At 52.3% G+C, this 57,671-nt stretch carries 33 protein-coding genes (1 of these 33 running past the window's edge); 26 read left to right on the top strand and 7 right to left on the bottom strand.

Annotated features, from left to right (window positions below):
* Positions 1-549: 549 nt before the first annotated feature.
* Positions 550-1,116 carry a hypothetical protein gene (locus CA13_RS09995; protein WP_146395986.1) on the top strand — a complete coding sequence of 189 codons (567 nt, stop codon included), beginning with the start codon at positions 550-552 and terminating at the stop codon, positions 1,114-1,116.
* A 168-nt stretch (positions 1,117-1,284) separates the two neighbouring features.
* Here CA13_RS09995 and CA13_RS09990 read toward each other — a convergent pair whose 3' ends face one another.
* Both CA13_RS09990 and CA13_RS09985 read right to left on the bottom strand, forming a co-directional pair.
* Positions 1,285-5,184, bottom strand: a complete 3,900-nt coding sequence (locus tag CA13_RS09990; RefSeq protein WP_146395984.1) for an outer membrane protein assembly factor BamB family protein — start codon at positions 5,182-5,184, stop codon at positions 1,285-1,287.
* Positions 5,185-5,325: 141 nt separating this feature from the next.
* Positions 5,326-6,522, bottom strand: coding sequence for an AraC family transcriptional regulator (locus CA13_RS09985; RefSeq protein ID WP_146395983.1), 1,197 nt, complete (start codon positions 6,520-6,522; stop codon positions 5,326-5,328).
* Positions 6,523-6,729: 207 nt separating this feature from the next.
* On the opposite strand from CA13_RS09985, the gene CA13_RS09980 reads away from it, so the two are divergent.
* The 25 genes from CA13_RS09980 (at position 6,730) to CA13_RS09855 (ending at position 50,466) form a co-directional block, all read left to right on the top strand.
* Positions 6,730-8,541 (top strand): L-fucose isomerase, encoded by a 1,812-nt coding sequence (locus CA13_RS09980; RefSeq protein ID WP_146395981.1) that lies wholly within the window; start codon positions 6,730-6,732, stop codon positions 8,539-8,541.
* Positions 8,542-8,728: 187 nt separating this feature from the next.
* Positions 8,729-9,487 carry a class II aldolase/adducin family protein gene (locus tag CA13_RS09975; protein WP_146395980.1) on the top strand — a complete coding sequence of 253 codons (759 nt, stop codon included), beginning with the start codon at positions 8,729-8,731 and terminating at the stop codon, positions 9,485-9,487.
* Entirely contained in the window at positions 9,484-10,959 is a 1,476-nt protein-coding gene (locus CA13_RS09970; protein WP_146395978.1) for a rhamnulokinase, read from the top strand. Before CA13_RS09975 ends, CA13_RS09970 begins: the two co-directional genes overlap by 4 nt.
* A gap of 63 nt (positions 10,960-11,022) precedes the next feature.
* Complete coding sequence (locus CA13_RS09965; RefSeq protein WP_146395976.1) at positions 11,023-12,315, top strand: class II aldolase/adducin family protein; 1,293 nt, start codon at positions 11,023-11,025, stop codon at positions 12,313-12,315.
* A gap of 138 nt (positions 12,316-12,453) precedes the next feature.
* Positions 12,454-14,193 carry an alpha-L-fucosidase gene (locus tag CA13_RS09960; RefSeq protein WP_419195104.1) on the top strand — a complete coding sequence of 580 codons (1,740 nt, stop codon included), beginning with the start codon at positions 12,454-12,456 and terminating at the stop codon, positions 14,191-14,193.
* A gap of 54 nt (positions 14,194-14,247) precedes the next feature.
* Complete coding sequence (locus CA13_RS09955; RefSeq protein ID WP_146395974.1) at positions 14,248-15,660, top strand: sulfatase family protein; 1,413 nt, start codon at positions 14,248-14,250, stop codon at positions 15,658-15,660.
* A gap of 55 nt (positions 15,661-15,715) precedes the next feature.
* Positions 15,716-16,273 (top strand): hypothetical protein, encoded by a 558-nt coding sequence (locus CA13_RS09950; protein ID WP_146395973.1) that lies wholly within the window; start codon positions 15,716-15,718, stop codon positions 16,271-16,273.
* 29 nt (positions 16,274-16,302) lie between these two features.
* Complete coding sequence (locus CA13_RS09945; protein ID WP_146395971.1) at positions 16,303-18,483, top strand: sulfatase-like hydrolase/transferase; 2,181 nt, start codon at positions 16,303-16,305, stop codon at positions 18,481-18,483.
* A 397-nt stretch (positions 18,484-18,880) separates the two neighbouring features.
* Complete coding sequence (locus CA13_RS09935) at positions 18,881-19,162, top strand: hypothetical protein (protein WP_146395969.1); 282 nt, start codon at positions 18,881-18,883, stop codon at positions 19,160-19,162.
* A gap of 33 nt (positions 19,163-19,195) precedes the next feature.
* Positions 19,196-20,716: a hypothetical protein gene (locus CA13_RS09930; protein WP_419194141.1), complete on the top strand. Its 1,521-nt coding sequence runs from the start codon at positions 19,196-19,198 to the stop codon at positions 20,714-20,716.
* 54 nt (positions 20,717-20,770) lie between these two features.
* Positions 20,771-22,966, top strand: a complete 2,196-nt coding sequence (locus tag CA13_RS09925; RefSeq protein WP_146395967.1) for an alpha-L-fucosidase — start codon at positions 20,771-20,773, stop codon at positions 22,964-22,966.
* Positions 22,963-23,982, top strand: a complete 1,020-nt coding sequence (locus CA13_RS09920) for an alpha/beta hydrolase (RefSeq protein ID WP_146395966.1) — start codon at positions 22,963-22,965, stop codon at positions 23,980-23,982. The genes CA13_RS09925 and CA13_RS09920 overlap by 4 nt, the downstream gene beginning before the upstream one ends.
* Before the next feature lie 281 nt (positions 23,983-24,263).
* Complete coding sequence (locus tag CA13_RS09915; protein WP_146395964.1) at positions 24,264-26,651, top strand: glycoside hydrolase family 95 protein; 2,388 nt, start codon at positions 24,264-24,266, stop codon at positions 26,649-26,651.
* A gap of 3 nt (positions 26,652-26,654) precedes the next feature.
* Positions 26,655-30,698 (top strand): glycoside hydrolase family 95 protein, encoded by a 4,044-nt coding sequence (locus CA13_RS09910; RefSeq protein WP_419194140.1) that lies wholly within the window; start codon positions 26,655-26,657, stop codon positions 30,696-30,698.
* Between the two features lie 47 nt (positions 30,699-30,745).
* Complete coding sequence (locus CA13_RS09905) at positions 30,746-33,160, top strand: right-handed parallel beta-helix repeat-containing protein (protein ID WP_419194139.1); 2,415 nt, start codon at positions 30,746-30,748, stop codon at positions 33,158-33,160.
* Positions 33,161-33,210: 50 nt separating this feature from the next.
* Entirely contained in the window at positions 33,211-34,683 is a 1,473-nt protein-coding gene (locus CA13_RS09900; protein ID WP_419195103.1) for a sulfatase family protein, read from the top strand.
* 49 nt (positions 34,684-34,732) lie between these two features.
* Positions 34,733-35,920 carry a putative glycoside hydrolase gene (locus CA13_RS09895; RefSeq protein ID WP_146395957.1) on the top strand — a complete coding sequence of 396 codons (1,188 nt, stop codon included), beginning with the start codon at positions 34,733-34,735 and terminating at the stop codon, positions 35,918-35,920.
* Positions 35,921-36,227: 307 nt separating this feature from the next.
* Complete coding sequence (locus CA13_RS09890) at positions 36,228-37,832, top strand: sulfatase family protein (protein ID WP_146395956.1); 1,605 nt, start codon at positions 36,228-36,230, stop codon at positions 37,830-37,832.
* A 428-nt stretch (positions 37,833-38,260) separates the two neighbouring features.
* On the top strand, positions 38,261-41,452 hold the full coding sequence (locus tag CA13_RS09885; RefSeq protein ID WP_146395954.1) for a GH116 family glycosyl-hydrolase: 3,192 nt from the start codon (positions 38,261-38,263) through the stop codon (positions 41,450-41,452).
* 350 nt (positions 41,453-41,802) lie between these two features.
* Positions 41,803-42,897, top strand: a complete 1,095-nt coding sequence (locus tag CA13_RS09880) for a Gfo/Idh/MocA family protein (protein ID WP_146403565.1) — start codon at positions 41,803-41,805, stop codon at positions 42,895-42,897.
* Between the two features lie 328 nt (positions 42,898-43,225).
* Positions 43,226-44,983 (top strand): alpha-L-fucosidase, encoded by a 1,758-nt coding sequence (locus CA13_RS09875; protein WP_146395952.1) that lies wholly within the window; start codon positions 43,226-43,228, stop codon positions 44,981-44,983.
* A gap of 100 nt (positions 44,984-45,083) precedes the next feature.
* Positions 45,084-46,229 carry an alpha-L-fucosidase gene (locus tag CA13_RS09870; protein WP_146395950.1) on the top strand — a complete coding sequence of 382 codons (1,146 nt, stop codon included), beginning with the start codon at positions 45,084-45,086 and terminating at the stop codon, positions 46,227-46,229.
* 307 nt (positions 46,230-46,536) lie between these two features.
* Complete coding sequence (locus CA13_RS09865; protein WP_146395948.1) at positions 46,537-48,435, top strand: metallophosphoesterase family protein; 1,899 nt, start codon at positions 46,537-46,539, stop codon at positions 48,433-48,435.
* 247 nt (positions 48,436-48,682) lie between these two features.
* Positions 48,683-49,258, top strand: coding sequence for a hypothetical protein (locus CA13_RS09860; RefSeq protein WP_146395946.1), 576 nt, complete (start codon positions 48,683-48,685; stop codon positions 49,256-49,258).
* An 8-nt stretch (positions 49,259-49,266) separates the two neighbouring features.
* Entirely contained in the window at positions 49,267-50,466 is a 1,200-nt protein-coding gene (locus tag CA13_RS09855) for a permease (RefSeq protein WP_146395944.1), read from the top strand.
* Between the two features lie 39 nt (positions 50,467-50,505).
* Here CA13_RS09855 and CA13_RS09850 read toward each other — a convergent pair whose 3' ends face one another.
* The 5 genes from CA13_RS09850 to CA13_RS09830 form a co-directional block, all read right to left on the bottom strand.
* A complete protein-coding gene (locus CA13_RS09850; protein WP_146395942.1) occupies positions 50,506-51,888 on the bottom strand; it encodes a sulfatase in 1,383 nt (460 codons plus the stop codon).
* Positions 51,889-51,938: 50 nt separating this feature from the next.
* The gene (locus CA13_RS09845) at positions 51,939-53,300 is read right to left on the bottom strand and encodes a BNR-4 repeat-containing protein (RefSeq protein WP_146395940.1); all 1,362 of its coding nucleotides are present in this window, start codon (positions 53,298-53,300) and stop codon (positions 51,939-51,941) included.
* 141 nt (positions 53,301-53,441) lie between these two features.
* Positions 53,442-54,677, bottom strand: coding sequence for a carboxylesterase family protein (locus tag CA13_RS09840; RefSeq protein WP_419194138.1), 1,236 nt, complete (start codon positions 54,675-54,677; stop codon positions 53,442-53,444).
* 124 nt (positions 54,678-54,801) lie between these two features.
* Complete coding sequence (locus tag CA13_RS09835) at positions 54,802-56,250, bottom strand: sulfatase (RefSeq protein ID WP_419194137.1); 1,449 nt, start codon at positions 56,248-56,250, stop codon at positions 54,802-54,804.
* A protein-coding gene (locus CA13_RS09830; RefSeq protein WP_146395937.1) for a sulfatase family protein crosses the window boundary here: on the bottom strand, positions 56,250-57,671 show its 3' portion. The gene runs 3 nt beyond the window's last position; 1,422 of the gene's 1,425 nt are visible here — the last part of the coding sequence; its start codon lies off the right edge, out of view; the stop codon is at positions 56,250-56,252. Before CA13_RS09830 ends, CA13_RS09835 begins: the two co-directional genes overlap by 1 nt.

The raw sequence follows: 57,671 nt of genomic DNA, 5'->3' as shown, positions 1-57,671 counted from the left end.
TACTTTTATTTTAATGTAACAGCGATGATATTCTTAAGGGATACCGCTGTGGAGCGTTTTTCGGAGAATCTCGATGGGCGTATTGACGCGGAAGGCCACTGATTAACCGTTTCGGCGTTCACGACTTAGAACACTTTTCTGCGTTCGATTTTCTTAGTTCAAAATTTTCGCCCCGTTCACGCAAGTCTATCAGGATCCGTGTATTGGACTTTCGATTCGCACGGCTCGGTTTGTGCTCTGCAAATATCGAGTCGCTGTTTCTCAATGGATTTGGTTGAGGTGTAGGTGTCAGCGAATGGCTTGATGGACGTAAATGCTGCAAAGCGTCGTGTTGCAATAACCTTGAGGTACCGGATCCGTTACACTATTTCATTCGTGGAGCCAGTCTAACCCAGCGAGGCAAATTCGTTTTGGCTCCAATCGCTCCGGAAAAAAAGACGAATCTCGCGATGTTTAGGGAAGATTGCTGGCGTCTTGTACGAGATGCGGCGACCTTTCACGAGTGTTGTTTTTCGCGAGGCTATCAACCATTCATTTGAGTGCAATTCCATGACATACCCAAAAATGACAACCGCTATCGTTGCTGCTCTTTTCCTGGTTTCCGGGCAAGCCCTTGCCGAGGATTGGAAACCGCTGCTGAGCAAACGTTTGCCGCAGTATGGTCACCGAAATTGGATTATCATCGCGGATTCGGCCTATCCCAAGCAGAGTGCTCCGGGTATCGAAACCATTTATACGGGCGATGGTCAATTGGACGTCTTGAAGCACGTCTTGAAGGAAGTGGATGCGGCCAAGCACGTTCGGCCCGTTATCATGCTCGACGCTGAATTGGAATCGGTTCCCGAAGAAAACGCTCCTGGGGTCGAAACGTATCGAGAGGGGCTGAAGAGCCTTTTTGGCGAGCGTCCGTTGAAGGTGATGAAGCATGAAGACATCATCCGCGAATTGGATGAAGGTTCCAAACTGTTCAATATCCTTCTGCTGAAAACGGATATGACGATTCCCTACACATCCGTATTCATCGAACTCGATTGCGGCTACTGGAGTGAGGAAAAGGAAACGGAACTTCGCGATTTGATTGAACGTGGTGGTCAAGAGGCGATTGAAAATCGCTGAAAAAGGCACGCGGCGACATCAGCGACTACGATTGAATTGGCAACGACGCTCGTCTTTTTTTGACGAGGGCGAAAAGCGTCCGGGCATGAACCAGTGGGCCCGCGGGCCAAGACGATGGGCAAAAATGGCAATGGGGGGCAAAGATGGCAATGGGCGTTTTTCTTATCGTCAATTACTGCTGCCGTAGCAATTGACGGAACCATCAAGCGTCGTCATGAAAATCTTTCCCCCCGCAGCCGACAAACCATCCCAAGTTGGCAACTCTGAGAGTTTGAGTTTACTTTCGACTTGCCCTGTATCGATATTGACTGACAGTAACCAACCTCCTTCTTCGCCATCGATCAGCCGGTCTTGCTTTGCAAGGAGCGTATTGACTTCTTTATTCTGCAATGTCAATTTCTCGAAGGTTTGTTCTTCGTCCATCACGTCGGGGGGGCCTGCAATAAACAGACTTAGCCCTGAAAGTACCATGCCACGAACGTAGATCGGCACATCTTCCGCCCATTTTGGCTCGATAAGACTTCCACCTTGGGGTTTTTTCTTGTTGCCCTTTCGCGCCGCATTTGCTCCGGAGAATTGAATCGCTTTACCAACACGTCCTTTAACGACTTTGCCTGATGAGATCGTCCCGTTGTTTCGGTGCAGACTATTGTCGCGGGCCGTACCGTCATCAAAGCTTACCGCCAATACCGCATCGCTCGACAATTCCGAATCGTTTTCGAACCGATCCGCAATTGCTTTTGCATCAAATGCTTCGTAGTACAAACGTACTTCGTCGATCACGCCGGTAAACGGGACACTCTTGTCTTCAAGCCCGACCGCGCTTTGGCCATCAATCGCGATTTGGAAACCTTGGACGGGGTTTTTCGTAATCAATTCCTTTGATTTGCCTTCACCTACCAGTTCGCCATCGACGTATAGGTTTATCGTTTTGTCCTTGCTGAGTACCCCCGCAATATGGTGCCACCCACGCACGATCCGCTTTGGCCCTCGAACAGCCGTTAGTTCATCTTTAGCGCGGACTAAGAACGTGGGATAACCGCCATTGATCACCAACGAGAATCCATTCGATGGACCTCCGCGTGCCGCGATAACGCCATTGGGTTTCGTGCTGTTGATCCATGCTTCGATCGTCAACGGTTGACCCGTTGGATTCATGCTTGGTGATAGGCCAAAGTCCACGTAACTTCCCGCGGGAAGCTGGTTTCTCGCTCCACCTGCCTTTGAGACAGGAATCTCGGGTGGATTTGGCTCCGCTGCAAACAGTTGGTGTTCTAGCGTCGTCGTCCAACGGAGATACTGAGACTTGCGTCCGTAGCCATACACATAGCCGTTGCCGTTGACAAGAATTCGTCCCGAAGGAGCAAATTTTCCCGCTTGATAATAACCTCCATGACCGCCTGCGAAGCTTTGCCCAAGCACCCAGTAGGATCGGTGGAACCACGTCTCATCCAAGAAACCCATTGGTGCAAAGATGTGTGCGTCTTCGCCTCGTTGCTTCGAGGCCTGCTTGGCGAACTCGCCCGAGTTCGGACCGATCTCGAGACGATTTCCCTCCAGGTCAAACTTTTGCGACTTCATGAAAATGTGTTTGCCGTCACACGACAAAATATCGGGCAAGCCCACTGGCATTTGCAGGACTTGCACCTTTTCTTGAATGTTGTTTCCTGTATCAGGATTCTTTTCGTCCATGATCGTCTCGGAGAGCTTTTTACCGGTTTTCAAATCCAATCTCACCAACCGCAATCCGCCATCGAGAAAAATGGATCGACCAGCGACACAGTAAACCATGTCGTTGTGGACGAGCACGGTGCCGTGGACCGGCCACAGCGATTCCAGTTGTTCGTAAGCCATCGAGCGTCGATCTAACGGTGCGGCGCGGTATCGCCAAACCAATTCACCATTGGTTGTCAAGCAATACACCCATCCGTCGGCGCCGCCGAAAAGAACGCGACCTCGATGGATCGTCGGCGGCGAATCAATACGGGCACCGATGGTGTAGGTCCATTTGGTTTTCCCGTCGAGTTCGTCCAGTGCAAACAAGGTATGCGTGTCGGTTTGTGCCACAAAAACGGTACCATCGGAAATAACGCTTTGGCTCAAGTCGCCGCCCAGTTGGACGCTCCATTGCGGTTTCAGCTCTGCCGCAACCGTCGATGCAACGGCACCGCTACGGCGGGCGTCATGGCGATAAGTCGGCCAATTCTCTGCGATCGATCGCACGTCATGATTCTCAAGCGGGGCTGAATATGCCGGGCCTTTCTGTAAACGACCCTGCTCAGGCACATCGACAGGAACGGGACGCGAAGGCGCCGACGGAGCCAAAGCGTTGAAGCCAAATAGTTTCGCTTCCGGATAGCAGGCGCAGTTATGGGGCGGAGCATAAGTCAGTCCGTTGCAAGGCATCACACCGTAAAGGCAACCACCGCGAACCCAATGATGGATGTCCCAATGTTCTTGGTTCGGATCCACAAACTCGATCCCGGTGCGTGAAGGCATCAAGAAGTTATCGGTCGCCTTGGAAATATAGCACCGGTGATGGAACCAATAGGTATCGACATCCGGTGAGAACTGTTTCACTACTTCACCGGTACGAGGATCACGTCCCGTGTAGACACCTGAGTCTTTGCCGCTTGTCAACGGTGCCACCCAAACCAAGCCACCGACAACCATTAAGTCTTGCGGCGACTGGTAACCACTATTTGGGAAACTCGCGTCCCAAACTTCCGATCCATCCTTCTTGTTAATGCCAATCATCTTGCCATCGCCGCCTGCGTAAAGTACGACGTCTTCGTGACTGACCAAGCGAGGGCCGAAATTAAACGTAAACGCTTTGCGTCGAGATACCGTATCGGTTTCCCAGGCCATATCGCCAGTTTGCCGATCCAAGCTGATGACTCGTTCGGTATCATGAAAGTAGATGCGTGAATCATCGGCTGAAAGCGTCAAAGGCGACACCTTGGTTTGCCGTGCCCAAAGCTGTTTTCCACTCTTGGCGTCAAAAGCCATAATCACGCGTGGTTCTTCGTTCCAGAAGTAGTTTTCTCGTACATGAGCTTGGTCGCCAACGGTACCATGCAGCGGTGCATAATCTTGTAGTTCCGCTTTCTGCTTTCGCACGACAAGGAACAACAACCCATCGATATGAATGATCTCTTCGGTGGCGCTGCTTCCCTCGTAGACACGAATCTCTTCGCCGGTGACTGGGTCGAGTGCTGACACAGGTGCGTTGTAGCCTAGCGTGACAAACAAGGCGTCGTCACTCGAGACCAATCGGCGAGTCAATTGAGAAGGGCCACTTTTAAGCGGCCAAAGATGGTTTTGCCAATCGGGAATGTCTTTTTTCCATAGCACCGAGCCATTGAATGCATCGCGCGCGATCAGTTTCCAATGCGGCGGAAGCTGGATCGAAATACGGCTTCCTTCGTCCATGATGTAGAACATTCGCCCGCCCGAGGACACAAGCGCACTCATGCTCGCCATGCGGTCATGGTGCCTTGACCAACGTGGGCTGCCCACCCACTGCAAATGCCGGGGCGGACCAACGACATCATCATGAGCAACCGAATTGCCGCTGGCATCGTGAAGATAATGTGACCACTCATCAATGTTTTCGGGCCACGGTTTGATCGTTTTTTCCCAAGTCTCTTTATCCTTTATCATCGCGACGCCACCGGGTGCCAATACCCGAAGCACTTCCTTCATGGAAACGTCGCCAAGCTGTTCGGCAACAAACAAATTGACAAGATTATCAACGTAGGGAAGATCGCCGCCGGCAAAGTGGTCTACCGAGATGTCGCCGTATTGGCCTGTGGTGCGAAGTCGCGAGCGAACGGCGTCAATTTGCGAGGCATCGCGAATGAGGCCGTGAACCTGAGTCGCCTTGGTCTTGCCTATGGCTTCGGATAATGTGGCATCGCCACAATCGAGATGGACGACAAAGCCCCCTGAAAAACCAGCTCCCCGCAACATTGTCCCTGCATCTTGCTGTAGATCTGCAAACGCCACGGAGGAGTTGTTGGCAAGAAGTACGAAGCAAACGAACCGGCAAGTTTTGAAAAGGGACATGGCCAGAGACTCCACATGGGAAAAGTGGGATTTGGTGAGTGGCTGTTGAGTATAGCGACTTATTCCCTGCGTCGTGGGACTTCGCGCAGGTTCGTTTGCTACCCAAGGTTTGAATAGGGACGAAGCAATTGGGTATTGCTTTTAAGCTTGATTCATCGCGCTGTCGGTACGACGATTTTCAGCACGATAGTCACCTGGTGTTTGGCCCGTTTCGCGTTTGAACACGGCACTAAGACTTTCCTTGTGATTGTATCCAGCCTTGGGGGCGATCTGTTCAAGTGTCATATTGGTTTCGCGAAGCAGTTGTTTCACTCGATCAATTTGCGTGAGTGTAATCTGTGCGTGAGGAGTCCGTCCTAGTTTTTCTCGAAACCGCCGTTCCAGTTGTCTGCGCGAAAGCGCAGTTATCCGAGTAATGTCGCCTACGTCGATTCCGTCACAAGCATGTTGTCGGATGAATCGGCAAACCTTTGCCAGTTCAACGTCATCAACCGCGACGACCTTCGTCGATTGTCGTTCCGATACCGACCGTGGGCGAATGACCTTCACATTCGTTTCGGGTGGGAAACCAGCGAGCATATGGTTTAGCAATTCCGCAGCGCAATAGCCGACGCGTTCGGCATCAGGACGAACGCTCGATAGCGTTGGGTCGCAAAGCAAACAGATGGCGTCATCATCATCAACGCCGATCACACCGATATCGTCGGGGACGGCAATGTTCGCTCTTCGGCATGCATTGAGTACTTGTTGTCCACGAATGTCGTTGCAAACAAACAATCCCGTTGGCCGCTGAATCTTGGAGAGCCAATTCGACATTGGCTCGATGTCAACGATTCCTGCTCGTTCTAAACTCGTCACAGGAATGTCGGGTCTACCCTCGGACTGATAAAACGAAAAATGGCACCCTGATTGTGACACCAATTCGCGAAAACAGTCTAGCCTTGCCTCGGAGTAGGACGCGAAGCGAAAACCACAAAAAGCAAAGCGGCGAAAACCACGATTCCAAAGATGTTCAAACGCTAACTCGGCAACACGCTGGTTGTCCGTTTCGACTTGGGGAACGCCTGCGAATTTTCGGCTGCAAAAAACATCCACAATCGGTACGTTTAACTGTCGGAGCGGCTCGATCGTATCGGTATTCACTCTGGCAATGATGCCGTCGATTTGAGAGCCCGTTATCCAGTCGGGAATGGCTGAATCGAGCATCATCTCTTGGTGCCAAAGTGACCAATCCACTTGTGTCCGAGCGTAGTAGGCAACGCCACGGAGCAATTCACGACCATAGGCACGAGACGCTTCGACGAGCAACGCGATTCGGGGACGAGGTTTTTGATTCATCGGAGTTGCTTTACGTGTCCGAGATGACGCAGATTGTTATGTCTTTGGCGTGAATCGTTATTGTGGATGCGATAATGCTGTTTTGAGGCAAGCCTAGTTCACATTTGCTTAGTCGCATACTATTATCTTTTCTTGCCTGGGTGAAGTCGAAAACTGAGTCGTCGCCTGTATTTCAATGTAGATGCTTTAAATCTGGAGAATCGCGATATGAAGTCACAACACCCTTCTTCGACCGTTTGGAAAAATAGCCTTCCCAAGATTGGCATCCGGCCGACCATCGACGGTCGACTTGGCGGTGTCCGTGAATCGCTCGAAGATCAAACGATGAATTTGGCTCGACGCGTTGCCACGCTTGTTTCCGAAAGCATCCGTTATCCCAATGGTGATCCCGTTGAGTGCGTGATCGCCGATACCTGCATTGGTGGTGTCGCAGAGGTTGCAGCATGTGACGACAAGTTTCGGCGTGAAAATGTCGGGGTGTCGCTAACCGTGACACCATGTTGGTGCTACGGATCCGAAACAATGGATATGGACCCGCTGCGTCCCAAGGCGGTGTTCGGGTTCAACGGAACCGAACGCCCTGGCGCTGTCTATCTGGCGGCAGTGTTGGCGGGTCACACGCAAAAGGGTATCCCGGCATTCGGGATCTATGGGCACGACGTTCAAGAGGCAGGCGATGCGAACATGCCAGCGGACGTGCAAGGCAAGATTTTGGACTTCGTTCGCTGTGGTTTGGCGGTCGCGCTGATGCGCGGCAAAGCTTACTTGTCGATGGGCGGAACATCGATGGGCATTGCTGGTTCGATGGTCGACTATTCCCTCTGGGAAAAGTGGCTCGGTATGCGGGTCGAAGACATCGACATGAGCGAATTTATTGGCCGAATGAACAAAGGCCAATTCGACCAAGCCGAATATGAAACAGCACTCGCTTGGGTCAAAGAGAATTGCCCCGAGGGCGACGACTTCAACGGCGAAGATCATGCACGCTCTCGCGAACAGCTCGATAGCGAATGGTCTGATAGTGTAAAGATGGCCTTGATCGCGCGGGACTTGATGGTTGGAAACCCGAAGCTTGCCGAAATGGGACTCAAGGAACAGGCTCACGGACACCAAGCGATAGCGTCGGGCTTTCAAGGTCAGCGTCAATGGACGGATCATTTTCCGAATGGTGATTTTCTTGAAGCGATCCTCAATACCTCTTTTGATTGGAACGGCAAACGGGCTCCGTATATCGTTGCAACCGAGAACGACGGGCTCAACGCTGCCACGATGCTGTTTGGGCATTTGCTTACGAACTCGGCTCAGGTGTTTGCCGATCTGCGAACTTACTGGAGCCCCGATGCAGTTGCGTCAGCATGTGACGGTTACGAGCTTGAGGGTTTTGCGAATGATGGATTGTTGCACCTGATCAATTCAGGTTCCGCTGCGTTGGATGGCACCGGCCAGCAGACTGCTGCTGACGGATCGCCGACGATGAAGCCATTTTGGGAAATCACTGACGAAGAACTCGAAAAGTGTCTGAAGGCAACGACATGGCACCCGTCAATGACCGAGTATTTTCCAGGTGGCGGAATGAGCTCGAGATTCTGTACGCGAGGTGGTATGCCAGCGACGATGACTCGAATCAATTTGGTCGACGGGTTAGGCCCGGCCCTGCAGATTGCCGAAGGGCATACGGTTGAATTGCCGGGAGAGGTGCACAAGGCACTTGATTTGCGGACCAATCCGACTTGGCCGACGACATGGTTCGCACCGACGGTGACTGGACGCGGTGCGTTCACGTCCACTTACGAAGTGATGAACCACTGGGGAGCAAATCATTGTGTGATGACGGCTGGTCATGTGGGCCATTTGTTTATTACGTTGGCATCGATCCTTCGGATTCCGGTCTATATGCACAATGTTGACGCGGATCGAGTGTTCCGCCCGAGTGCTTGGAATGCGTTTGGCACGGCTGATTTAGAATCCGCCGACTTCCGCGCCTGCCAAAACTTCGGCCCGTTATACGGTCGCGTGTAGTTTGGAATAGTAAGAACGTTAAGGCGGGCTCTGTGGCCTGTTGATTTGCTGGCTGTTGTTCACTGGCTGTTGTTCACTGGCTGTTGTTCACTGGCTGTTGTTCACTGGGCAGGCGGCGAATGATGGCCGTCCCTCCAATTGTGATGGTCATTCAAAAAATGGCCGCCCCTCAAAATAAGGTCTATTCATGAACCAACATGATGCTCTTCATGCCATGTTAGAGTTGTCTCACTTCCTTGGAGAGGAACGCCGGCAATTGGCGATACTTGGCGAGGGTAACACTTCGGCAAAAATTGACAACGAGACTTTCTTTGTCAAAGCTAGCGGTAGCTCTTTGCAAACCCTCGGTGAAGACGACGCGGTCGTTTGCCGGTTTGAATCGCTGCTTTCGATGCTTGATCAAACCGATTTGAGCGATCAACAAATCGAAGATCAGCTTCTCGCTTGTCGCGTTGACTCGAGTGCAAAAAAACCATCCGTTGAAACACTTTTTCATGCCTATTTGTTGTCGTTGCCAGGCGTCGAATTTGTTGGGCATACGCATAGTGTGGCAGTGAACCAAATTTTGTGTTCACCGTTGGCCTCTGAGTTTGCCACCGGGCGGTTGTTCCCGGATGAAATTGTGTGTTGCGGTTGTCGTTCGGTGTTCGTCCCTTACACTGACCCTGGTTTGCAACTATCGCAGGTAATCCGTGACAAGACGGGTGCCTTTATCGATGAACTTGGTGCCGCACCGCGTGTTATCCTGCTCGAAAATCATGGTCTGATTACACTGGGAAAAACACCCGGTGCAGTCAAGGCGGCGATGTTGATGGCTCATAAAGCGGCCGAGATCTTCGTCGGAGCCGCTGCGATGGGAGGCCCTGTGTTTATGAGTGACATTGATGTCGAGCGAATTGCGAACCGTATTGACGAACACTATCGCCAACGAGCATTGAAACTATGACAAGTCGTAATTATATCGCCTGTGATCTCGGTGCGGAGAGCGGGCGCGTGATTCTGGGCACGTTAGTCGATGGCCGTGTGGTTCTAGAGGAAATTCATCGCTTTCCCAATGGAGCCTCGCGTATCCAAGGTTCACTCCGCTGGAACGTCCTTGGCATCTTCGAAGAACTCAAGGCGGGGCTGCAGAAAATCGCCGCTCGCGGTGTTTCAGTCTCTTCCCTGAGCGTCGACTCATGGGGCGTTGATTACGTGCTGTTCAACGAGCGGCAACCGATGGTGGCGCTGCCCTATCAGTATCGTGATTCGCGGACGGCGAAGCCCTATGAGATGGCACTCGAACAAGTCGGACGCGAAAAGATTTTTGCAGAGACCGGTATTCAATTCATGACGATCAATACGCTCTATCATTTGATCGCCGATGTTCAAGAAAATCCGGATGTCCTCGGAATCGCTGACCAGTTTCTTACGATCGCTGACTATCTGAACTATTTGTTCTGTGGCGTCGCGAGTGCGGAAGTGAGTTTAGCAAGCACGACTCAGATGTATAATCCGGTTGCGCGGCAATGGTCGACCGAATTGATCGAGCAATTCCACCTGCCGAAACGGCTCTTTCCTAAGCTTGTTGATTCGGGTACGCGGTTGGGGCCTTTAACGGAGGAAGTCGAGTTGAACACGGGTTTGCGGGGCGTCCAGACGATCGCCACGTGTTCTCACGACACTGGCGCCGCGGTCGCTGCGGTTCCGGCCGAACCAGGCGAGGATTGGGCTTACCTCAGTTCGGGCACTTGGTCGCTGATTGGCGTCGAACTTCCCGAGCCGCTGATTAACGAGCAGGTTTTGGAACAAAACTTCACCAACGAAGCTGGTTTCGGCGGGACGACGCGGTTTCTGAAAAACATCGTGGGTCTGTGGTTACTACAAGAGTCGCGTCGCGCGTGGTTGCGGCAGGGAGTGAAGTTGGACTACACCCAGATTAATGATTTGGCCGAAAAGTCAGAGCCGTTCCGATCGATCATTCATCCCGACGACGCCCGTTTCATGAGTCCCACGGACATGCCGTCGACGATTGCCGATTTCTGTCGTGAAACGGAGCAACCGGCACCGGAGACACCGGGCCAATTCGCCCGTTGTATCTTTGAAAGTTTGGCGCTGTTATACGCAGACAAACTCGATTCGATCCAAGAGTTAACTGGTCGGACGATTTCCAAATTGCACATCGTTGGTGGGGGCAGCCAAAGCCGTTTACTCAACCAATTCGCCGCCAATGCAACGGGGCGATCCGTGTTTGCCGGACCTGTCGAGGCCACTGCGATTGGCAACCTGTTGATTCAAGCAATTTCGATGGGAGATCTTTCGTCTTTGGCAGAGCTTCGTGCGTCGGTGCGAGATTCGTTTTCGATTGAGACTTTCAAGTCCGAAAACTCAGCGGAGTGGGGAAATGCACGGCAACGTTTTGCGGGACTGCGTATGTAAACGTTTTTGAACGCAATCTCCAAAACGATTCAATCCGAGTCTCCTAGCAGCAGCGAGAATTCCATGCCGTCACAACGATCCCTGATTCATCCTCGTGATGAGATCATGCAAACGATGGGGCGGATCTATGGCTATCGCATGACCACAACTTCCGGCGGCAATCTTTCCATACGAGATGAAGCTGGTGATATTTGGATTTCGCCCGCTCGGGTAGACAAAGGCAATCTGACTCGCCGAGACATCGTTTGCGTTAAACCGGATGGTACGGTCGATGGGCCTCATCCCCCGTCGTCTGAGTTTCCGTTCCATAAAGCGATCTATGATGTAAGGCCTGACATTCGGGCAATTGTTCATGCTCATCCGGTAGCCTTGGTCGCTTTCAGTATTTGTCAATCGAAACCCAACACTAGGTTGTTTCATCAAACCCATACGATCAGTGGTCAAGTCGGCTTTGCACCCTACGCCTGCCCCGGAAGCGAGCAATTAGGAAAGAACATTGCCGCAACATATGCCGCAGGGTGCGACAGTGTGATTCTTGAAAATCATGGTGTCGTTGTTGGTGGCGAAACCTTGGCTCGTGCGTTTGAACGGTTCGAGGCGTTTGAGTTTGCAGGCAAGACATTGATTAAGGCGAGCCAGCTTGGCAAGGTGCGGTATCTCAACGACGAACAGTTGCAACAAGCTGCCCAGCGCAGTGTTGACCTTGTCTCGGTTGATCCACCAGTCGCCACACAGAACGAACGTGAACTTCGCAGGCAACTACGCGAGTTTCTGTGCCGAGGTTGCCGACAACGATTGTTGATCAGCACCGAAGGCAGTTTTTCAGCGAGAGTGGATGGCGATTCGTTCTTGATCACTCCCACACAGCAAGACCGTGAAACCTTGACGGTTGATGATCTTGTTCTTGTCAGTCACGGTCGCCGTGAATCGGGAAAGAAGGCAAGCCGCGCCGTTCTCGCGCATCAAGCCATCTACCAGAAACACCCCGATGTGCAGGCGATCGTTTTCGCTCATCCGGTCAATGCGACTGCGTTCAGTGTCACTGACGTCCCGTTTGATACGCGAACGATTCCCGAAAGCTACGTGTTTTTGCGAGACGTCGATTGTGTTCCCTACGGAGTGCAGTACCAAAACGATGGCAAGATCGCAGACTACGTTTCGGCAGCATCGCCTGCTGCCATTTTGGAAAATGATGGAGTGTTGGTGACTGGCTCAAGCGTGCTCGATGTGTTTGATCGCCTGGAAGTGCTGGAATCAACTGCCGAAGCCGTGATCAACGCTGCTGTCATTGGCCATGTGTCGGTGATGCCCAAGGCTGTGATCGATGAGCTTCGCTCTGCGTTCAATTTGAACTAGGGTGTAGAGCCGGTGGGAGCGGGCTCACGCCGTTGTGAACCCGTTGCCTTTGCCTGCACATTTATTATTGCACGAATATTTGCCAATAGGAATCGACTAATGAAACGTCACGTCAAGATCTGCATCTGTTTCATCATCATGATTGCCTGCGCCCCATCCTTGTCCCGGGCACAGGAGTCGATGGACAAACTTTGGGGCGATGCAGTGGTCAAGTTGCGAGTAGAGGACGCCACACGTGGGCAACTGTTTAACGAAGGCAACTATGCGATGTTCATCCATTGGGGCCTGTATTCGCTGTTGGGGAATGAAGTCGATGGAAAAACCTACTACGGCATCGGCGAATGGATCATGAACAAGAATATGGCCGGTATTCCGATCGACCAATACAAACAATTGGCTGGCAAATTTAATCCCGTCAATTTCGATGCGCACGAAATCGCACGCATCGCGAAAGAGGCCGGTATGAAGTACATCGTCATTACCGCTAAGCACCATGACGGCTTTGCGATGTATCATTCCAAAGCATGTGACTTCAACATCGTCGATGCCACGCCGTGGAAAAAAGATCCGATGAAGGAACTCGCTGCTGCGTGTCGTGAAGCGGGGCTGGGGTTTGGTTTCTACTACTCACACAATCAAGACTGGACGTTTCCCGGCGGTGGCAATGGTCCAGGCAAGGACGAGGAGGGCAACCGCGCGACGTTTGATGATTACTTCGTGAAAAAGTGTCTTCCGCAGGTCAACGAGATCACGACCGAGTACGGACCGATCGAACTGGTTTGGTTCGATACGCCTGGCAAGATGCCCAAACACTACGTCGAGCAACTCGTCGAAGTCGTTCACAAAAATCAACCTCGAGCCTTGGTCTCTGGTCGTGCCGGGCATGGACTCGGTGATTATCAGACTCTCGGCGACATGGAAGTGCCGCGACACAACGTCGAAGGTATGTGGGAAAGTGTCGATACGACGAACGATTCATGGGCGTACGCTTGGTATGACGAATATTGGAAGTCACCAAAGGAAATTCTGAGCCGACTGATTGCATGCGTTGGACGAGGTGGAACTTACATGTTGAATATAGGTCCGCGCGGCGATGGATCGGTTCCCGAGCGTGCTGAAAAAACCCTGACTCAGGCAGGTGAGTGGGTGCGACGTTATCCGCAAGTCGTCTACAACACCGATGCATCGCCTTGGCAACATGTCTTGCCGTGGGGCGATGTAACACGCAAGGACAATACTCTTTTCCTTTGCGTATTTGATTGGCCGACTTCCGGCAAATTGTATCTGCCGAATCTGAAAACCCAAATCGCGTCCGCCGAATTGCTTGGAGTTGAGGAAGGCGAGTCGGTAACCTGGGAAAAAGCAGGGCAATGGATTGCGTTGAATGTACCGCCTCGCGCACCGGAAAAATTGGTCTCGGTGATTCAAGTGAACTTGGAATCCGAACCCGAAGTCGATCCTGTTTGGGCTCTTGATCCCAATATGGCGACGGAGGTGCTTGCCGAATTCGCGTCAGTCGACAATGCCGAGAAATCCGAAAAACGTTGGATGGAAAAATTCGGCGAGTGGAAAGGCGTCACCCATGTTCATGGCCTTGAAAAAGGGGGGGCCGCATCGTGGGAAATCGATGTGCTCCAGCCAGGGGATTACAATGTTGAACTCACGTATTCCGGAAATGGTCGCTTGGTCTGGGGTGTCGCGATCGAAGGTGGCCAAGCGATTCAAAATCAACAAAACTCGTCGCACAATTATCAAACGTTTCCGATCGGTTGGATAAACTTTCCGAAAGCCGGACGCTACAACATATCGGTGAAGTGTTTAGAGGGTGAAGTTGAGTCGGCAAGTCTGAAGGCGATTGAATTTACACCGATGCACTAACAAGATTTGTTGGCAAGATAAATTCCCTCAAGAACAGGTTGATGGGCATCCCTTATGAATCGCATAAACTTATTCATTGCAGCCGTGTTGTGGGCATGCCCTCATGCGATCTCCGTCGCGGCTGAAACGAGTTCGGTAAAGCCAAATGTTTTGTTCATCTTCGCTGATGATTGGGGATGGGGTGATCTTAGTTGTCACGGGCATCCATATGTAAGGACGCCCAACATCGACAAGCTCGCTCGTGAGGGAACGGATTTCCATCGGTTCACGGTCGCCAGTGGTGTTTGTTCGCCAAGTCGCACGGCGGTAATGACGGGGCATTTTCCGGCACGCTACAATATCGACGGGCACTTTGCATGGGTGCCTAGCAACGCCAAACGCAATATGCCCGATTGGCTCGATACGAGTGTGGTCACGATTCCAAGGTTGATGCAGTCGGCTGGCTATGCCACGGCTCACTTTGGAAAATGGCATTTGTCGAACGACATGATTCCCGATTCGCCGTCACCTGCTAGGTACGGCTACGACACATACGGTGCATTTAATTGTTCTGGTGAACAGATGCCAGTTCACGAGGACGCGGCCAACGCGATTAGCTTCATTGAGAAAAGTCACCAAGCGGGCCAGCCGTTCTTTATCAACTTGTGGATTCACGAACCACACACGCCATTTCACGTTATTCCGAAATATCGATGGCAATTTCGAGACAGCGGGCTTGAACAGGCTGACGAGATTTACGCGTCTGTGCTTTCACACGCGGATGATCGAATCGGGGAGGTTCTTGATGCGCTCGATCGTTTAGGTTTGACCGACAACACGCTGGTGATTTTTAGTTCGGATAATGGCCCTGCGCGTGCTGCAAAACCAACGCCTTGCGAATTGAGCTACGACACGGCAACGGGCGCTGGTTTTGGAGTCGGGGCTTCCAAGGGCGTAACCGCTGGACGCAAAGGGCACAAAGCAGCCTTGTTTGAAGGAGGCATCAACGTTCCCTTCATCGCGCGGTGGCCAGGAAAGATCGCGGCAAATGGGGTCAACAAAAAACTAATGATTTCGGCGGTCGACCTATTGCCAACGTTTTGTGATGTCGCCGGTGTGGAGCTTCCGCAGGGATACCAAGCGGATGGAGTGAGTTTGGTGGCAGAGCTTCAGGGAAAAGAGAGCTTTGGACGCGACAAACCGCTGTTTTGGAAAATGGCATCGCGTTGGCCAGCCGCGAAGACACAACCCTATCACTGGGTTTCCTACTGTGTGGTGCACCAAAATTGGAAACTTGTCGCGAACCATGACGGTAGTTATGTGGAACTTTATGACATCGTTGCGGACTCCTATGAGAAGACGGATCTAAAACAGACTCATCCGGAAGTGGTGGTACAGCTAACGAAGGAACTTTCCGAGTGGAAGTCAACGCTCCCAGCCAAACCCAACGCAAAGAATTTCTCCACATTGCGAAACAACATGAAATGATGATCAAGCGATCGTTGTGAACGCTTGAATTCAAAAGTTGCAAGAATTTGTCACCATGAATCGTCTCTTAGCTGGCCTTTACGTCACCCTGATGCTACTGCTTGCATTCGCGAATTCGGCGACAGCAAACCGGTTGGTCAGTTTGAACCGTGGCGAAGCATCGATCGATTGGCAAGCATGCCTCTCGCGGTACGGTTTGAATTGGGATCGCGTTTCCAATCGCTGGGAGGACGCTCCGTACACGGGTAACGGCAATGTCGGTTTCTTGTTTTCCCAAGCTAAAGGAACGGCCGGCAATGCTATTTCGATTTACGCAGGACGGCATGACTACTACGATCATCGACTGCCTGATGACGGCAAAGAGAGGTTGTGGATCTATCGCAGCCGATTTTCCCGTGGCCATTTTGATTTGACCTCACAAGGCGAGATCAAGGCCGTGGGCTTGCGACTGAGTCTTGGGAACGCGGATCTAACCAGTGCGATCACAACGTCCGTCGGCTCACATTCGAAATCGCTTAACTTCGTGCCATTCAAGACCATTGCCTGTTCGGTCTCAATGGCAAGACCGCTCGTCTGGCAATCCACAAACATGATCAGGGGAAGTGAGCAGTAATGAACACTTTTGTTAGCGCAAGAAAAACCATGAGTCGATCGATCGTGTTCTGCAGCTTTGCCGTATTGGTTGCTCTGGTCGCGACTTCGACCACGCACGCCGAGCGTCCTGACAAGCCAAACATCGTTCATATCTTAACGGATGACCTTGGATGGCAAGATTTGAAGTGCTACGACATTGACGCCCCCTCGCCGATGGATACGCCCAACCTTGATGCGTTTTCAAAACGCGGCGTCATGTTTTGGCAGGCTTATTCGCCAGCGCCGACCTGTGCGCCCTCGCGATGCGCCATCATGAGCGGAAACCATCCCGCACGTGCCCAGAAAACGCATGTGGTTGGTGGCGCTCCGCCCCATGCGAGAAATCCCAACGCCCGAATGATGGACCCGTGGTACAGCGGTCGCATGCCTGCCGGCGAAATGACGTTGCCTAAAGCACTTAAGACCAATGGATATGTCACCGGGCACGTCGGCAAATGGCACATGGCAATTGATCATCATGCTTTTCCCCAACCCGAAGATCAAGGGTTTGACTTCACCCGTTCCAATCGCGGAGCGCACGCCGGAACCAAGGATCGTCTCGCTGAATTCGCGACCAATGCAGTAGATGATCCTTATCGGCTGGATGAAAACGGTTTTCCCTATCATCAAAACAGCGAAGACGCCCTTGAGTTTTTGAGTGAGCACAAAGACCAGCCCTTCTATCTTTACTACGCCACTTGGCTTGTTCATGCCCCCATTCACACACGTTCCAAAGCACTGCTGGACAAATACGTCGAGAGGTTAGGCGTCGATCCACGAAAGACAGTCTCCAAGGAGACTGCTGGCCAATTAAACCCGTTCTATTGTGCGATGGTTGAGATGCTTGACTATTACGTGGGTCAAGTTTTCAAATACCTCGATGAAACAGAAGACCCTCGTTGGCCTGGACACAACCTGAGCGAGAACACGTACATCATCTTTACGTCGGACAACGGCGGGATGGAAGGCGGTCCGTCGGAACGCTACACGGATAACCATCCCTTGGATCGCGGAAAGATCTCTGCCAAGGAAGGTGGCACACGCGTGCCGTTGTTCATCGCTGGCCCTGGAATTCAGAAGGGCGTACAGACGAACGTTGTTGTCAACGGGCTGGACTTCTATCCGACGATCCTTTCGCTGACGGGAACGGCGATCCCCAGAGGCAAACATCTCGACGGATGCGACCTATCCGACTTGTTGCTCAGCGACCCAACGAATCCAGCTTTGGTAAAAAAGGTCGATGGTGGGGTGCGGGATACGATGGTCTGGCATTTTCCGCATGGTGTTGCTTTAGAAAGTACGATCCGGATCGGCGACTACAAACTGATTCGCAACTATGACCATGTGATGAATGCGGAGACGCCTGAACTTGAACTATTTCAGCTTTATCAGTCCGTTGGAGACACGCAGACGCGAGTCGACATCGAAGAGGCCATCAACCTTGCCGATTCCAAGCCGGAATTGACAGTATCGATGAATCAGAAACTGACAGAAATCTTGACGGAGATGAAGGCGAGCTATCCGTACTACAACCCGGACTGCGTTAGCGAACTTCCCGGCCATGAAAACGTCTGCACTGTTCTGTCCCACACGAAGAATGGCAACCTTGTCGAGTTTGCATACCAAGAAAATGGAGCCAAAGTTCAGGTCGCCGACTTGATCTATACACTCAACGGTGGCGAGCGTTACGAGGAGTGGTATCGAACTCCGGTGGACCTCCAAGCTGGCATGAAGGCTGTCGTCGAACTTCCCGCAGGCACCACGCATTACATCCTCAATCTGATCGACGAAAACGATTTCTTGCAGAGTTTCCCAGAGATCGGGCGATCGAAAGCTGGATTTGCGGCGTCCGCAATTTCAGTACAAGGCGGCCTCGTCAATCGGGCAGTCGTAAACAAGTCTGCGACCCCATCCCCATCGTTAAAGGACAAGGATGCCAATCAGGATGGGGAAATCTCGGCTGATGAGTACATCGCGCATTTTGTCGGGGGCTTTGATCGTAAAGACAAAAACAAGGATGGAGTGTTATCGCCAGGGGAACACTCTCACCCATCTTTCGGCCGAGCGGATCAGAACCAAGATGAACAACTCACGCGCGAAGAGTTTACGACCATCTTTTCGCGTCAATTTGAGCTCCTTGATAAGGATAAGAACGGTTTTATTTCGGCCAATGAGATGGAACGCAAATGATCCTTCAGGCGGTCGGGCGGCATCTCCATCCGATCGCGATGACGTAACGTGTCGTGAGACGACCAAGACAATGAAAGAAGTATCAGTCACATGAAGAATGTTTCAACGGCGATCCTCCTGATTTCCATGATCGCAATTAGTCCTCTGCGGGCGACGTCGGCACAGATCGAATCCGGAACGCCCAACGTTATCTTCATCAAAACGGATGATCAGCGGCAAGATTCGCGGAATATGACCGGGCACCCCGTGACGAAAACGTCCCCTATCGATCGACTCGCCAAAGAGAGAGTGTTTTTCGAAAGCGCATTGATTACCAGTCCCATTTTCAGGCCCAGTCGTGGCAATTGCTTCACCGGTCAATGTCCTGGACCGCATCGATGAATAATTGAGTTAGACGATGAGAATACAAATAAGTGTCTATTGCATTCGGTTGGGTTTGCTGTCCAGTTTGGTTTCGGCTCAGAAATTAAATCCGGCATGGGAATCATTGGCGGTGAACTATCAGGGTCCCGAAGGCATCGTGGGTGCCGTTAAACAGTCCTCCAAGGAGAGACGCTACGGCCTCGAAGTCTTTGTCAATCGTGTCCGACGCATCTTTAGTCACCGAGGCTGGTCAGATACCGTGGCGGAGAAGTTTGTAGGAGTTGATTCCACTTCGGTAGGTAAATCGAGTCTTTAGTGTATGAAACGTAAGGAACCAATGAGACGCAATATGAAACGAATGCAAATTTCAACGGTCGTATTTTTGTTCGCAACCATCTGTGCATTGCCCGTTGCCGTAGGCAGTGAGTCTTGGGTCGTCGACACACAAGATGAGTGGCAGCAGGGCATCGCGGAAACAACAAACGTCGAGGTGAAAGACGGCGTGGTTAGCCCGACGGGTGAGAAAGCGACACTGCAAAGCACGGTAAGAAGATTCGAGAAGAAGCAGTCGGCTCAGTCGATCGTTTTTGAACAATCGTCGCTTTGGCAGAACTGGCGGCCGATCGCGAATCTTGGTCCTTCGAACTTGGCCGACGCACCGGTGCTTTTGAGTTTGGGTCCGGCCAACTATTGGATGTTTGGGCGCTACAGTGCCGCCAAACGTCGAGGCGCGAATGCAAAAACACAGCCTAAGTTTCAGGCACAGACTGCCACACTGGACGGGTTTGATATTCCTTTGAAAACGACCCCGTTTGCCAATCAGTTCGATGCTCCTGGTGGGCTAAAACCTCGCTTGGGTGGATACCATGCTTGGCAAAGCCGGGACATGGTCAACTGGGTTCATCACGGTCCTGTGACCGAGAACTTTTCACGCTGGGTTACCAGCGCCGAGCATATCGACGGCAAGACACTGATCTACTATGACTTTCCCAACGATCAGGATCCACACGTCTACGTTGATGAAGATCTGACGGACGGCCTGCCCGGAGAAAACAAGGGCAAGGCAGTCGATGATCCGTCCCACGGTTCCGATGCTGGATTTATTCGTGATCTCGACGGTAACGTTCATGTGATTTTTGAAAACTGGGATCCGATTGATGCGAGCAAGCGATCGTGGGATTCTCCGTTAGCCGGGCATGCGGTGAGTCCGAATGGAGTCGATGGATTCATAATTCAGTCTCCTGCCGTTGACAATCGAACTAAGCCGACCGGCGAAATCAGGACTTACAAGCATCCCCACTGGGTCAAAGAGGATCCTAAGAATTACAAAACGAGTATCGCTGAATACGAAGTTCACACGCCTGAACAGGAGGCGTACGGTGATTGGGCATCGATTTGTATTGGTGGTCGCTACTACTTGTTCGGCGATTACGATCCGGTTGGCGGTCATAGCATGAGCGCATGTTGGTTTACCTCTCCAAGCATCGACCAGCCCTTCACGTTTTGCGACCACATTGGCAAAGGTCACCCTGATCCCGACGTTTGTTTCGCCGAAGGGAAGTTTTACTTGGCGACGCAGATGAAGACGGATTATGTGAGCGATGGGCCTTGGGTTGAGTCGGTCGAAACCCGAGTCGGGGTCGACACCACTGGCGATGGCAACGTCGATGTTTGGAGTGATTGGATGGAGGTCAGGGAGGCGTACGACTACACACCCGGTTTCTCAAAGCAGGTGGCGAAGGAACCTGCCTCGGTCGACCTGTCCGAATTGCCTGAAGGCTTTGGTTTTCAGTTCGAAGTCCGCCTCACCGACACAACCGAGAACAAGTCAAAACCGATGCTTGATAAGATTTCGATTTCATTCCGGTAGCTCATTCCGGTAGCTCGTGATTGTGTCTATCCCACATGGAGAATTAAGTAAACGATGAAAGCTCGATACACGGTTTTTTTGCTTACAAGCTGTCTAGTGTCTTATTGGGCCGTCCATGCTTCCGCTCAAGAAAACAATCGCGTTTATGACGGCAGTTGGGAATCGCTACAAGAGATGCCGGTGCCCGCCTGGTTTGATGATGGCAAGATTGGCATCTTCATTCATTGGGGACCGTACAGTGCGATTGGTTATCGCAAAGGTGGCCGAGGGTATGCGGAGCATGTGCCGAAGATTTTCTACGAAGATCCTTCGCACCATTACCCCTATATGAAACAACGCTGGGGGGCGACTCCGCCAGAGTTCGGATACAAGGATATCATTCCTGAGTTCAAGGCAGAGAACTGGGATCCCGATCAGTGGGCCAAGTTGTTCGCGGAAGTCGGCGCCAAATACGTCGTGCTAACGGCGGAACATCACGATGGCTGGGCTAACTGGGACTCCGATCTGACGCCGTGGAACGCGGTCGACAAGGGACCTCATCGTGACTTGGTTGGAGACCTTGGAGCGGCGGTTCGCAAACAAGGGCTTAAGTACGCTCCTTCTTATCACCGAGAACGGCACACTGGTTTTTTCGCCACCGAGAAGTACGCGGTTCACAGCGAGCCGCGCGCGGACATAGCGAAAGAGATCAAGCGGGTTCCCGAGGCCGCGATGCTTTACGGACCTGAGTTCAGCTATAGCAAAGCGTTTGTGGATGACTATGTCGCGCGATGGAAAGAGATCCAATCCAAATACCATCCCGATTTCTTGTGGGTTGATGACTTTCCCATTTACACACGCGATGGCAATCAAGTCCGCAACGGAACGATGAGGCCGGAGATCAAATACATGGACGATCAGGTTCGTGGCATGATCACGGACTTTATGAATGACGCCGCGGCTCGCGGCCAGGAAGTGTACTGCAACAACAAAGGATCCAATCGCAATTGGCCTGATGGTGTGGGTTGTCTAGAGAAAGACAATCTGAAACTTAGCGTGATCGGCCCAAAGTGGCAGAGTTGCACCACTTTTGGAACCTCTTTTGGCTATTTAGAGGGCGATCAGTACAAGAGCATTGAAGGTGTTATCCACGAGATGATTGAAGTGGTCAGTCGCAATGGAAACTTTCTTGTCAACATTGGCCCGATGGCAGACGGCACCATTCCCGCTCCGCAGGTCGATCGTCTGAATGCGATGGGCAGGTGGTTAAAGATCAACGGTCAAGCGATCTACGGTACGCGTTATTGGAAGGTAAGCGATCAGGAGAACGAACACCTCGCCTTCACGACGAACGGCAACAGGCTGTACGCCATCAAACTTGCAAAGCCAACTTCGCCGTTCACCATTTCTGACACAGCGGGCTGGCAAAAAGGTCAAGTGAAAACGGTTCGCTTGCTTGGATCCAGTGCGGATGTCGATTGGGAATTGAACACACAGGGTCTGCAAATCACTCCTCCGTCAGACCTCGGACAAAGCCTTTATGCATGGGCTTTCGAGATCGTCACGGATAAGAAGCAGCACACGCCCAATGTGATCCAGTACGATGCTTCCAAGGCCTTGCAAGGTACGAGGAAGGTCGATCTGGAAGGGCACCAGGCGACGCAAGGTTTGGCTCCGCCGAGAAGCGGGCATCAGGCTGTAAAACCTTTCGTCTTACCGGGGGCGAGGTTGGTGGTCGAAACGGCGTCTAGTGATGACGGCTTTCAAAAACTGTTGCCGGGGGCTTCTTCCAACGTGAAAGTTAGCGCGAATCAAAAAACCAGCAACGATCCGTTGGCATCGCTGACCGACGGAAAACTTGCTGCAGGGTTTGGGCCAGTGTTTTCCAACGGAATCCGAAACGGAGCCTATAAAATGGACTTGGGTTCGCTGCAGCCCGTTGCGGCCATCACTAGTTGGTCGTTCAACCAGAAAGGATTTCGTGGAGCTCAAAAACTGGTCCTATACGGCAGCAGTGCGGGGACCGATCCAGGGTGGGATTTGACTCGGTTTACGCCGCTGGGCACGATCGATACGTCGGGCGAAGCTGAAGCCGATTTTACTGCGGCGTCACTGCGCGCCTCAGACGGAAAGACGCTTGGAAAGTTTCGCTGGATTGTGTGGGCCGTTTCACCGGTCACCGAAACGGGCGGCGGTGAAAACACCGCTTTTCAGGAGTTTTCTGTAGAGATATCCAAAATGCGTTCTTTAAAGACAGGCGAAACAAAATGAATAGTCGATTCATCGTGACCATGGTGTTATTGTGTTGTTGCGGGTACCGAGTCCAAGCAGCAGACAACACGCATGCTGAAGCGGCCACTGCCAAAGCAGAACGCAGGCAGGCTGTTGCCGCCAAACGCGTCAGCACGCCCAAATACCTGGAGACGGGTGGTGAGCGCAAGCTCGACGTCCTTTACAAGAAAACGCCCAAGCGTGATTTACACCTGGATCTTTACTATCCGACGGGCAATCAAACCGACAAGCCCCCGGTGGTCGTCTATACGCACGGCGGAGGTTGGTCGGCCGGGAGTCGATTTGGCGCGGCACGCGGTTCGTTTGCGGACGTGTTCAGCCAACTGGTTGGGAAAGGATTTTGCGTCGCGTCAGTCGACTACCGGCTTTGCAACAAGGGCGGCCGGGTCACCATGCGTGATTGCGTGATCGACTGCAAAGACGCGGTTCGCTACTTAGCGCATAACAGCGAATCCCTTGGCATCGATCCGATGCGTGTGTATGCCATGGGAGACTCTGCAGGCGGGCAAATCGCACAGATGATAGCTCTTTCAACGCCCGAGAGTTTGTCGGGCGATCCGGCGCTGGCTGCTGCTTTTTACAGAATCGTTGCGGGAGTCTCGTGGTACGGACCGTGTGATTTTGAAAAGCTAGACCTATTCAATCACGATGACCGGCCCGATTTTAATGATCGCTTTAGTGCGCGGATTTTGGGAGCGGATTCGCCGCCCGAGAACAAGCTCAAACGCTACCGCGAAATGAGCCCCATCAACTATTTGACGAAACAGAGTCCACCATTGCTGATGATTCAAGGCGATAAGGATACCACCATACCTGTCAAGCATGCCTACCACATGCAGGAGAAAGCAAAGGCAATCGAAGCGCCGGTCGAAATCATGATCATCAACAATGCCGGACACAATTGGAGAAGGGTGGACGCAGATATCGAGCCTTCTCGTCAGGCAATTGTTGAGCGAACGGTAAAGTTCTTTGTGGATCATTGGAATGGAAGCTGAGTGAAACGTGTCAATAGCGAAATTCGCCAAGTCTCACTTGGCCTTCACTGATAAACCTGTCCACTTGAACGGGAACAAAATCCAAATGCTCGAGCGAGTTTCAACCGGACTCTTGATATTGGTCTTTTGAAGAAGCATTTTCACTTTCTACGAACCGACCGAGCGTCATTGTAATTCCACCAACCATTTATGGCCGGCACTGCAACCAATCAATAGACAGCTAACAAAAAGTACTTCTAAACACACAAGATCGAAGGCAACGTTCGCAGATGAAGACACTAATGATGCGACATCGATATCTTTTCCCCGTCATTGCACTGCTTGTCACAAACAGCTTGCAGGCCAAGACGCCTCCGCCGGACGAATCGAAAAATCCGAGTGCGGATTTTGAATATACGCTTGAGGCTCCGCCACCTACGGAACCTTTGACACTTTGGTATCGCAAACCTGCGACCCGATGGGAGACCGAAGCTTTGCCTGTGGGCAACGGACGGTTAGCTGCGATGGTTTTTGGCGGCATCGATCACGAGCGGATTCAGCTGAACGAAGAGACCGTCTGGGATGGTGCTCCTAGCGACACCAACAATCCAGAGGCACTGGCCGCGTTGCCGCAGGTGCAACGTCTTCTGTTTGAAGGCAAGAATGACGAAGCGACTCGGTTGGCCAAGCAGAAGATGATGGGCAACCCCTACCGGATCAAATCGTATCAGACTCTTGGTGACCTCTTTTTAGATTTCTCGGCGACCGAGACTGTTGCCAGCTACCGACGTGACTTGGATTTGACCACGGCCATCTCCCGTGTCCAGTATCGCATCGAGGACGTGGATTACACTCGCGAGGTCTTTGTCAGCTCGCCGGACCAAGCCATCGTGATTCACCTAGCAGCCGACCAACCAGGCCAACTCAACTTCACCGCGAACTTACAGCGTGATGACGCGACGACAAGCTTGGGGTCACGCAATCGCCTGATCCTGCGCGGCCGACTTGGCGTCAAATACGAAGCCCAGTTGCTGCCAATCGTCAGTGGCGGCACGGTCGCTACCCAGGACGGAAAACTGGTTGTCTCTAAGGCAGATGAAGTCACACTGATTTTGGTCGGAGCGACCAGCTACAACGATGCCAACGACATTTCAGGCGACGCCACCGCCCGGTGCGAGAAACCACTATGGGCGGCGGCAACCAAGTCTTATCAAGAATTGCGCGCCGCCCATATTGCCGATTATCAGTCATACTTTAATCGCGTCGGGCTCGACCTTGGCACCACCGATGCGGTTCAAATGCCTACTGACGAACGTTTGCGAGCGGTGAAGTCGGGTGCTCATGATCCCCAGTTGGAAACGCTTTATTTTCAATTTGGACGCTACTTGTTGATCAGCAGTTCGCGTCCTGGAACGCTTCCCGCGAATCTTCAAGGCAAGTGGTGCCAGCACTACAACGCGCCTTGGAACAGTGACTATCACACCAACATTAACATGCAGATGAATTACTGGCCCGCCCAGACCTGCAATCTCTCTGAATGTCACCTGCCTTATCTTGACTACATGGAGAGCTTGGTCCCGTTTGGCGAAAGAACTGCGAAGGTTCACTATGGTGCCCGGGGCTGGGTCGTGCATCACTTGTCGGATATCTATGGCTTTACCACACCGGCCGACGGTGTTCACGGCGTTTGGCCCGTCGGTGCCGCCTGGGTAGTGCGTGATCTGATGGAATATTACTGGTTTAGCGGGGATCGCGAATTTTTGGCTCAACGTGCCTATCCCACCATGAAGGGTGCGGCCCGCTTTATCTTGGATTTTCTCGTGGAGGCTCCGGAGGGAACTCCCGCGGTGGGCAAGCTTGTCACGAATCCGTCACACTCGCCTGAGAATACCTTTGTCAAGGCCGATGGAACTCAATCGGTGTTTACCTATGCGGCCACCATGGACTTGCAGATCATTCATGACCTGTTCACGAATGTGCTCGAAGCGAATAAGACGCTAGCACCCGATGGAAGTCTTGACCAAGCGTTTCGACGGGAGATTGAGGATGCGTTACAAAGACTTCAGCCCATGCAGATTAGTCCCAAGACGGGACGTCTGCAGGAGTGGGTGGAAGACTATAACGAGAAGGATCCGAAGCATCGCCACACGTCGCATCTGTTTGGGTTGCATCCAGGGCAACAGATCACTGCCAATGGAACGCCGGAGCTTTTTGCGGCTGCAAGAAAATCTCTGGAAGCGCGCGGAGACGGAGGCACCGGCTGGAGCATGGCGTGGAAAGTCAACTTCTGGGCGCGTTTTCACGATGGAGATCACGCTCATTTGTTGCTGACCAACCTGTTGAAAAAGGGAACGCTACCCAACCTGTTTGACACGCACCCTCCTTTTCAAATCGATGGCAACTTTGGCGGCACGGCCGCGATCGCAGAGATGCTGCTGCAAAGTCACGACGGTGAAGTTCATCTGTTGCCCGCTTTACCGAAGGTATGGTCGACCGGTTCGGTACGCGGCTTGCGCGCGCGGGGGGGCTTTGAGGTAGATATCGATTGGAAAGACCGTCAGTTAACTCAGGCAACGATCCGGTCGTTCAATGGCAACCCGCTAAAGGTACGTTACGAGAACAAGACCATGAAGAAGACGCTTGCCGAAGGTGAAAGCGTCGTTTGGCGCGGAGAAGAGGGAGAGATCTAAGCGATGACACCATCGAAAATCGCTTGTCATTCTTTGGCATCGTTCAGCCTGGGCATGTTGCTTCTGTTTGGTGACGCCCTGAATCTTCGCGCGGCCATGCCGGATGACTCACCAAACGGACTGAGACTTTGGTATACGCAACCTGCTGAGAAATGGACTGAAGCACTACCGATCGGCAACGGACGCCTTGGAGCGATGGTTTATGGTGGAGTTGATCAGGAGCGTTTGCAGTTAAACGAAGACACTCTCTGGAGCGGTGGTCCCCACAGCTATGACAACTCGGAAGCTTACGGGCACCTCGCCACCGTTCGAGGGTTACTTGAAACAGGCGAGTATGCCAAGGCAGAGGAAACTGCCCAGAAAATGCTGGGGAAACATAAGTACCAGCAAGCTTACATGCCGTTTGGCTATTTGATTCTTGATTTTCCAAAAAGTGAAGAGCCAAGTGACTATCGCCGTGAACTCAATTTGCAGAACGCGGTTAGTACAGTCAGCTATCGAGTGGATAACGCGTGCTTTGCTCGTAAGGTCTTTGCGTCCCATCCGGATCAATGCATCGTGATGCAACTTGGGTGTGATACTCGTAAGCAAATCTCCTTTGACCTGTCGTTAACGAGCCCGCAAGAGTTCAAAAGTCAAGCGAATGCTGACAATACATTGCTCATGACGGGCTACGTCGCGCCTCGCGCAGATGGTCGAGCGAATGGAGCCAGGGGATTGATTGCGCCCTGGGAAAAGGACGGGCTTCGATTTGCAGCGCAAGTCAAGGTCATTGCGGAGGGCGGAACGGTGGTTGCCCATGGCGACAAGATCTCCGTGAAAAATGCCGACGTCGTTACTCTTGTCTACGTGGCCGCAACCAGTTTTGTCGACTATCAGGATGTTAGCGGAGATCCCGTCAAGAAAGTTGCTGACTATGCAAGTCGAGTTCGTGGCAAATCGTTCGAACAGCTTCTTCAACGACATGTTGATGACTACTCATCACTCTTTGGTCGCGTAGCCATTGACCTTGGTGGCGATAAGACAGAGTCTTTGCCGACGGACGAACGAATCAGGAGAGTTAGGGAAGGCGGCGTTGATCCACTTCTGGATGCACAAGTATTTCAGTTTGGCCGCTACTTGATGATTTCCGGCTCACGTCCTGGTACTCAGCCTTTGAACCTGCAAGGTATTTGGAATGACGAACTCGATCCGTCTTGGGGAAGCAAGTACACGATCAACATCAACATCCAGATGAACTACTGGGTGGCGGAGGTCTGCAATCTCAGCGAATGTCATGAGCCTCTGCTTCGCATGGTCGATGAGTTGCAGAAGCCAGGAAGGAATACGGCAAAGGTTCACTACCGAGCCGGTGGCTGGGTCGCCCATCACAACACTGATCTTTGGCGTGGTACGGCGCCCGTTGACGGCGCACAGTGGGGCATGTGGCCGATGGGAGGCGCGTGGCTCTGCAAACATCTTTGGGAACACTATCTCTTTACCGGCGATGCCGAACACCTCAAAAAGTCTTATCCGATTCTTAAGGGTGCAGTCGAATTTTTCTTAGATACCTTGGTGGAAAACGAAGACGGTTTCCTCATCACCTCGCCGTCGATTTCACCGGAGCACAGCCACGGCGGTGGAACTAAAGATGGGCTCAGTGTCGGTCGCTCTGGGGTTTCGCTTTGCGCTGGCCCCACGATTGATATGCAGCTTCTTCGAGACCTCTTTTCCAGTTGCATTGCGGCTTCCGAGATTTTGGATCTCGATCAGGAATTTCGTTCCAAGGTACAACAGATACGGTCGCGTCTTCAGCCGATGAAAATTGGTCGGCATGGGCAGCTACAGGAGTGGATGGTGGATTGGGACAATCCCGAGGATCAGCATAGCCACGTCTCGCATCTGTATGGACTGTATCCAAGCAGTCAAATCAATCGACGCGACACTCCCGAACTGTTTAAGGCCGCGCAAACGTCACTGATTCAACGCGGAGACACCGGCGGATGGCCCGGCGCGTGGAGGGTCTGTTTGTGGGCACGTCTAGGCGATGGGAATCGTGCTCACAACGTCCTCAGCAATCATGTCATGCCCAGGTTTGCCGAGAACCTGTTCAATAAAGGCAGTGTTTACCAGATCGACGCTAACTTTGGCGCAACGGCTGGTATCGCCGAGATGCTCCTGCAAAGTCATGGCGGTGAAATTCATTTGCTACCGGCACTTCCGGAGGCTTGGCCGACCGGGAGCGTGCAAGGCCTGCGGGCTCGTGGCGGATTTGAGGTCGACATCGATTGGAAAGATGGCCGTTTGATTCAGGCAAAGATTCGCTCGCTAGGTGGGAGCTTGGTTAAGGTCGGTTACGGTGGAGAAACGCGTGAGATCTCGCTCGGTAAAGGCGAAACCTACGCTTGGAATCAGAGTACTGGATCTGTCGATTCGGACTCCAAACTCAACGTGCAGCACAGCGAGAATTCGGATCAACCACAGGATGTGCAGCATGTTCGACCTTCTGCTGTTTCAAGGTTGTGGAACCCCAATGACAGTTCTGCGTTTGAAGTGGGCACACAGCTCCGCGCCTGGACCATCCAGGACGAAGGGATGGACTATGTACTCGAAAACATGCAATCCATGTGCGGTGTCAATAACGTCTACATGGTGGTCGTCATGCATGAAGAACACCGTCCCTTTCAGGCCCCCGAGTTTCCGCATAATCCTGCCAGAGACTCATGGCAGGCCGAAGATTCACGGGTGACTTTCTTTCCCGACATGGATCGCTATGGAACAGTCAAACCGCTGTTGTCTGATGTTGAATGGATCCGAAAAACCGATTGGCTCAGGCTGCTGGTGGATGCCTGTCGGAGTCGCGGACTTGCTGTCGGCGCAGAGGTTTCGCATTTCCCCATTCCGAAATCGATCATCGAGGACCATCCCGATTGGCAACAACGGAAAATCGATGGCAGCAGTTGGAGCCGTAGCCGCTTTTGTCCCAATAACCCAGAAGTCCGAGAGTACGTCATAGCCTTGTTCGGAGATTTGGCAGCCAATTACGATCTAGACTACATCCAAACCTGCCAACACTTATTCGATCGAAACAATGCCATTGAAATGGGGGGAACGTGTTTTTGCCGCCACTGCATTGCTGAAGCCAAGAAGATCGGTTTCGATCTTGAGGCTGCCATTCCCACGCTGCAATCCAATCCGGATAGTCAACCAGAGAAACACAATTGGCTGAAATTGAGACGACACTCCACCACTGAATTTTATCGACTGATCTCGGAGGAAATAAAACAGGAGCGGCTGAATCCGAGGTGTCATCTGCGTTACAACGACACCTATCCTTACCGAGGCTGGGTCCTTGAGGATGTTGGCATGCATTTGGATGAGGTGGCGCCGTATTTGGGATCTCTTGTCAATCAAGATCATCAAGAGCAGAAGGGCGATCCGAACGAGACCTTTTCGCGACGCATGGCATGGCTGGAAAAGAACCGACGCTTGATCGGCCCGGACATGCCTTTGGTGACCGGCATTGCCGCTCGGATGAAGGCCACGCCGGAACTGGTAAAAGCCGGGATTAAAGTCGCCATCGAACATCCCGCCCGGGTAAACGGACTTGCTCTGAAGCATTATGACGGAGCGTCCTTTGGCCTGATGCGGGCCTTTAAGCAGGGAATGATCGAAGCCGGTGTACAGGGACTCTCGCCGATCATTGGAAAAGAGGTCGAAGAGATGCAGCTCGACAACTTTCGGCGATTCGATGACTTCGTGGAAGAGTGGGGTGCCGAGACCATGGGCAAAGGTTCAGCGTCCTACCGGTTTGATAACGTCTCGGGCAACTATGATATTCGTATCACCTATTTCGATGAAGAACACGGGCAGAGCGACGTGCGACTTTTTGTCGGCGATGAAGAAGTTATCCGGTTCAAGTTGGATGAGGATGTCGATTGTTGGCGTTGGCGACGTTTTGAAAAGATTCGAGTAAACACCGGTGACGAAGTTATACTGGTCGCAGAATCCGACCAGCAAGAACGCGTTCGGCTCGATTTCGTTGAATTCATTCCTGCGAAGCAATAACGACAATAAAAGTAAGACGATTGATGTTTCCAACTGCGTTGAGAATAATGAAGGCCTTCAAGGTGTGTTGCCGGTTGCGGTCAATCGATGGACGCGATGGCCTGACTTGGCACAAACCCCCCACAAAGCATTCGCAATACGAAGTGCTTGCCCACGAAGGGAATCGCATGGCGCACCGCGTTGCGGCAAGTAAGAAATTTCTTTTCAGCGTGCTTTTGATTTTCGTCTTGTGTCCGAGTGCATTTGCCAAAGGTGCGTCTGATTTGGTGAAAGTTGATAGAGCGTCGGAAGCGACCGACCGAAATCCGCTGGTGCTTGGCCATGGCGTGGGGCTGTTCAACGTTGGTGCACTGCTGGCACAGGATGATTTTCAATCTCTCGACAACTGGGGCGTTCAGCTTCAACAGCGGTCGGGGTTCGAACCACCACGCGTTGAAGCGAAAAACCACTCGCTGGATTGCCTTGTTCCGGGACGCGGATGCACCGTGTGGTTCAAGAAGAAACTTCCGACACGCGTAATGATTACCTACGACGTGCTTTGCCCCACTCATGAACCCGCAATCAAAGGTGTCCAGCCTCGCGATATCAATAACTTTTGGATGGCAACGGATCCGGCAACGCCTGATCAAGGCCTATTTGATCCAGAACGGTACACCGGAGCGTTTGGAACGTACGACAAGATGCATTGCTATTACGCAAGCACCGGTGGACGTACAAATTCGACGACTCGGTTTCGGCGATACCCGCGCGAAGTCGATGGCAAACCAGCAGAACATATCGCACTGAACGACAAAGACGAAAAACCAGGTTACCTTATCACTCCGGACACCGTGATGACGGTGCAATTGGTGGCCTATGACGACGTGATTCAATACATCGTCGATGGCAAATTGGTCTACCAGATGGGCCGCGGCGATGGCATTCGGTTTGAGGGAACCGACAGCGAGGGTAAAGCTGTTGAGCGGGAGGCCGTCTACGACCTCGATCGCTTTCCTGTATACCGGGAAGGCTACTTTGGGTTTCGCATGGTTGGTACTCACCACATCTATACGAACTTCAGGGCGTTCGCCCTTGAGCCACAGAAAGAAGGGCGTCGTCCGACCGTAGAGGTTTCTTCTCTAGAAGGCTTGCGTGCAGCCATCGCAAAGAGCAATCAGCAAATCGTGTTGAAACCGGGAGCCTACGAGGTCTCGGATCGCAGAGGTTTTCGGTTTTCTGGTTCGAACAATGACGTGGACCTGTCCGGATGTCACATCAAGATTCCGCTTCAGATTGTTTTCGGTAGGCGTCTTTTCAGTCTCACTGGTGACCATATCACGATGCGTGGAGGAACGCTTGAGAACACCTATCCCGATGGTATGATCGAGGTCACTGACTATGGTGCGTACAATCGGGGAAAGAAACTCGGAGGCATGACCGAGATTTCGATTCCTGGGGACGACAACCGCATCGATGGCTTGACGATGACGGTAAGAGGTTCGTTTCCCTACGGTTATGGAAACATGTTTGGGATTGGGGCCGGTAGTGTCCTTGACCTCGAGAAACATTGCGCCATTCAGATCACTGGCGATCGCGCGATCATCGACAGTTGCCACATCAAAATGGAAGCCTTTGGTCACGCGATTTTCGTCCAGGGCGGGGATCGAACCACCGTACGGAACACTTTTGTCGAAGGAACACTGCGGCCCAGTAACGATTGCTACAGCGAAACGAATTCGCGTGATTTGGCCAGTCGATTCGACTACCAACTTCAATGGCCCGAGGAGGTCCGGGGGCTCCCGATTCCACGGAACCACATGATCAATTGTACCGAGGATGGCATCCGGGCCTATAAGGGCGCAGGCGAAATGATTGTGGAAAACTGCGTGGTAAAAAAGACTCGTGGTGGGATCAAACTGTACATGGCCAAGAGTGCCAAGGTCACCAATTGCAAGGTGCTGGACTGCGTCGTCCAGGGGTACTCGCTGCCCAGTCGAGGCGTGATCTCCAATTGCAGCGGCAATGCGGCGTATGGTCCCCTGTTGTACGTGCACTCTGACTCTCACGAGGGACAGACCATTGAACTTGAGGTCCTTCCCTCTCCGCATTCTCTGGGTGACCATCCGCTGGCAGCAATTAAAGGTCGAGGGCACCGGATCACATTCACACGCGCGGATAGTTCGGCGTCTGAAACGCTGCGTCCAATTATCGTCGGTTACCCGATGCGGTTTGATTTTCTTTGCGTTGACTACCCGAGCGTTCCAGATGGGCATGAAGAACACTTCGCCAAGTACTCACCGGCAACCTACAGAGCCTCCGAGATCACGATTTGTAACGAAACATTGCATCCTGTTGTTTTAGGATCGCAGTCCCAGCAAAATTCGGTCATCAGTTCGGGGCCCATTCGTGACCATGGAACCAACACCGATCTAACAGTAACCGATCTCCCCGTAACCGATCTCCCTGTACAGGATCAAAGCTAGATATGAAAACTAATTTATCCAGGATCGCATCGTTCGCGAGTGGCATTGCGATGACGGTCGTCGGACTCAGTGTTTTTGCGGAAAACACGCCGCCAAACATCGTGTTTATCCTTGCCGACGATTTGGGCTATGGCGACGTGCAATGCTTGAACCCAGATCGCGGAAAAATCGCGACACCAGCGATGGATCGATTGGCCAAGCAAGGCATGATCTTTACCGACGCTCATTCGACTTCGTCAGTTTGTACGCCAACCCGCTATGGAATTCTAACCGGGCGATACAACTGGCGAACACAGTTGCAGAAAAGTGTGCTGTATGGTTTCAGCAAGCCATTGATCGATAAGGATCGCCAGACCGTCGCCGGTTTTCTGAAACAACGCGGCTACAACACCGGAGCGATCGGGAAATGGCATTTGGGGTTGGATCTGCCCATGACGGATGATCAACCAATCCAAGGAAACAATCCTGCGAACATCGATTGGAAGGGGACGATCAAGAACGGTCCGGTCGATCGCGGATTCGACTACTACTTTGGTATCTCCGCATCGCTTGACATGCCACCCTATATCTACATTGAAAACGAGCGGTTTGTTGGCGAAGGGACTGCGACGAAAGCCTTCAACCGAAAAGGACCAGCCGAACCAGAGTTCGAAGCCGTTGACGTTTTACCGATGATCGGAAAGAAGGCAGTCGAGTTCATCTCTAAACAAGATGCCTCGAAACCCTTCTTCGCCTACGTTGCATTCACGTCCCCGCATACGCCCATCTTGCCTTCAACACCGTGGCAAGGTAAGAGCACGCTTGGCAAGTACGGTGATTTTGTCATGCAGACCGATGCGGTGGTTGGTGACATTGTTGACGCGATCGATCAAGCTGGCTTCAGTAATAATACGCTTGTGATCATGACCAGCGACAATGGATGCTCGAAAGCAGCTGGCATCACCAAACTACAGGAACTGGGGCACTACCCAAGCGGCCACTTGCGCGGGTCCAAAGCAGACCTATGGGACGGGGGGCATCGCGTACCATTTATCGTCCGTTGGCCCAAGGTGATCGAGCCCGGTTCAATATCGGACCAACTGATTTGCCAGTCCGATTTGATGGCCACTTGTGCTGACATCATCGGAGTTTCCGTGCCGGAGGGCGCGGGCGAAGATAGTGTCAGTATCCGACCGGCTCTCAGCAACCAACCAATCGTGTCGACTCGGGCGGGAGTCATCCATCATTCGATTGGTGGTTATTTCGCCTATCGACAAGGCAAGTGGAAACTGCTTCTAGCGAGAGGCTCGGCAGGTTGGACATCGCCGACAGAAAAACAAATGCCAAAAGATAGCCCAATCGGACAGCTTTTTGACATGCAGTCCGATCCAGGCGAAACGACCAACTTGTATGACTCGCACCCCGAAGTTGTCGAAAAACTTGTAAGCCAACTGACCTCGGATATCGAACGTGGCCGAAGTACCGATGGGCCGCCAGCGAAGAACGATGTCGAAGAGATCGTCCTTTGGAAAAATGCGAAATAAGTGTCCTGTCGAGATCAACTGATTAATTCGATCAAGAGTGGTGAATCTGATGAACCTGAATCGATTGTTCCAAACTGCTTTGCCGTTGATGGTCGTTCTCGTCTCGCTTCCCGCAAAGTGCGCGCATGCGGATGGAAATCGCGAAGTCACTGCGGCCTCGGAAAATTCTAAGACCGTTGCTGACTTCCTTGGTTTCAGTTGGGAACAGGTGCCGCTGAACATTCACTTTGGAAAACGCACCGTTGATTTGACCGAGAAGGAGGTTGCGTTTATTGCAAGCCACAGCCGGTTTGTCGTGCTCGAGAAAGGTCACGGCAGCCGAACGCATGGCAGCACGGAAGCGGGCATTGCCGACTCCGCCCGACGAATCACGGCCCGCAATCCCGATGCGAAAGTGTTGTTCTATTTCAATGCGTTCATCAACTGGGGAGGCTATGACGCGCACAAAACTTATCGTCCGGAATGGACGCTGCGCACCGCTACGGGCGACGTCGTCACTCACTCCTCTGGCACTCCGCGTCCCGATCCGTCCAATGCAGAGTTTCGCGAGTGGTGGTCGGAAGTCGTTGCGGCGGCGAACCGCTCGGCGCCACTCGGCGGTGTGTTCATTGACGCCCTACCGCAGGCGATTTCACCTGCTTTGGCAAAGCAGGTTGGGGAACCAAAGGCACATGCCATCGTTGATGGACTGCGCGAGATGATCGCGTTGACCAAACGCAAGCTAGGACCCGATAGTGTGGTGCTTGTTAACGGTTTAAGGACGACGGATTTTCGCGAAATACTTGACTGGGAAGGCGTCGATGGCGTGATGATCGAGCACTTCGGTGCATTCCGGACATCCGCCCCGGAGGACATCAAAGCGGATCTCGATTCGGTGGCACTCGCTGCTGAGAAAGGAAAGTTCGTGGTTGTCAAAGGGTGGCCGGGTTTCAACTGGCTCGATCGAGAAATGATGAAACGGCCTCATGCGGAGCTGCTAGAACTTGCTCGCCAGCGCATCACGTTTCCGCTTGCTTGCTTTCTGATCGGCGCGCAGACCGGATCCTACTTCTGCTACTCTTGGGGTTACACGGATCGTGACGGCATGCTGGAATCTTATCCTGAATTCGCCCGCCGACTTGGGCCGCCCAAGGATGTCGCCCGGTGGAACGGCCTGACCGCAACGCGTGAGTTTGCGCATGCCTCGGTGCGGATCGATCTGGTCAAAAAAGAGGCCCATATCAAGTGGCACCAATAGTGAAAAAGCGGCACCAATAGTGAGAATGTATCCTACATTTCGAGCAGATGCATTTTTCAACTGAAAGGTGATAGCGTGGCAAGCGGGATGTTTACAAGCGGCATGTCGGTTTTGTCGCAAACCATTATTGCGATGTCGCAGGCTATTGTTGAGATCAGCCCCGATGGAGACCATAATCCGGTAATATAGCAATCGTAGCGTTACGCGACGTGGCACATTTTTGTGATGAATGTGCTTTTTGGTGATGAATGTGTTTTCGCCAGTTGCCAGCGAGCAATTGTCCAAATTCGAAAACGGGCCTGCCCTCATGAACAACAATATTTTTGCGATCTCTCCGACATTTGCGCCTACGGCGATCGTGATCGCACTTTCGTGCATTTCCGTCGTTCCGACGATGGCGACCGACACGCGTCCTAACATCATTCTGATTTTTAGCGACGACCAAGGCTATGGCGACGTTTCGGCGTTGAACCCGGATGCCAAATTCCAGACGCCCAACTTGGACCGGCTGGCTAACGAAGGCATCGCGTTTACTAACGGTCACAGTTCTGATTCGGTCTGCACTCCGTCACGGTACGGCTTGCTGACAGGGCGTTATTGTTGGCGAACGACTCGGAAACAAGGCGTCATGGGCGCCGAAGGGGAATGCTTAATCTCCGACAATCGAACGACGCTTGCCTCGCTATTGCGTGAGCAAGGATACAACACAGCGATGGTCGGCAAGTGGCACTTGGGAATGGATTTCCCGGGTGCGCCAGAGGATCGCGATTGGTCGAAACCGATCCAGGACATGCCGCTCGACAAAGGTTTCGATTATTTCTATGGCGTTCCCGCTTCGTTGAATTTTGGCATCTTGGCTTGGTTTGAAAATCGGTACGCTGCTGTACCGCCGACGATGTACACAAACAAAAAGCCCAACCAGCGCATGTCGGACTATCGAATCATGCCGCCTTATGATGCTTCGCCGCAAGAGACTCGCGAGAAACTGAAGAGAAAGGGGTTCGAGATTGCCCCGGACTTTGTCGACAGCGAGTGTCTGACACGCTTTACCAACAAAGCGATCCAGTGGATGGATGGAAAGGTCAAGGAAGCGAAACAGGGGAAGCCATTCTTTTTGTATTTGCCGTACACGTCACCGCACTATCCCGTTTGCCCGCTGCCTGAGTTTCACGGTCAAGGAAGTTGCGGCGCATACGGTGAATTTTTGATCGAGACCGATTATCACGTCGGTAGAATTATGGCGTTTCTCAAAGACAATGGCTTGGATGAAAACACGCTGGTGGTATTCGCCAGTGACAATGGCCCCGAAAACCATTGGAAGCAGAGTCTCAGTAACTTCGGTCATGACAGTCGCGGAGGCTTTCGAGAAGGCAAACGGTCGGTTTACGAAGGGGGGCACCGTCTTCCATTGCTAATGCGTTGGCCGTCGGGGATCGCCGATCCCTCGCGCCGGTGGGACGGAGTCATTGGGCAAGTTGATTTGTTGGCGACGTTTGCTGATTTGGTCGGTGCAACGCTGCCGGACAACGCGGGCGAAGATAGCCAAAGTTTTGCGTCGGTGCTGCGCGAACCAAATTCGAACCATCAGCGATTGCCGCTAATTAACCATGGCAATAGTGGTGCTCAGAGACGATATTCCATTACAGACAACAATTGGAAATTAGTTCTGCCAACCGGAAAACAATCGTCGGAGCTTTATGATTTATCGGTTGACCGATCTGAAGAGAAAAATGTGGCCGGTGTGCACCCCGAAATCGTCGAACGCCTAACACAACAAATCAACGAGATTGTTGCCAAAGGACGCACGACCCCTGGAGCTCCACAACCGAACGATACGGACTATTGGACGGATCTGACATGGATGACCAAGAAGCAATACGAAGAGTTGGTTGTTGGCGGCGAAATTAAGTGACTGTCGTTTCCCGCCTGGCGACGGCATGCCGATGCTTTGGGTGCTTGCCGAGTCGTTGGGCAAAGAAGGCGAGGCCTTTTGCTTGTTGGTTCCGTCATTGGTCAACAACACAAGGCAACAGCATTCTTTGACGGAAGTTGGGTGTCCCCTTAGCAGATGCAAGCCCCTTAGCAGATGCGAGCCCCTCAGCAGATGCGAGTCAGAGTGGTTTGATAACCGTGAATGGGGTTTCTAGAATCGCTCAGCAACGCATTGCTTCTACTCGAGACGGAGCCAACGTTACGCGCGCCGAAGTGGTTGGTAACAATCCGTCGAGCAGCGGAACGTATTTTGGTCTCGATTGCGTGGTAATCGATGCTGCTGCTGATGAGGAATAACGGTAAACTTTGTATCTGGCAGTTCGCAACAATGACACCGAAAGACATTACATGAACGATCGAGATCACGTTTCGCTTCCTCGTCGCGAATTCTTGAAACTATCGACCGCTGCTGCTGCGGGAAGTGCGATGGCTCAGACACCGGTTATGGCGGGGCCGTTCGATAACACCAACGATTATTTGCGTCTGATATCCGAAGACAAAAAGCTTGATCCCGATTGGGTAAAGTCGCTGTTCGAGCGTGGCGAAAAGGAAGTTTACTCACACACCGACGCGTTGGGCCATATCGGGATGCCGGTCGGCGGATTGTTTGCGGGCACAGTGTATCTTGGCGGCGATGGTCGACTTTGGTTATGGGACATCTTTAACCGTGACCAGGAAGGCATCGCCCCTCGAGAAGTGGTTCATCTTGGAGAAAAACTTAACACACGAGGCGGCGCGAACTACATCGAGCCAGCCAAACCATTTTCACCATTTCGCCAAGGCTTCGTTGTCCGTGTTGGTGGCAAGGATATTTCGCTTGACCAAACGGGTTTTGCAAATGTTACATTCCGCGGCGAGTATCCACGAGCCATTGTGTCGTACGCCGATGCTGAGTTGCCTTTTAACGCACGGCTTGAGGCTTTCTCGCCCTTTATCCCATTGAATGCTGACGACTCTTCGTTGCCGGTGACGGTGATGAATTACACGGTGAAAAACGAGGGGGCGGAGCCATTGGAGATTGGTGTTTTCGGTCATCTGCAAAACGCAGTTTGCCTTGATACCGCAATACATGCCCCGGCTGGGCAACGACGTAACCGCGTCGTTCGTCGCGAGGGTTTTTCGGCAGTAGAGTGTTCCGCGCGAGCCGTCAAGCAACAGGAGCAAACGACCCGCCAGGACATCCTTTTCGATGACTTCGAGAAAGAAACTTACGAGGGTTGGAAGGTCGTCGGATCCGCGTTTGGGGATGGGCCGGCCAAGATAGCGGATATCCCCGACTACCAGGGTGAAGTCGTAGGTAAGGGGACTCGTGTAGTGAATTCGCACGCCTCAGCCCCGGGCGACGGCGTGCAAAGTAAAGACGCGGCCACGGGCAGATTGATCAGCAAGCCATTCACGATCGAACGACGGTTCATCGTATTGCGGATAGGTGGCGGTGCGCACATTCGACGCACGTGTGTCAACTTGGTTGTCGATGACACGGTTGTGGCTTCGGTTACTGGAAGCAGCCAGAACCAGATGTCGTTGTCGTCGATAAACGTTTCCGAGTACGAGGGCCAACAGGCAAGGTTACAAATCGTTGACAACGAAACCGGTGCATGGGGTAACATCGGCGTGGACGATATTGTCTTTACCGACACATCCCCAGAAAACGCCGGCGATCTCGATGCTTTACGCGACTTTGGAACGATGACGATGGCGCTGATCGGATCAGCCGACGAAGTTCGCGCGCACGCCTCGCGTGAACAGGACGGGCCGGAGGCGGTCGGTGGTTTGTCAGCGGATTTGGAAGGTGAAGTTGGCCGGACGGTGACGCTCGGGCCAGGAGAAGAATCGGAGTTCACCTTTGCGATTGCCTGGCATTTCCCGAACTTCCGTGGTCGCGGCGTGGGCAACGAGTTGGTCGGACATCACTACGCATCGCGATTTGACTCGGCGACCGAGGTTACAGGATACGTTGTCGATAACTTCAAGCGTCTCGCTGGGCAGACAAGAAGTTGGGTGGAAACCTGGTATGACTCTACGCTTCCCTATTGGTTCCTCGATCGCACGATGGCCAACACGTCGATCCTTGCCACGACCACTTGCTACCGTTTCAAAGACGGGCGGTTTTGGGCGTGGGAGGGCATTGGCTGTTGCCCCGGGACTTGCACACACGTTTGGCATTACGCACAGGCGCCGGGGCGTCTGTTTCCGGAGGTCGAACGCGATACACGCGAACGAGTCGATTTCGGGATTGGTTTTCACAAGGACGGTGGCATCGGTCATCGAGCATCACTCAATCGCTCTAACCACGCAGCCGACGACGGCCACTGTGGTCGCATTCTTGGCGTTTATCGTGAACACCAAATGAGCGTTGATGATTCGTTTCTTCGAAGTATCTGGCCTAAGGTGAAACAAGCTGTCGAATTCATGATCCGTCGCGATGGAAACGACGACGGTATCCTTGAAGATGCCCAGGCCAACACGCTCGACGCAAGTTGGTACGGTAAGGTGTCTTTTCTGGCGTCACTCTATCTAGCGACACTACGTGCTAGTGAAGCAATGGCGATAGAGATGGGGGATGACGTATTCGCCAAACGTTGTCGTACCATCGCGGAGCGTGGTGCCAAGTCGATTCTTGATTTGTACGATGGCGAGTATTTCTTTCAGATTGAGGATCCGCAACACAGCGATAAGATTGGTGTTGGACCAGGATGCTACATCGACCAAGTGTTTGGCCAAACTTGGGCTCATTGGGTCGGGCTCGGGCGACTGTTCAACCAAGAAAATCAAGTTAGCGCGCTGCGCGCGTTGTACCGATACAACTTCGTTCCCGATGTGGGGCCGTTTCGCGATCATTTCAAGCTCGGCCGTTGGTACGCAACCGCTGGTGATGCGGGGTTACTGATGTGCACTTGGCCCAAGGGCGGGCAGAATCCCGAATTCATTGGTCATTGGCAATACATGTACTTCAACGAGTGCATGAGCGGCTTCGAATGGCAGGCCGCCGCTCATATGATCTGGGAAGGGGTCACCGAGCCAGACCTACTGCAAAACGGGTTGGCGATTTCTCGTGCCATTCACGACCGCTACAACGCAGCACTGCGCAACCCGTACAACGAAATCGAGTGCAGCGATCACTACTCTCGCTCGATGGCAAGTTACGGCGCCTTTCAAGCGGCATGCGGTTTTGAGCATCATGGGCCAAAAGGGCATATCGGCTTTGCGCCTCGCTTGTCACCCGAGAATTTTAAATCTGCTTTTACTGCCGCTGGAGCTTGGGGGGCGTTCACGCAGCGGGGTGACAAGTCGAAGATGGAAGCGGAATTGGCCGTGAAGTGGGGGGAGCTACAATTGAAAAGCATCGCGTTCGGTTCTTTTCCCAAGGCAAACCCAGTAAAGGTCACGGTAAACGTCACGGTGAACGTCACGGTGAACGAGGAGCAAGTAAACGTACCAGCCACTGTTAATATTCAAGACGATCGCGCGTTCGTCACCTTCGAAGAATCACAAACGATCACATCCGGTGACATATTGAAGATCATGCTTGAGACGTAGATCCGCCCAACCTCTATTGGTCCATTGACTGTATTTTTTGCTTCAGCTTGGTGTGATAGCGGGTGCGAATCGTCTGCGATTGTGAATGACGGTCTGTGTCGAGTCGACAATGCCAAATGGTAAAAAGATTTGACGACTTGATTCTGCGGTTGGAAGATACGGTAAACTGTGTCGATGTGTGTGCTGAAAAAGGATTTGCGTTCGATGGAATATCGCGTTAAAGGTGTATCGCAAACGCTTACCCTGCTACACATTCACAGAGCCATTTTCGTTCTCAAAACGGAACCGTTGATAGCTATTCGTAGGAGTTTGCAGTGAACAAGTCAGTTAGCGAAGTCAAAAACGTCGCCATGATCGGACTCGGTTTTGGAGCTGAGTTCATTCCGATTTATCAGGCACATCCCAACGCAAACGTTGCCGCTATCTGCCGTCGCAATGAAGCCGAATTGAACAAGGTTGGTGATACGTTCGGCATCCAAAAGCGATACACGAACTACGATGACGTACTTGCCGATTCCGATATCGACTTTGTTCATATTAATAGTCCGATTCCAGATCACGCTGCGATGTCGCTAAAGGCATTGGACGCTGGGAAGCATGTGATGTGCACCGTGCCGATGGCGACGACGATTGATGAATGCCGGCAAGTTGTCGAGAGCGTGCAAGCGACTGGTTTGAAGTACATGATGGCCGAGACGGTCGTCTATAGTCGCGAGTTTCTTTTTATCCGCGAAATGTATCGACGTGGCGAGTTGGGTGACATCCAGCACTTGGCAGCCTCGCATCCGCAGGACATGGACGGTTGGCCGAGTTACTGGGAGCGGATGATCCCGATGCACTACGCCACGCATGTCGTCAGTCCATGCCTGGGGCTGATTGATGGCCGCGCAGAGTATGTGAGTTGCTTTGGCTCCGGCAAAGTGAGAGATGATATCGCTGAAAAATCGGGCAACCGATTCGCTGTTGAGTCGTGTCATGTGAAGGTGAAGGACCAAGACTTGACCGCACACATTTGGCGATTCCTGTATGACGTCGCTCGACAATATCGGGAAAGCTTTGACGTCTATGGAACAAAGAAGAGTTTTGAATGGACGTTGGTCGAGAACGAGCCACACGTCATTCACACGGCAAAGAAGCCAGAAGACGAGATCCCAGAAAAGGTCGAAGTACCTGATTTCGCACATCTGCTGCCTGAGCCCATTCAACGGTTCACAATGCCAGCAGAGATTCATGACAGCGAACATCTATCGTTTGTTCAGGGCGGTGGCCACGGCGGATCACATCCCCATATGGTTCATGAGTTTCTCAGTGCGTTACTTGAAGACCGCCATCCATGGCCCAATGCGGTGACCTCGGCGAATTGGACCTGTGTCGGCCTGTGTGCTCACGAGTCCGCGCTGAAGGGAGGAGAAATCGTGCGACTTCCTGGATTCACGCTACAGTGAATCTGTGGCAACTCCGGATCCCGTTGAACTTAGTTTTGATAGGCGGTCCATCGCAAAAGATGCTTGCTTCAAGGCATTGTCAACCGATTTCGTCAACCGATTTCGTCAACCAACTTTGTTGGCCATGCGTTGTCGTTTTCCATAACGCAGTTGTAACTTGGATTCCAACCATCGCTTCATGCCTGTTGATCTTTGCATGCGGTTGATTCTTGATGTCGCAAATCATTTTACGTGTGTCGCTTTTTGTGATAGGCGGTCTGTCGAAACGAATTAAGCTTTAGGATCGACGAAGTTCCGTGACTCCTATACCTCGCTTGCACTGGTCTCAATGAATACTCGAATTCTTCGATTGATTAGCTTCGGTTTACTCGCCCTGGTGTCGAGCACGTTGTTTGCCCAGAAACCTGAATCTCGCGAGCAGACCCGCGATGAACGAATGGCTTGGTGGCGCGAGGCAAAGTTCGGTATGTTTGTTCACTGGGGAGTCTACTCGGTAACGGGCGGCCAGTACAAAGGTAAGGAATTGCCTAACAGTGCTGAGTGGATGATGAACAGGGGGAATATCCCAATTGCCGAATACGAGAAGTACGCAGCGAGATTTAACCCTGTCAAATTTGATGCGGCCGAATTTGTCGGGTTGGCCAAACAAGCGGGAATGAAGTACCTCGTCATCACGGCCAAGCACCATGATGGATTCTCGATGTTTCACTCCACGGCCAGCCCCTACAATGTTGTTGATGCCACTCCGTTTAAGCGTGACATTATGAAAGAGCTGGCCGAAGCCTGCCAGGAACAGGGGATTCGCTTCGGATTCTATTATTCGCAGTGCCAAGATTGGCATCATCCCGGTGGAATGGGTAACAATTGGGACAAGACGATCCAACGTGTCAGTTTCGACCAATACGTTCGTGACAAGGCTGCTCCCGAGATCAAGCAGTTGTTGACCGAGTACGGTCCTATTTCAATCTTCTGGTGGGATACTCCTCGCGACATGAGTAAGGAAGCCTTTGACAGCCTCCATTCCAGCACAGGTCTGCAACCTGATGTGATCACCAATGACCGTCTAGGTAAGGACTACCCAGGTGACCATAAGACCTTTGAACGCAAAATCCCGCCGCAGGCTCCTGCGGATAAGTACTGGGAAGTGTGCATGCCAATCAGCGGCAGTTGGGGCTACAAAAAGATTGACACCGATTTCAAATCGCCAACCACTTTGATTCGAAACTTGGTCGACATTGCTAGTAAAGGCGGGAATTATTTGCTGAATGTAAGCCCAACCGGCGAAGGTAATCTGTTGCCACAATCAGTCGAGCGACTGAAGTTGATTGGCCAATGGATGAAGGTGAACAGTGAATCGATCTACGGTACGTCGGCAAGCCCACTTCCCAAATTGGCATGGGGACGTTGTACCGCCAAATCGGTCGATGGAGGCACGATGCTCTACCTGCATGTATTTGATTGGCCCAGTGACGGAAAACTCCTGGTGCCCGCAATTAAGAACGACGTGCGGCAAGCCAGTCTTTTGGCACACGGCACGGAAGTGAAAACGAGGCTCACCGATTTGGGCATCGAATTGACTTTGCCCGGCGAAGCACCGGACCCTTACGCAAGCGTGATCACTATTTCAATTGACGGGGAACTTGAAGTTGGCATTCATTTGCCCACGCCGGATTCGAGCGGTTCTTTGGTTCTGACCGCCGATAATGCCTACGTTCACAACAACGAAGGCAGCAAACAAGCCGGAGTGCGATTCCATGATGACATTGCCCACATTGGATATTGGCTTGACCCTCACGCTTGGGTTGATTGGAGCATCTACATTAACCAACCCGGACGTTACGAGGTGCGGGCAATCATGTCAGTGGAAAAAGAAAAGACGCGATTTGAGTTTGGTCTTCCCGGACAAACGGAAACCGCCGAAGTGAAGTCTACGGGCGGCTATGGCAATTATGTCGAGAAGTCCTTGGGCACCCTTGAAATCGACCAATCCGGCCAATGCAGCATTCAAGTCAAACCCGATCCCGACCACTGGCAACCGATGAATCTTCGTCAATTGAAACTCCAGCGAATTGGAAGCTCACCGTAGAATCGCAATCTGCGTCCTCATAGGAGTGTCGTTAGCGAACGGCAATATCGCTCAAATTGAAATTGCATTCGAACCCATCAACCGAAGGGCGGTCTGTCAGATGATCAAGCGTCGAGATTTCATTCAAGCTAGCGTCGTAGGGGCCAGCGCAGCCGCATCCAGTTCGATCTTTGGAACGACCAGCGTCTGGGGCCAAGACAAGTCGTCCGCTCAGGCAGCCGCCGCGGTCCCGTCGTATTTGCAGGACGTGGCCGACCATTACCAGCAAGACCCTCGCCGGGCTGCGATCGATTGGTTCAACAATGCCGGGTTTGGGTTGTTTCTGCACTACGGACTTTACTCGCTGTTGGGACGCCACGAGTGGGTTCAGTACAGAGAGAAAATTCGCGTCGACGAATATGCCAAGCTGGTTGACCGTTTTAACGCAGAAAAGTTCGATGCCGATTTCATCACCGACCTGGCGCTTGATGCGGGCATGAAGTACATCAACATTACGACACGGCATCACGACAGTTTTTGCTTGTTCGATTCGAAATACACGGATTTCAAAAGCACCAATAGCCCAGCCAAACGGGATTTGGTCGGCGAGCTGGCTGGCCAATGTGCTACAAAGGGACTCGGTTTCTATTTGTACTATTCGCATGGACGCGATTGGCGACACCCACACGCCCCCAATAACGGTGATTGGGGTGGTTCGGCGCGACCCAAATACGATCGGCCGGAAACGTTTTACAAGTATGGCGACGAACACGACTTGCAAGTTTACGTCGAGTTCATGAAGAATCAGGTCACCGAACTGCTTACCAACTACGGTCCCGTTGGGGCAATTTGGCTAGACGGATTTTCAACCCCTGCATCTCGTCCAGATAAGTTGGCTCAATTCAAATGCCAAGAGCTGTACGATCACATTCATTCGCTCCAACCGCAAGTTTTGGTGTCGTACAAGCAGGGGCTAATCGGCAGCGAGGATTTCAAGGCACCCGAGCGGAATTGGAAAGGCAAGTCCGAGGTCCCGTTGGAAATCTGCGACACGTTGCAGCCGCACGGTTGGGGCTACACCAAGGCGGACGATGGCAAACATAAAACGGCCGACCAAGTAATGGGAATGCTGCGCAAAGCGCAGGGAATTGATGCGAATTTGTTGCTCAACACTGGCCCATTGCCCGATGGTTCGATTCATCCTGACGACGTCAAGACGCTCAAGGAAGTCGGGCGACGATTGCGACAGGTCCCGCCGAACGGTTGATGATAGAGCAATCCTACAAGGAAATTGCTCTAACGGAGGAACTCAAATGCGGCTCGCCGGGCACCGTGCGATGAGCAAGGTACTCTTATTCGTCGTATCCTCATGGTGCGTGAAACCGTCGCACCCAAACGTGTTATGATTGCTTTACCTAGTGGTATCGCCGATAATCGGCGACTTAGACGTTTGACACTCGCGAATCCCACCCCGGCCCCGTCCATCTGCCCCGTCCACCTAGTGATGAGACATTCTAGACTTTACCAATGGGCCAAAATGAGAGTGAAGGGTTTTGCTCAACAGGAAAAGAATAATGATACGAGTTGTGTTAGCCGGTTTGATGTTGACGGTGGCTGCTGTCGCAAATGCTGAAACAAATTACTACGATCCATTACCGTTTGGCGATGATACGCAATGGGCAAAGAAATCAGATAACTGTGCGATCGGCAAGTGGTGGGAATACACCGTTCCTCAAAGGAACCGCGAACGCCCCATGACGCAGTGGTTCATACAAAGACCCCGTGACGAAACGATGGCGTTCGCGATTTACACGCACGATCACGGTATCTTGAAGATGACCGCTCAGTGCTTTCCGTTGTTGCCGGAAGAGCCCAAAACCGTCACATTGGAATTGAAGGTTAACGGCGAGTGGAAAAAAACTCAGGAACAACCGATTGTCTATCCTGGGTGGTCCGCCCACTTCCGCGTTGAAGGTTGGGATAATTCCAAGGACGTTGCTTATCGTGTGCGTCTTGATGAATTGTCCAGCTTTGAGGGGCTGATTCGTAAAGACCCACAACACAAAGAGACGCTCGTATTTGGCTCGCTGAATTGCAATTCACCGAAGGACGATGAGTTCGAAACACGCAAGCAGATTGTGGCCGCGATCAAGCATCATGACCCGGACTTGCTGTTCTTTGCCGGCGACCAGAACTATACCCACGACGAAGCCACTTACGGTTGGTTGCAGTTCGGCGTTCAGTTTGCAGAAGTCCTCAAAGATCGACCCGTGATTTGTATACCGGATGATCACGATGTTGGACACGGTAATCTTTGGGGTGAAGACGGCAAAAAATCCAACGGTCAAGACGGAGCGACCGATGGGGGTTACATGTATCCGGCAGCGTTCGTGAAGATGGTTGAACGTCAGCAAACTTGGAATTTGCCGGATCCATTTGACCCCACACCGGTCAAGCAAGGCATTGGCGTGTACTACACTGATCTTAATGTTGGTGGGATTAGCTTCGCGATTTTGGAAGATCGCAAATTTAAGTCTGGCCCGAAAGGAAAAATCCCAAAGATGGGCCCACGCAACGACCATATTCGCGATCCATCGTACGATCGCAAATCGGTCGACAAGCCAGGTCTAACGTTGTTGGGCGATCGACAAATGGTGTTCCTCGATGCATGGGCTAGGGATTGGACCGATGCCGAAATGAAGGTCGTTCTTTCTCAGACTGCGTTCTGCGGTGCGGTTCACATGCATGGCGGTAGAGACGGTCGACTGCTTGCCGATTTGGACTGTAACGGTTGGCCACAAACGCCTCGCAATGAAGCCGTCCGTGCTCTTCGTCGCGTGCGAGCAACGCACCTCTGCGGCGATCAACACTTGGCCGTTATTGTCAAACATGGCATCGAAGGGTTTCGCGACGGCCCCTATGGTTTTACTGCTCCAGCAATCGTCAATACGATCTATGGCCGTTGGTGGCATCCGCTGGATGAGCAACCCGGTGGTGGAGAGCCAATCGATTCCCCGAATCCTTGGGTCGGCGACTACGAGGATGGCTTGGGCAACAAAATCACGATGATGGCCTACGCCAATCCAGAGAATCGCAAAGAACGCATGATTCGCGGTGATGGTTATGGGATCGTTCGTTTTCACAAACCGAGCGCAAGAACAACGCTTGAGTGCTGGCCTCGATTCGCGGACCTTTCCGCTGGCGATGCTGCCCAATACCCAGGTTGGCCGATCCGATTTAACGCCAGCGAAAACGATGGACGCAAACCGGTTGGCTACCTCAAAGAAGTCACCCTTCCGGTCGAAAACGCGGTCGTTGAATTGACCAATGAAGTTACCGGCGAATTGGTTTACTGTTTCCGAACGAAAGGCAAGTCTTTCAAGGCTCCCGTTTATTCCAAGGCCAAGCACACGCTTAAGGCCGGCAGGAACAATGGGGAAAAGACGTTGCTTTCCGGTGCGGTTGCCCAGTAGGCATCGGTCTTCCGATAGAACCGTTCCCGATTGCTCCTGTTGATCAGGCGTCGTGATCAGGCGGGTTACTTTACCTGTCCAGAGGAAAAGTGAAGATGCATGCTCTCGATTTGTGTCGACTGCAAATGCTCAGGGAGCGGGCGAATGGTGGGTGAGATTCGTGAGGCCTGAGGTTACTGAGACCTGAGATTCGTGAGACCATCGAGAACTTGATATTTGCTCCAAGAGGATACCCAAACACTTGAAATTGAAATCGATCCTTATTGGTGCTGGAGTCGTCGTTGCGTTGGTCTGGTGGAATGTTGCTGAAATTCCCAACTTTCGTATCGACACGTCCAAGGTGAAATCGATGCCTATTCCTGAATCGGTTTCTGCTGCTAAGTTGGATTGGGCTTGGTTTGATTTGGTCGAGACCGACGAATCCGAAGGGAAATGCAAATTGGTTTCGATGCCCGAGCCGCTTGGATCGCTGGAGGGAAAGGTCGTTGTTGTATCAGGACCCTCTTTTGCTTGTGGCGATCAAATCGTCGAGCGGTCCGATGGCTATTCGATTCGTGGTTTTGTCATGGTTCCCTATTTTGGCATGATCGATTGCTGTGTTGGAAACCCCATTCCCTATTACCAATGGACGATTGTCGTTAAGGAATTGCGTTCGCCATGGGAGATCAATCACAAAGGGATCATTGACCCAAGCGTTGTGGTGCGCGGTGTGTTGCGAGTCGAACGCCAATCATCTCAGGATGGCATCTTTTTTCTGGATCAAGCTGAAGTAATCGACTCTGTCGAACACCAAGCTGCTCAAGAACAGCTAATTGGGGAGTAGGCGTTACGATGGTTTTTTGGATGATCGCCAAGATGTTCTTGGCGGCCTCTCCCTATATCGTGTTGGGCTTTTTGATGGCCGGTGCGCTGCATCAGTGGGTCCCCCCGGATCTGCTCAGGCGGCATCTCGGACGGCGCGGCGGGCTTCCGCTACTGAAGGCGGTTGGTATTGGATCGCTGCTTCCAATCTGTTCGTGCGGGACGATTCCATTAGGCGTTGGGCTTTATCGCTGCGGAGCTGCGGCTGGCACGATCCTCAGTTTCATGACCAGTAGCCCGGTGCTCTCGCCGGTTGTGGTCCTGTTGTCGATCAAGCTATTGGGTTGGAAGATGGCTTGTACCCTGCTTGGTACCGCCTTACTAGGATCGTTCTTAATCGGTTGGGTCGGCAACCATATTCTTCCGGATGAAAACTCCAACGATATTGACGAGACCAAGCAATACGAGCCCGAGCCAGTTGCACGCGGTGGCAATTCGATTCTTCAGTGGCTGCGTTGGACGTTTTGCGACTTGGGATCCCATGTTGGTGTGGAGTTGGTGATCGGGTTAGGCGTGGCCACGCTGGTGATGGCGTTTTTGCCGTTGGAATTTATTTCGACTTGGCTCGGTGGTCAGCACATCACAAGTTTACTGTTGGTGATTTTGCTCAGTTTGCCGGTTTACTCTTGCAGCGTGCCGTCCGTACCGATTGTGCAGAGCCTGCTATTGTTGGGGCTAAGCCCGGGGGCTGCTGTGGTTTATATGATGGCGGGTCCGGCAACCAATATGGGCGAGCTAAATGCAATTCGTGCGAACATGGGGGGCAAAGTCGCTGGATATTATGCCATCGCATTGATCGCCGTAGCATTAACTGCAGGAATCGCGACGGACCGGCTTATCTTTTCCGGTTACCAATACGATGCCACCACAATCAATGGTGAACTTGTCGTACGCCAGTGCTGTGTACCCGTTCTCTACAACGAAACGTCAATCTATGCAATCGACTTTTCGGATGTTACGGCTTTGCAGTGGGGATCTGCTGTTGTTCTGTTTGCCGTGGTTGCCTACGGTTTGTACGACAAGATAAATGAGTTTCTAATCAATCCCTGCCGTTCATGCCTATGGCGAGACTATGCAGAGAAGAACCGCTGTGCCCAGAAATGTCATGTGCGCCGCAAACACGATTTCTACAAAAAATTGAAAAATCGTTGTCGTTGCAAACGTGACTGAAGATCCTCAGGCTGAAGACGGTGCTTGCCGGAGCGCAAACTATTTCCACCAAACGTGGTCCAAGCCCGGAAAGCCGGCGGGTAGGAGTTGTCGCTTCCATTCATCGAAGGCTTGAGCGAGTGCTTGTTGTTGCTCTGGGTAAAGCGAAGCTTGGTCGTTTTCTTCCCCAAGGTCTTTGTCGAGATCGTACATTTCAAGCAGTTCACTTTTTGCTTCCTTCACCAACTTGCTATCTCCGCTGCGCATCGCGAATGTTTCGTGACGAACGTTGTTCCAGAAGAATGCGGTGTGTGGCGAACTCGGATCCTTGCCGGTCAAGAACGGAATTAGATTTACACCATCGAGCGGACGGTCCGGTGAAGTGGAGGCTCCTGCAAGTGAAACGGCAGTGGCAAAGATGTCCAACGAGATCACAGGGCTGTCGTAGTCGATGCCCTGGGGTAGAGTACCCGGCCACTGCACCGCGAATGGCACGCGGACGCCACCCTCGTAAAACGATCCCTTGCCATCGCGCAACGGACCGTTGTTGGATGCGTTTGATGTTTCTGGTCCACCATTATCCGACAGGAAAAAAACCAGCGTATTCTGTTCGAGTTGTTGTTCCCGCAAAGTCTGCAACAACCGTCCCACACCGTCGTCCACTGCGCTGACCATGGCGGCGTAGGTTTTTCGTTTTTTGTTGGCGATGCCTGCAAAGCGGTCGAGATATTTTTCCGTTGCTTGTAGCGGCGTGTGGGGCGCATTGTAAGAAAGGTAAAGAAAAAACGGTTTTTCGCGGTGTCGTTCTACGAACGCAACCGCTTCGTTTGACAATTCATCGGTGAGGTACTCGTCGGTCGTTTCGCGGGTGTAGTTGCGCATGATCTTGGTGCGATACCATTGCCACTTTTGTCGGACTTCGCTCAAGTCATTGAGCGTTAATTTTTCCGGGAAGTAATCGTGACCGCCGCTAAGGAAACCGTAGAATTCATCAAACCCGCGTTTGAGCGGGTGCTGTGTTGGATGAGAACCCAGGTGCCATTTTCCCAGCACGCCGCTGGTGTAGCCGACGGTGCCGAGCGTTTCCGCAAGATTCTTTTCGTCTTGTGGCAAACCGATGGTGGGGTCGGTCGGGTCAATGCTCGGATTGACACGAAATCCAAAACGGCCCTGATAACGACCGGTCATCAACCCGGCCCGACTCGGACCACAAACAGAGAAGCTGACATAGCCGTTTGTAAAGCGGACACCGTTCTCGGCGATGGAATCAATGTGGGGCGTTGGAATGTCTTTGCATCCATTGAATCCAACATCCGAATACCCGAGATCGTCAGCCAAGACGATTACGATGTTTGGTGGCTGCTCTGCCTGAGTCGCCGAACGGAGGCCAAGCAAAGGGGGAAGAGCAAGGCACAATATCGCCATCAACGGGATTCGATTCATGGCAGGTCACTCTCTCATAGGGGTGTTAACGGCGCGTGTTTTTTGTCTTACTATTTTACACTTTCGACCAACCCGATGGTGTCGAGTTGGAAATCGGTGTAGGACTTGAAGTCGCCACGATTCCAAAGAATGACGCGTGTTTCGCCGTCGCAAACAACCATCGGTCGGAGGTTGCGGACGGGGGAATCCTTCGTTACGGCTTCCCACTCGATGGTGTTGACATCGTCGCGGAGTCCCACTTTGGCGCGGTAGATTTCGTGCTTGCCGCCGCCATCCTTTCCGGTGGTTGGATCAACGTCGGTGGAGATCACCACGATTGACGGATCTTTCGGATCGAGGCTGATCAGGCCGGTGTAGCTCGACTCTGCTGTATACAGACACTTGCCGGCAAAGGCGACCTGCCGATCATGCCATTGCTTGCCGTCCCACGAGGCAATCCGAAAACGATGGTCCTCATTAAATAAATGCACTGTATAGCCGATATGGGGATGACCCTGTGCGTCGATCGTCATGGCGGCTGTCCAGGCCCGGTTTTCTTCACTTTCATTATCGGCGATCCCATTCTTACCGTTACCTTTGTAAACAAGTTCCGCTTCACTCGGCACAAGTGGGCCATCTTGCTTTAGATCCTTGATGAGTGTCCCGTCAGCACGGAAGTACTTCCCATCACGAAAGGCCGTGTAGTAGATGCTATTTCCAAAGTTGCGTGGATGTGCGTCCGTAAAGCTAACGTGCACAGTATCGATTCCGTTACCTGCATAGCGGACGTAGGGGCGTTGGTATCCTACAACCTCGCTCTTGATAAAGTGGGTGTCTTCGCCCCATGTCAGCCCGGCATCCGTTGAAGTAATGAAGCAAGGGTTGTACTGAAATCCGCGGTAGAAGTTGTACAGTTTTCCTTCACTGCTCATGTTGTAGAGATTCATGTAAGTGACGCCGTCACGCTCCGCCAAAGTGTTGTTGTGATCGAACACCTTTTCCTCGCTCCATCTCAGCGGGGCGTCGGGATCCGAAATGCGATAGCGATGCAATTTGTCATTGCCGTGTAGTGCATAGACTGCAAGTACGGATCCATCAGGTCGAGCAAAGAAGACGGGCGAGTTGTGGTCGTCGCGTTGGAAGTTGTCCCGCATCGTTGCCGTGCCAATCGGTTGTTTGGTTTTCAGATCGTAGACGCCGACGCGTGCCGATCCCGAGCCGTTTCCCTTCACCGAACCGATAAAAAGTTTTCCGTCATGCATGATGGATCGTGGATCCTGGTACCAGCACCAGCCACCTTCTTCCATGAAAATGATGAAGCCGTGCTGGTCCGCAGTCCGGTCGTAGGAGGCCGATTGTGCATTGGTGGATGCGGCAAGCGTGGAAAAAACGGTAACCGCAGATAACGCCGCAATCGTAAAACGTGAAGTCATGTTGTTTTTCGTTTCTTGAAGTCGGGGGGGCACAGGTCAAGTCATCTCGGCTTGGCATTGCGTTGTGTTTGTAGGCATCGTGTGGTAGTGGTTCGGACCGTTGTCTACATTAACGCATTGTCGTACAGCATCGGGCATCGCTTATTCCAAGATAATTTCGGCGGAAGCGGCTGCAGCGAGATCTAAGCGTTCGGCGAGCGTTTTCTCTAATACTTTGATGCTGCGATGAACTCTTCTGGAAAACGCAGCTTTGTTGTTTACGGATACTTGGACATCTTGGTCGAGATCTAGAAGATTGTCGGATAAACGGATTCGCGTCCCTGTGGGGATTTCGCCACTGAGTTCAATGTGTTGTCCGTTAACCGTCGCGGTGATTGTCGTACCCTTTTTTGCTGTGCCTTCAGGGATTTTGAGCCAATAGAATCGGTCGTGCGTTACATTGTCTTGGTACCATATGATCTTCTTTGGCCACGGTTGGCGTTCATAGCTAGCCATCCAGGGAAGGGCTTCCTGGTCCTTCCGATTCATCCAATGGCCGAGCCCTTCATAGATGCGTACTAGATGCACGTATCCGTCCGGATCGGCTTGGCGAAGTTCGTCAAGTTCCTTGGCTTTGTTTGCAGCGATCGTGTTACGTTTGTAGGCACGGTCGTTACCTCCCATGAAGATTGCGAAGGGAAGGTTGCGGAGTCCAAGCAATGAGGCCTCATTCGGGTGCCCTGCCATCATCGAGGCTGCTGCGAATCGATCCGCCATACGAGGTGCGAGCTGCCAGACGCCGTCACCGCCTGCGGAGTACCCCATGATGTAAACTCGGTTGGGATCGACTCCGTGCACCGCAATGTGGTTTTCGATCAATCTCGCGAACAGAGGGTCGATATGGTTTTGATGCCACAGATCCCATGTGTCCGTCGGTGCTCGCGGCGCGATGTAGATTCCCTCTTTTGGCTGGTACAGTTTGACTTGGTTTTCCCATTGGCGGTCGTTTACGATCGCCGGTGCTCCGCCGCCACCGTGCATCGAGATCCAAAGGCTGTGTCCATTCTTCGGTCTTTCTCCATAGGTGGATTCTTTCCACTTCAAGGTCTTGTCGTCAATCGTGATATTCTTCTCTGCCAATTCCTTCCGACGCTGGGCATGGGACGATTGCACTTGTTTCTTGAAGATCAGACGTGCTTGCTTGGCGACATCAGCCTTCGGCAGTTCGACTGGCGAGGGCATCGAGTCCGTGGTGAAAATAACCGAATTGGATACTCCCGAGTCGGCATTACACAGCGCTATTTGTCGATGGTCGTCGCCGAAATCCTCGGCCTTTACGACTGGCCCGAGAAAGGCCGTAGTGAGCACGCTCCAGACAGTGAATAACCCATATCGCATTCTTGTCGTTCTCGTTGTTTGCATTGTCGCTCGATTTTGTTGGACGTCTCGATTGAGGTTGGATGATTCTTTGGGAGCTCTCATATGATTGCCTACGCCCAAAGCATGATGATGCAGCCAGTGATTAGAATCTTTTTTGAAAGTATCGATTAGCAGGATACTTGTTGTATTTTGATGACTCTGCATTCGATTTCGGTAGCTTTGAACGCAGGGTGTCGAGTACGTCCTTCATCGAGGGATCCAGGGCAAGATTTTTCCACTCATTGGGATCCTCGGCGTGATCGTACAATTCCAATGATCCGTCTTCATATTGATAAAAGCGATATCGCTCGGTTTGGATCGCATGGTTTCCGGGGCCATAGGTTGTGATGGTCACCGCATCCCATGTTGCGTTGGGATTAGCAAGCAACGGGGCCAATGAGCGGCCATCGTTTACCGTGTTGGCAGGCAATGCACAGAGATCCAACAAGGACGGATAGAGATCAATCAAGCCTACAGGCTTTGAGCAAATTGCGCCATGGCGGCGATCGGGTGTGGCGATGATTAACGGCATCCGGTTGGCGCGATCCCACAAAGCCTGCTTTGCAAACCGGTTCTTTTCACCAAGATGGTAACCGTGGTCCGACCAAAGAATCACGATCGTATTGTCGCGATAGGGGCTTTGCCGGAGTGCGTCGAGTACTTTGCCAACTTGAGCGTCAACAAAGGTCGTGCATGCTAGGTAACTTTGGACGATGTTTTTCCATTCGTTTTCCTCGATTGCCCACTCGGTCGTTGGCATGGCGGGCAAATCGTTCACTTGCCGCGATATTTCCGGCACATCGTCAAGGTCGTTCGCGATGTAGGGTGGAAGTTTGATGTTTTCCACGGGATGCATATCAAACCATTTTTGCGGGACGTACCAAGGAACATGCGGACGCATGAATCCAACGGCCAAAAAGAACGGTTTGTCATGCTGCTGTTTCAACTTTTCGACACCATAAGCGGCGATCTTGTCGTCGGGCATCTCTGCGTCGGTCTCAGGAAAGGCTCCCCAATCGGTTTGTGTGCTTCCCATTTTATCTGGAAACCAAGCTGGATCGTATTTGAATCGTTTCTTTGGTTTCGGACCAAAGCTTGCTTGTCCACCGTAGTCGTCAAAAACACCAGCTCGATCGCCGTTATGGAATAGCTTTCCACAGGCCAATGTTTTGTAGCCGTAATCTTCAAAATAGTCAGGCAGCAGCCTTGCCCGTGCCGCAATGGGGCTGGCCAAAGGGATCTGTTTGTCGGAGATTTGCCCGTAGATTCCGGAGGTTGAAGGCAGAAGTCCGGTGAAAAGACTCGCACGACTAGGGCCACAAATCGGTGCCTGAGAGTGAGCATTGGAAAACAAAACCCCGCGGCGAGCCAAGCGATCAATATTGGGAGTCACCGCATTCGGGTGACCACCTAGGCAACCAATCCAGTCATTCAGATCATCAATTGCGATGAACAACACGTTGGGCGGTTCGGCAGCATGCAAAGCACAAGGAAGGAACGTGCCCATAACGGCAACGAGCAAAACGATTGCTATGTATTTGGTTTTGATCATTACTTTTTGTCCTTTGCTCGATGAATCAAAAATCGTTGATGGAGAGTCGAAACGATTTCGGGATGCTCCACTGCGACGTTCGTTTGTTCTTTCGGATCTTCCGCAAGATTGAAAAGTTGCCACTGGCTAGGCTGCTCCGGCGACCCGACACCATATTTCACAATTTTCCATTCGCCGTACCTCAGGGCCCAGCGATTGGTTTTCGTGTTCCAGGTCCAATAGAGATCTCGTTTGGCTAATGAGTCATCACCAAAAATAACACTGGAAAGATCCACGCCGTCCCATCTAGTCGGCGTGGATGGTTGATAGGCAATCAAATTCGCCAGCGTCGGATACCAATCGACAATGTGAACGGGGGCGGTGATCTCTTTCGGATCAATTTTGCCAGGCCAATTGGCAAAGGCGGCTACGTGAATGCCGCCTTCCCAAACATCTAATTTCTTGCCCCGCATTGGTAGCGTCTGGTTGAAATCGGTCAGTTTTAAATCGTCAGGATAGGCGTTACCGTTCCAATTGCCTTGTGGGCCATTATCGGATGAAAATAGAATCAACGTGTTCTCTCGATGGCCGCTACGTTCCAACGCGCCGACAATCTCGCCCATAGCGTCGTCCAAGTGGTAAGCGGCCGCTAACAGCAGTCGCTTTTCGGGGTCGGTTTCAGATTGGATTTTTCCCTCCGGGTCGTTGAACCACTTGATGTCGTCTTCATGAAGCCAGCGTTTTGGATTCTTGTCGTCAAGCTTTGTAGGTTGATCGACAAACTCACCTCGTTCATCGAGCGGAGTATGGACGGAGTGAAAGGCAATGTATAAGAAGAATGGCTTCTCATGTTCTTTTTCAATAAAACCCATTGCTTCTCGCGTCACCAAATCCGTTGCATGTACTCCGTCTTCATTACCTTCAATAGGTTGATGATTGCGATGCCACGTTTCATAGAATTCCCCCTTGCGATAACGATGGTCATACATGCCGACCGCACCGGCCAAGGACCCATAGCTTTCGTCGAAACCGAAGTGATTTGGGCCGTGCTGGGGCGATGATCCCAAGTGCCATTTGCCGCATATCGACGTTTCGTAGCCGCTATCCTTGAACATGTTAGCGAGCGTAGGAGTGCCGATTGGGAACGAAGGTGCGTTGTTGGCCTGCATTGCTGCACCACCAAAACGCCCCGGGTACATCCCTGTCATTAGTGCAACGCGAGTCGGCGTACACTGCGGCATGACGTAGTGGTTCACGAACTTGGCACCACGGCATGCCAGGTTGTCGAGATTCGGCGTATAGACCTTCGGGTTGTTGTAGCCAATGTCTGCCCATCCCTGATCGTCACTAAGAACCACGATCACATTCGGTTTCGATTCGGATGCTGCGAGTGTTCCACAAAACAAGGCTAGGTAGAGCGTCGTGATGAAAAGGATTCGTGT

Origin of the sequence: Novipirellula herctigrandis, from assembly GCA_007859835.1 — a bacterium.
Lineage (GTDB): Bacteria > Planctomycetota > Planctomycetia > Pirellulales > Pirellulaceae > Novipirellula_A > Novipirellula_A herctigrandis.
This window is presented reverse-complemented; position numbering and strand designations above follow the sequence as displayed.

Excerpts from the sequence above, each read along its gene's own strand:
- CA13_RS09925 (WP_146395967.1), top strand. The coding sequence starts at position 20,771 with ATGAAAGCTCGATACACGGTTTTTTTGCTTACAAGCTGTCTAGTGTCT.
- CA13_RS09950 (WP_146395973.1), top strand. The coding sequence starts at position 15,716 with ATGAATCGTCTCTTAGCTGGCCTTTACGTCACCCTGATGCTACTGCTT.
- CA13_RS09890 (WP_146395956.1), top strand. The coding sequence starts at position 36,228 with ATGAACAACAATATTTTTGCGATCTCTCCGACATTTGCGCCTACGGCG.
- CA13_RS09945 (WP_146395971.1), top strand. The coding sequence starts at position 16,303 with ATGAGTCGATCGATCGTGTTCTGCAGCTTTGCCGTATTGGTTGCTCTG.
- CA13_RS09880 (WP_146403565.1), top strand. The coding sequence starts at position 41,803 with ATGATCGGACTCGGTTTTGGAGCTGAGTTCATTCCGATTTATCAGGCA.
- CA13_RS09960 (WP_419195104.1), top strand. The coding sequence starts at position 12,454 with ATGATTGCCTGCGCCCCATCCTTGTCCCGGGCACAGGAGTCGATGGAC.
- CA13_RS09995 (WP_146395986.1), top strand. The coding sequence starts at position 550 with ATGACATACCCAAAAATGACAACCGCTATCGTTGCTGCTCTTTTCCTG.
- CA13_RS09875 (WP_146395952.1), top strand. The coding sequence starts at position 43,226 with ATGAATACTCGAATTCTTCGATTGATTAGCTTCGGTTTACTCGCCCTG.
- CA13_RS09855 (WP_146395944.1), top strand. The coding sequence starts at position 49,267 with ATGGTTTTTTGGATGATCGCCAAGATGTTCTTGGCGGCCTCTCCCTAT.
- CA13_RS09910 (WP_419194140.1), top strand. The coding sequence starts at position 26,655 with ATGACACCATCGAAAATCGCTTGTCATTCTTTGGCATCGTTCAGCCTG.
- CA13_RS09905 (WP_419194139.1), top strand. The coding sequence starts at position 30,746 with ATGAAGGCCTTCAAGGTGTGTTGCCGGTTGCGGTCAATCGATGGACGC.
- CA13_RS09980 (WP_146395981.1), top strand. The coding sequence starts at position 6,730 with ATGAAGTCACAACACCCTTCTTCGACCGTTTGGAAAAATAGCCTTCCC.
- CA13_RS09985 (WP_146395983.1), bottom strand. The coding sequence starts at position 6,522 with ATGAATCAAAAACCTCGTCCCCGAATCGCGTTGCTCGTCGAAGCGTCT.
- CA13_RS09865 (WP_146395948.1), top strand. The coding sequence starts at position 46,537 with ATGATACGAGTTGTGTTAGCCGGTTTGATGTTGACGGTGGCTGCTGTC.
- CA13_RS09935 (WP_146395969.1), top strand. The coding sequence starts at position 18,881 with ATGAGAATACAAATAAGTGTCTATTGCATTCGGTTGGGTTTGCTGTCC.
- CA13_RS09970 (WP_146395978.1), top strand. The coding sequence starts at position 9,484 with ATGACAAGTCGTAATTATATCGCCTGTGATCTCGGTGCGGAGAGCGGG.
- CA13_RS09915 (WP_146395964.1), top strand. The coding sequence starts at position 24,264 with ATGATGCGACATCGATATCTTTTCCCCGTCATTGCACTGCTTGTCACA.
- CA13_RS09840 (WP_419194138.1), bottom strand. The coding sequence starts at position 54,677 with ATGCGATATGGGTTATTCACTGTCTGGAGCGTGCTCACTACGGCCTTT.
- CA13_RS09870 (WP_146395950.1), top strand. The coding sequence starts at position 45,084 with ATGATCAAGCGTCGAGATTTCATTCAAGCTAGCGTCGTAGGGGCCAGC.
- CA13_RS09900 (WP_419195103.1), top strand. The coding sequence starts at position 33,211 with ATGACGGTCGTCGGACTCAGTGTTTTTGCGGAAAACACGCCGCCAAAC.
- CA13_RS09835 (WP_419194137.1), bottom strand. The coding sequence starts at position 56,250 with ATGATCAAAACCAAATACATAGCAATCGTTTTGCTCGTTGCCGTTATG.
- CA13_RS09975 (WP_146395980.1), top strand. The coding sequence starts at position 8,729 with ATGAACCAACATGATGCTCTTCATGCCATGTTAGAGTTGTCTCACTTC.
- CA13_RS09990 (WP_146395984.1), bottom strand. The coding sequence starts at position 5,184 with ATGTCCCTTTTCAAAACTTGCCGGTTCGTTTGCTTCGTACTTCTTGCC.
- CA13_RS09885 (WP_146395954.1), top strand. The coding sequence starts at position 38,261 with ATGAACGATCGAGATCACGTTTCGCTTCCTCGTCGCGAATTCTTGAAA.
- CA13_RS09955 (WP_146395974.1), top strand. The coding sequence starts at position 14,248 with ATGAATCGCATAAACTTATTCATTGCAGCCGTGTTGTGGGCATGCCCT.
- CA13_RS09850 (WP_146395942.1), bottom strand. The coding sequence starts at position 51,888 with ATGAATCGAATCCCGTTGATGGCGATATTGTGCCTTGCTCTTCCCCCT.
- CA13_RS09920 (WP_146395966.1), top strand. The coding sequence starts at position 22,963 with ATGAATAGTCGATTCATCGTGACCATGGTGTTATTGTGTTGTTGCGGG.
- CA13_RS09895 (WP_146395957.1), top strand. The coding sequence starts at position 34,733 with ATGAACCTGAATCGATTGTTCCAAACTGCTTTGCCGTTGATGGTCGTT.
- CA13_RS09930 (WP_419194141.1), top strand. The coding sequence starts at position 19,196 with ATGAAACGAATGCAAATTTCAACGGTCGTATTTTTGTTCGCAACCATC.
- CA13_RS09965 (WP_146395976.1), top strand. The coding sequence starts at position 11,023 with ATGCCGTCACAACGATCCCTGATTCATCCTCGTGATGAGATCATGCAA.
- CA13_RS09845 (WP_146395940.1), bottom strand. The coding sequence starts at position 53,300 with ATGACTTCACGTTTTACGATTGCGGCGTTATCTGCGGTTACCGTTTTT.